The sequence below is a fragment of the Bacillus sp. MBGLi79 genome (assembly GCF_002953915.1).
In genome coordinates, this window is sequence record NZ_CP026521.1 from 2,605,598 (window position 1) to 2,646,671 (window position 41,074).

General features: G+C 42.6%; 47 protein-coding genes and 2 riboswitches (1 of these 49 only partly in view). Of the genes, 4 read left to right on the forward strand and 43 right to left on the reverse strand.

The window, feature by feature from the left end:
• The 4 genes from engA to C1T29_RS13020 all read right to left on the reverse strand — a co-directional run.
• Nucleotides 1–505: the 5' end (the start) of a ribosome biogenesis GTPase Der gene (gene engA, locus C1T29_RS13005; protein ID WP_014480134.1), read on the reverse strand. 806 nt of this gene lie to the left of the window's left edge; the window shows 505 of its 1,311 coding nt (coding positions 1–505); it begins with the start codon at nt 503–505; the stop codon falls past the left edge of the window.
• Nucleotides 506–658: 153 nt separating this feature from the next.
• On the reverse strand, nt 659–853 hold the full coding sequence (locus C1T29_RS13010; RefSeq protein WP_004398137.1) for a capping complex subunit for YIEGIA: 195 nt from the start codon (nt 851–853) through the stop codon (nt 659–661).
• Nucleotides 850–1,743 (reverse strand): YIEGIA family protein, encoded by an 894-nt coding sequence (locus C1T29_RS13015; protein ID WP_103749619.1) that lies wholly within the window; start codon nt 1,741–1,743, stop codon nt 850–852. Before C1T29_RS13015 ends, C1T29_RS13010 begins: the two co-directional genes overlap by 4 nt.
• On the reverse strand, nt 1,740–2,339 hold the full coding sequence (locus C1T29_RS13020; RefSeq protein ID WP_103749618.1) for a YphA family membrane protein: 600 nt from the start codon (nt 2,337–2,339) through the stop codon (nt 1,740–1,742). The genes C1T29_RS13015 and C1T29_RS13020 overlap by 4 nt, the downstream gene beginning before the upstream one ends.
• Before the next feature lie 80 nt (nt 2,340–2,419).
• On the opposite strand from C1T29_RS13020, the gene C1T29_RS13025 reads away from it, so the two are divergent.
• Nucleotides 2,420–2,551, forward strand: a complete 132-nt coding sequence (locus tag C1T29_RS13025) for a YpzI family protein (protein WP_003225499.1) — start codon at nt 2,420–2,422, stop codon at nt 2,549–2,551.
• Nucleotides 2,552–2,593: 42 nt separating this feature from the next.
• Here C1T29_RS13025 and fni read toward each other — a convergent pair whose 3' ends face one another.
• The 17 genes from fni to C1T29_RS13110 form a co-directional block, all read right to left on the reverse strand.
• On the reverse strand, nt 2,594–3,643 hold the full coding sequence (fni, locus tag C1T29_RS13030; RefSeq protein ID WP_103749617.1) for a type 2 isopentenyl-diphosphate Delta-isomerase: 1,050 nt from the start codon (nt 3,641–3,643) through the stop codon (nt 2,594–2,596).
• Between the two features lie 12 nt (nt 3,644–3,655).
• Nucleotides 3,656–4,804: a 30S ribosomal protein S1 gene (rpsA, locus tag C1T29_RS13035; RefSeq protein WP_014477197.1), complete on the reverse strand. Its 1,149-nt coding sequence runs from the start codon at nt 4,802–4,804 to the stop codon at nt 3,656–3,658.
• A gap of 232 nt (nt 4,805–5,036) precedes the next feature.
• On the reverse strand, nt 5,037–5,711 hold the full coding sequence (gene cmk, locus C1T29_RS13040; RefSeq protein ID WP_069839210.1) for a (d)CMP kinase: 675 nt from the start codon (nt 5,709–5,711) through the stop codon (nt 5,037–5,039).
• A gap of 78 nt (nt 5,712–5,789) precedes the next feature.
• Nucleotides 5,790–5,966, reverse strand: coding sequence for a YpfB family protein (locus tag C1T29_RS13045; RefSeq protein ID WP_052438154.1), 177 nt, complete (start codon nt 5,964–5,966; stop codon nt 5,790–5,792).
• Between the two features lie 44 nt (nt 5,967–6,010).
• Nucleotides 6,011–6,664, reverse strand: a complete 654-nt coding sequence (locus C1T29_RS13050) for a cyclic di-GMP receptor DgrA (RefSeq protein WP_069839209.1) — start codon at nt 6,662–6,664, stop codon at nt 6,011–6,013.
• A gap of 93 nt (nt 6,665–6,757) precedes the next feature.
• Entirely contained in the window at nt 6,758–8,110 is a 1,353-nt protein-coding gene (gene ypeB, locus C1T29_RS13055; protein ID WP_069839208.1) for a germination protein YpeB, read from the reverse strand.
• A gap of 34 nt (nt 8,111–8,144) precedes the next feature.
• A complete protein-coding gene (sleB, locus tag C1T29_RS13060) occupies nt 8,145–9,062 on the reverse strand; it encodes a spore cortex-lytic enzyme (RefSeq protein WP_014664430.1) in 918 nt (305 codons plus the stop codon).
• Between the two features lie 152 nt (nt 9,063–9,214).
• Nucleotides 9,215–9,871, reverse strand: coding sequence for a glutamic-type intramembrane protease PrsW (gene prsW / locus C1T29_RS13065; RefSeq protein ID WP_014664431.1), 657 nt, complete (start codon nt 9,869–9,871; stop codon nt 9,215–9,217).
• A gap of 119 nt (nt 9,872–9,990) precedes the next feature.
• A complete protein-coding gene (locus tag C1T29_RS13070; RefSeq protein WP_069839207.1) occupies nt 9,991–10,965 on the reverse strand; it encodes a YpdA family putative bacillithiol disulfide reductase in 975 nt (324 codons plus the stop codon).
• A gap of 108 nt (nt 10,966–11,073) precedes the next feature.
• On the reverse strand, nt 11,074–12,348 hold the full coding sequence (gene gudB / locus C1T29_RS13075) for an NAD-specific glutamate dehydrogenase (protein WP_014664433.1): 1,275 nt from the start codon (nt 12,346–12,348) through the stop codon (nt 11,074–11,076).
• A gap of 158 nt (nt 12,349–12,506) precedes the next feature.
• The gene (locus C1T29_RS13080) at nt 12,507–13,091 is read right to left on the reverse strand and encodes a genetic competence negative regulator (protein WP_003230533.1); all 585 of its coding nucleotides are present in this window, start codon (nt 13,089–13,091) and stop codon (nt 12,507–12,509) included.
• A gap of 158 nt (nt 13,092–13,249) precedes the next feature.
• A complete protein-coding gene (locus C1T29_RS13085) occupies nt 13,250–14,029 on the reverse strand; it encodes a metallophosphoesterase (protein ID WP_103749616.1) in 780 nt (259 codons plus the stop codon).
• An 85-nt stretch (nt 14,030–14,114) separates the two neighbouring features.
• Nucleotides 14,115–14,558, reverse strand: a complete 444-nt coding sequence (locus C1T29_RS13090) for a YpbF family protein (protein WP_103749615.1) — start codon at nt 14,556–14,558, stop codon at nt 14,115–14,117.
• Between the two features lie 62 nt (nt 14,559–14,620).
• Complete coding sequence (locus C1T29_RS13095) at nt 14,621–15,367, reverse strand: LysM peptidoglycan-binding domain-containing protein (protein WP_040082752.1); 747 nt, start codon at nt 15,365–15,367, stop codon at nt 14,621–14,623.
• Nucleotides 15,318–15,920 carry a CPBP family intramembrane glutamic endopeptidase gene (locus tag C1T29_RS13100; RefSeq protein WP_071578052.1) on the reverse strand — a complete coding sequence of 201 codons (603 nt, stop codon included), beginning with the start codon at nt 15,918–15,920 and terminating at the stop codon, nt 15,318–15,320. The genes C1T29_RS13095 and C1T29_RS13100 overlap by 50 nt, the downstream gene beginning before the upstream one ends.
• A gap of 26 nt (nt 15,921–15,946) precedes the next feature.
• Nucleotides 15,947–17,437: a RecQ family ATP-dependent DNA helicase gene (locus C1T29_RS13105; protein WP_103749614.1), complete on the reverse strand. Its 1,491-nt coding sequence runs from the start codon at nt 17,435–17,437 to the stop codon at nt 15,947–15,949.
• On the reverse strand, nt 17,430–18,488 hold the full coding sequence (locus C1T29_RS13110; protein ID WP_069150772.1) for a YpbB family protein: 1,059 nt from the start codon (nt 18,486–18,488) through the stop codon (nt 17,430–17,432). Before C1T29_RS13110 ends, C1T29_RS13105 begins: the two co-directional genes overlap by 8 nt.
• A 266-nt stretch (nt 18,489–18,754) precedes the next feature.
• On the opposite strand from C1T29_RS13110, the gene C1T29_RS13115 reads away from it, so the two are divergent.
• Nucleotides 18,755–19,003 carry a ferredoxin gene (locus C1T29_RS13115; RefSeq protein ID WP_003225461.1) on the forward strand — a complete coding sequence of 83 codons (249 nt, stop codon included), beginning with the start codon at nt 18,755–18,757 and terminating at the stop codon, nt 19,001–19,003.
• 38 nt (nt 19,004–19,041) lie between these two features.
• On the opposite strand, the gene fmnP is transcribed toward C1T29_RS13115, so the two are convergent.
• The gene (fmnP, locus tag C1T29_RS13120; RefSeq protein ID WP_014664441.1) at nt 19,042–19,614 is read right to left on the reverse strand and encodes a riboflavin transporter FmnP; all 573 of its coding nucleotides are present in this window, start codon (nt 19,612–19,614) and stop codon (nt 19,042–19,044) included.
• 152 nt (nt 19,615–19,766) lie between these two features.
• Nucleotides 19,767–19,901: riboswitch (FMN riboswitch) on the reverse strand.
• Nucleotides 19,902–20,109: 208 nt separating this feature from the next.
• Here fmnP and serA point away from each other — a divergent pair.
• Complete coding sequence (gene serA, locus C1T29_RS13125) at nt 20,110–21,687, forward strand: phosphoglycerate dehydrogenase (RefSeq protein ID WP_014664444.1); 1,578 nt, start codon at nt 20,110–20,112, stop codon at nt 21,685–21,687.
• A gap of 40 nt (nt 21,688–21,727) precedes the next feature.
• On the opposite strand, the gene aroD is transcribed toward serA, so the two are convergent.
• The 15 genes from aroD to scpA form a co-directional block, all read right to left on the reverse strand.
• Nucleotides 21,728–22,498: a type I 3-dehydroquinate dehydratase gene (gene aroD / locus C1T29_RS13130; protein ID WP_103749613.1), complete on the reverse strand. Its 771-nt coding sequence runs from the start codon at nt 22,496–22,498 to the stop codon at nt 21,728–21,730.
• 110 nt (nt 22,499–22,608) lie between these two features.
• Complete coding sequence (locus C1T29_RS13135; protein WP_103749612.1) at nt 22,609–23,715, reverse strand: GerMN domain-containing protein; 1,107 nt, start codon at nt 23,713–23,715, stop codon at nt 22,609–22,611.
• Nucleotides 23,651–24,235 (reverse strand): RNA polymerase sigma factor SigX, encoded by a 585-nt coding sequence (gene sigX, locus C1T29_RS13140; RefSeq protein ID WP_069149801.1) that lies wholly within the window; start codon nt 24,233–24,235, stop codon nt 23,651–23,653. Before sigX ends, C1T29_RS13135 begins: the two co-directional genes overlap by 65 nt.
• Before the next feature lie 203 nt (nt 24,236–24,438).
• Nucleotides 24,439–26,208: a sensor histidine kinase ResE gene (gene resE / locus C1T29_RS13145; protein ID WP_040082745.1), complete on the reverse strand. Its 1,770-nt coding sequence runs from the start codon at nt 26,206–26,208 to the stop codon at nt 24,439–24,441.
• Nucleotides 26,205–26,927: a DNA-binding response regulator ResD gene (gene resD / locus C1T29_RS13150; RefSeq protein WP_040082743.1), complete on the reverse strand. Its 723-nt coding sequence runs from the start codon at nt 26,925–26,927 to the stop codon at nt 26,205–26,207. Before resD ends, resE begins: the two co-directional genes overlap by 4 nt.
• 80 nt (nt 26,928–27,007) lie before the next feature.
• Nucleotides 27,008–28,183, reverse strand: coding sequence for a cytochrome c biogenesis protein ResC (gene resC, locus C1T29_RS13155; RefSeq protein WP_069149802.1), 1,176 nt, complete (start codon nt 28,181–28,183; stop codon nt 27,008–27,010).
• A gap of 19 nt (nt 28,184–28,202) precedes the next feature.
• The gene (gene resB / locus C1T29_RS13160; protein ID WP_071580452.1) at nt 28,203–29,831 is read right to left on the reverse strand and encodes a cytochrome c biogenesis protein ResB; all 1,629 of its coding nucleotides are present in this window, start codon (nt 29,829–29,831) and stop codon (nt 28,203–28,205) included.
• Complete coding sequence (gene resA, locus C1T29_RS13165) at nt 29,828–30,367, reverse strand: thiol-disulfide oxidoreductase ResA (RefSeq protein WP_095431499.1); 540 nt, start codon at nt 30,365–30,367, stop codon at nt 29,828–29,830. Before resA ends, resB begins: the two co-directional genes overlap by 4 nt.
• A gap of 94 nt (nt 30,368–30,461) precedes the next feature.
• Nucleotides 30,462–31,196 carry a 23S rRNA pseudouridine(2605) synthase RluB gene (gene rluB / locus C1T29_RS13170; protein ID WP_014664454.1) on the reverse strand — a complete coding sequence of 245 codons (735 nt, stop codon included), beginning with the start codon at nt 31,194–31,196 and terminating at the stop codon, nt 30,462–30,464.
• A gap of 91 nt (nt 31,197–31,287) precedes the next feature.
• Nucleotides 31,288–31,824 carry a spore maturation protein SpmB gene (gene spmB, locus C1T29_RS13175; protein WP_071580451.1) on the reverse strand — a complete coding sequence of 179 codons (537 nt, stop codon included), beginning with the start codon at nt 31,822–31,824 and terminating at the stop codon, nt 31,288–31,290.
• 4 nt (nt 31,825–31,828) lie between these two features.
• Complete coding sequence (gene spmA / locus C1T29_RS13180; RefSeq protein ID WP_103749611.1) at nt 31,829–32,419, reverse strand: spore maturation protein SpmA; 591 nt, start codon at nt 32,417–32,419, stop codon at nt 31,829–31,831.
• Entirely contained in the window at nt 32,407–33,555 is a 1,149-nt protein-coding gene (dacB, locus tag C1T29_RS13185) for a D-alanyl-D-alanine carboxypeptidase DacB (protein WP_103749610.1), read from the reverse strand. The genes spmA and dacB overlap by 13 nt, the downstream gene beginning before the upstream one ends.
• A 122-nt stretch (nt 33,556–33,677) precedes the next feature.
• Nucleotides 33,678–34,217, reverse strand: a complete 540-nt coding sequence (locus tag C1T29_RS13190) for a YpuI family protein (protein WP_014477219.1) — start codon at nt 34,215–34,217, stop codon at nt 33,678–33,680.
• A 54-nt stretch (nt 34,218–34,271) separates the two neighbouring features.
• A complete protein-coding gene (scpB, locus tag C1T29_RS13195; RefSeq protein ID WP_014664458.1) occupies nt 34,272–34,865 on the reverse strand; it encodes an SMC-Scp complex subunit ScpB in 594 nt (197 codons plus the stop codon).
• The gene (scpA, locus tag C1T29_RS13200) at nt 34,855–35,610 is read right to left on the reverse strand and encodes a segregation/condensation protein A (protein ID WP_014664459.1); all 756 of its coding nucleotides are present in this window, start codon (nt 35,608–35,610) and stop codon (nt 34,855–34,857) included. Before scpA ends, scpB begins: the two co-directional genes overlap by 11 nt.
• 213 nt (nt 35,611–35,823) lie before the next feature.
• Here scpA and C1T29_RS13205 point away from each other — a divergent pair, with 213 nt between their 5' ends.
• The gene (locus C1T29_RS13205; protein ID WP_071580449.1) at nt 35,824–36,348 is read left to right on the forward strand and encodes a DUF309 domain-containing protein; all 525 of its coding nucleotides are present in this window, start codon (nt 35,824–35,826) and stop codon (nt 36,346–36,348) included.
• Nucleotides 36,349–36,361: 13 nt separating this feature from the next.
• Here the strand turns inward: C1T29_RS13205 and ribT are convergent, their stop codons facing one another.
• The 6 genes from ribT to C1T29_RS13235 all read right to left on the reverse strand — a co-directional run bounded on the left by ribT (nt 36,362) and on the right by C1T29_RS13235 (nt 41,042).
• Entirely contained in the window at nt 36,362–36,736 is a 375-nt protein-coding gene (gene ribT / locus C1T29_RS13210; RefSeq protein ID WP_014664461.1) for a GNAT family N-acetyltransferase RibT, read from the reverse strand.
• Nucleotides 36,737–36,849: 113 nt separating this feature from the next.
• Nucleotides 36,850–37,314 (reverse strand): 6,7-dimethyl-8-ribityllumazine synthase, encoded by a 465-nt coding sequence (ribH, locus tag C1T29_RS13215; protein WP_003223915.1) that lies wholly within the window; start codon nt 37,312–37,314, stop codon nt 36,850–36,852.
• Between the two features lie 32 nt (nt 37,315–37,346).
• Nucleotides 37,347–38,543 (reverse strand): bifunctional 3,4-dihydroxy-2-butanone-4-phosphate synthase/GTP cyclohydrolase II, encoded by a 1,197-nt coding sequence (locus C1T29_RS13220; RefSeq protein WP_103749609.1) that lies wholly within the window; start codon nt 38,541–38,543, stop codon nt 37,347–37,349.
• A gap of 14 nt (nt 38,544–38,557) precedes the next feature.
• Complete coding sequence (gene ribE / locus C1T29_RS13225; protein WP_014664463.1) at nt 38,558–39,205, reverse strand: riboflavin synthase subunit alpha; 648 nt, start codon at nt 39,203–39,205, stop codon at nt 38,558–38,560.
• Between the two features lie 10 nt (nt 39,206–39,215).
• Nucleotides 39,216–40,301 carry a bifunctional diaminohydroxyphosphoribosylaminopyrimidine deaminase/5-amino-6-(5-phosphoribosylamino)uracil reductase RibD gene (gene ribD, locus C1T29_RS13230; RefSeq protein WP_103749608.1) on the reverse strand — a complete coding sequence of 362 codons (1,086 nt, stop codon included), beginning with the start codon at nt 40,299–40,301 and terminating at the stop codon, nt 39,216–39,218.
• Nucleotides 40,302–40,431: 130 nt separating this feature from the next.
• Nucleotides 40,432–40,576, reverse strand: a riboswitch (FMN riboswitch).
• A 121-nt stretch (nt 40,577–40,697) separates the two neighbouring features.
• Complete coding sequence (locus C1T29_RS13235; RefSeq protein WP_071580445.1) at nt 40,698–41,042, reverse strand: hypothetical protein; 345 nt, start codon at nt 41,040–41,042, stop codon at nt 40,698–40,700.
• Nucleotides 41,043–41,074 lie beyond the last annotated feature (32 nt).

Sequence of the window (41,074 nt, forward strand, 5' to 3'; positions counted from 1 at the left end):
TTTCTGGAATGTTTTTAAAATGCTCTGCAACGGCATCCAGTAAATCACCCAGTCCGAGTCCGTGTGTTCCCGAAATTGGATATGGCTCGCCAAAGCCTAGCGAATAAAAATCATAAATATTCGCTCTCATTTCTGTGTTATCCAGTTTATTAACCGCTAAAACAACAGGCTTTTTTGTGCGGTACAAAATTTTCGCTACTTCTTCATCAGCAGCTGTTACGCCTTCACGGCCGTTCACCATAAAAATGATCACGTCCGCTTCATCCATGGCGATTTCAGCCTGCTGGCGAATTTGAGCTAAGAACGGCTCATCACCGATATCAATACCGCCCGTATCAATCAAATTAAAATCATAATTCAGCCATTCAGCCGAGCTGTATATCCGATCCCTTGTCACGCCAGGGGTATCTTCTACTATTGAAATTCTTTCTCCCGCAATCCGGTTAAAGATTGTGGATTTTCCTACATTTGGTCTCCCGACAATGGCTACGACAGGTTTACCCATAGTACCCTTCCTTTCGATCCAGCCGCTTTCATTTTTACATAAATTTTCAACCGGTTATTAAAATCATTTCATTCACTTTTATGAAAAGAAACCCTTCAGAGGAAGGGCTTAACTCATTTATTATATCAGTTTTTACCGGGATCACAACTATTCTTAAAAATGTTTCACGATCAAATACACGTCATCTCCGATTCTATGCGCTATTCCATCAAGGATTGCCTCAAGATTTTTAGCGAAAAGCTCCATCTCCTTTTGGTCATTGCAAAAAAAGACAGGCGCTCCCCCTGCAGCCCGGTTTCGATTTGTCGTAATCACAGACAAAATCACTTTCGTGAGAGATTCACTCATCCTATCACCTTATCCTGATTCTTGATAAACTCTGTCGGCATTCTAATCGCATTTTCCAGGGTTGGAACATTGCTAATAATCTGTACTGCCGTTTCGGGGTAGTGAATTTGCGGCAGAACAAAAACTGCCACTCTCCCGTCATTTAAATCCCGTTTTGCAATTGGGGTCAGAGACGGCTCTCCTGAATCTCGATAAACCCCGAGCACATTGGAAACATCAAATAAAATCGCCTGACGCTGCCCTAAATTGGCTATCGTCGCTGCTGAATTAAAGTTTTTTGGCGTTAAAATAAAGCCCATGCCATGCTTTAAAATCAGCTCCTGTTTCTCTGGAAGCCCGATATTCATCATATAAATATTATCAACAAACAAGCCCGGACCATCAAAGCGCGGCTTTATGTACTCGATGTCTACAATATCCTTTAACACACTGCCCGACATAAATTTCATGGCCAGTAAGAAACAAACGACAGCCGCTATGACTGCAGCCCAGATGGATAAAAACACATACGCGGAGGTTGTCAAAAGTGCTGTAAAGATCACAATATAATTTCTGCTTTCAAACGCAATGGCAATCCCCTCAATATATGTGCTTCCCCTCGAGACAAGTTCATACGAATCCATTTGCGTCAATGTGTTCCGCTCCATGTTTCGAACATCTCTAAATTGCGTCGCTGCCAACGTTAAAAATGTGATGGCCGTAAATTCCTGCTGCAAAAGCGCCGGCATAATAATTGCACCTAAACCAGCCGCTATCATCCCCAGTGCGATATGAATCACTTTCCCATGAATATAGGTCGGATACTGGCGATAATCCGTTTTCAGCATATAAAGCCTTGTTGCAATACCGGCGATGACCCCCGTAATAATCGGATAAATGTAATCACTCATGACATTTTGGTAGCTCCTTTGTTTGATCTTTTGCTTTTCTGACCAATCTGGCTTGCGAGCTGTTCGTATTTAGATATGCCAAACAGCAATATCATCCCCGCAGAACACGCATTCAGCCATTGAAAGCCGCCGACAGCCAAAGCCCCGGCCAACTTTTGAATCACAAATGAATACACAAGTTCGCCTTGGCACATTCCGAGGACAAATAAGGCAAGCTGCTTCTCAAAATCCCTTTCAACAGAAGCTGTCAAAAGCACTATTAATATAACGGCAGCCCACTCAGGTTTTATGATGAACCAAACCGGGTCATATAATGCAAAAAGATAAACAAACGCATACGCGGCAACAAGCGTCAGACAGACTAGAATGTAACGGAAACGATACATTCCCAAATACCCGGCATAGACACACCCGCAAACGAAAAACATTATATATGCAGCGTTAAGGGAAAAATATAAAGCGATGTCATGTATGCTAAGAATAATATTAGTTAAAATAAAGACAGAGACGGCAAATCGTCTTTTTGTCTTTTGGATAATAAATGTTGTCAGAACCCACAGAAACCACATTGACCAATAGTAATAAAATTGTTCCATTTTACACTTCCTCCATATTTCCAGTATGGAGTCAAAGCGCATTTTTTAAACAATCTCTCTCACAATTAAGGAGTATGATCATGGGAAAAGACAGACAGGAAAAAAAACTCAAAGCTTCAGGAAGAGTCGAATCAGACCGCGACCAGTCCATTCACTATGACGGAGCGACAAGCCTTGAACAAAACGGAAGATTCAAAAAACGAAAATCATAATACGAAAAGCCCAAACCACATATGGTTTTGGGCTTTTATCATTTATCGCACACTATAGCTTGATGTATTGACCCCTCTTTCTGTGAGCCAATGATGAGTTTCACCTTTGATCACAAGAGGCGCCTTTTGTAAATCGGCAATCGTACTGGCGCCCAGCACGGTCATAATCATCTTTAATTCCTCAAGAATCAGCTGAATCTCCTCAAGCAGTCCTTCCTCACCACTGTCAGTCAGCGCTTTTAAAAAATGCCCTGCCATTCCGGTACAAGAGGCTCCCAGCGCAATTGCCTTTGCCACGTCAAGTGCATCCTGCAGGCCGCCAGAGGCGATCATGGTGCTTGCGGGAAACTCAGAGCGGATTTCCGCCAAACTTGCAGCTGTTGAAATGCCCCACGAATTAAAAAAGGTGATTTGCCGCTGCCTTCGGAGATTTTCAATTTTCGAGAAATTCGTCCCCCCATAACCGCCAATGTCAACAGCTGCAGCACCAGCTTCATACAGCTTCCCTGCCGATTCTTTGCTCATACCGAATCCGACTTCTTTCACAATGACTGGCACACTGACATGACTGCAAATTTGTTCAATACGTTCCAGTGCTCCGCTAAAGCTTCTGTCTCCTTCAGGCATCACAATTTCCTGAATCACATTGAGGTGGATCTGCAGTGCGTTTGCTCCAATCATCTCAACTGCTTCCTTTGCCTGAGCAGCCGTTGCCTCGCTTCCCAGGTTGGCAAAAATCAGCCCGTTTGGGTTTTCCTTTCGAACTATTTCATAGGAAAGACGCTCTGATGGATCTTTTAATGCTGACATTTGCGATCCCACAGCAAGAGGAATTCCAGCCTGAGAAGCCGCTCGCGCAAGCGATTTATTAATCTCATATGTAAGTTTTCCGCCGCCGCCAGTCATTGCATTGATAAAAATCGGCGAACTGCTTAAAAGTTCGCCGATTTTTGTGGAAATATCTACTTGTTCTAATGCAAGATCGGGCAGACTGACGTGAACAAACGTAATATCATCAAGACCTGTTTCCCGCTTTTGGCCGGTGGACAAGGCATGATTGATGTGTTGTCTTTTTCGTTCTGCTCGAGTCACGTTTATCACCAGTTATTTTAGTTTATTCAGCTTATCTCCGATCAGATCTCCAAGCTGGAAGCCAGTGCTTGTTTCTTCCTTCGCTTGATATTGACGGTAATCTTCCTGATCAGCTTTAGGCGTTTCTTCAAGTTCACGCATGCTTAATGAAATGCGCTCCTCATTTTCATTCACATCAAGAACCTTCACTTTTACAGTCTGTCCTTCTTCAAGGACTTCATGCGGCGTGCCGATGTGTTTATTGGAAATTTGAGAAATATGAACAAGACCTTCAACACCTGGAAGGATTTCAACAAAGGCACCGAAGCTTACAAGACGCTGTACAGTTCCTTCAAGCACATCGCCAGGCTTCACTTTTTCGCCGATTTGGCTCCAAGGTCCAGGCAGTGTATCTTTGATTGATAATGAAATACGCTCATTATCACGGTCAACCGATAGCACCTTCACTTTTACTTCTTGTCCCTCTTCAACAACGTCAGACGGTTTCTCTACATGAGAGTGAGAAAGTTGTGAAATGTGCACAAGTCCGTCGATGCCGCCGATATCTACAAACGCGCCAAAGTCAGTCAGGCGCTGCACTTTGCCATCAAGTACACTTCCAACTTCAAGAGACTGAAGAAGTTCCTGTTTTTTATTCGCTTGTTCACTTTCAACAACGGCACGGTGTGAAAGGATCACGCGGTTTTTATCACGGTCAAGCTCTACAACGAGCAGAGACAGTGTTTTTCCTTTATAGTCAGTGAAATCTTCAACGAAATGTGCTTCAACAAGCGATGCCGGAATAAAACCGCGAACGCCGATATCAACGACAAGGCCGCCTTTCACGACATCTTTTACTTCAGCTTCAAACACTTCTTTTGTTTCAAATTTTTTCTCAAGGTCTTCCCAAGCGCGGTCTGCATCAACAGCACGTTTAGATAAAATCAAAGCATCGTCTTCCACTTTTGTTACTTTCAGGTCAAGCTCGTCGTCTACTTTAACAACATCCGATGCTTTCTCTACATGAAGACTTGATAATTCACTGATTGGAATAATACCGGATTGTTTAACATTGATAATTTCTACATCTACATGCTTGTCCTCTACCTTTGTGACAATCCCTTTAACTACATCTCCAACCTCTGGCACTTGAACATCAATTTGATTCATTTCCTCTGTCATTTGAATAACCTCCTTGGTCCAAACCTACACAGCTTAATTAAAACGGTTTGAAAGCTGAACATATAACATGCCCGCTTTTAGCCGAATATGTATTAAAGAATCATCCAAAAAAGTTTTTTGAATGATCAATAAAAAGTTTTATTAGTATTAACTTCTAATAAAAGGACAGGTTTGTCAAGCAATAACATTCTATCTTCGTTGAAAAATTCAAAAAAAGTGGCATTTGCCATCCTCAGCGGGACTTTTGCTCCACCGCATCGAGGATTTTATCAGCTACCTCTTGAATGGAAAGCGATGTCGTGTCGATTTCAAGAGCGTCTTCTGCTTTACGCAGCGGAGATACTTCACGCTCAGAATCAAGCTTGTCTCTTCTTGCAATTTCCTCAATTAATGTTTCGTAGTTGACATCAAAGCCTTTTTTCACATTTTCTTCATAACGGCGTTTCGCTCTCTCTTCAACAGATGCCAAAAGAAAGATTTTCACCTCTGCATTTGGCAGCACGTGAGTTCCAATATCACGACCATCCATGACAACGCCGCCTTTTTCCCCAAGCTGCTGCTGGCGTTTCACCATTTCTTCTCTGACACTTCTATGCTTGGCCGCAATTGAAACCTGGTTGCTGACTTCATCTGTTCTGATCGCCTCAGTTACATCAGTGCCGTTTACAAGCACTTTTTGTCCTTCTTTTGTCGTAATCAGTTCAATGTCAGTCCGCTTTAATAGCTCAGCCAATTTTTCTTCATTTGTCAGCTCAACGTTTTCTTGTAAAGCCGCGTACGTTATCGCCCGGTACATTGCTCCTGTATCAATATATATGTACGATTTTTTCTCAGCCACAATTTTGGCGACAGTGCTTTTCCCTGCAGCTGCCGGGCCGTCGATTGCAATCGATAATTTCTTTTCCATAATTCCTCTCCTTGCTCTTTTCTCCTCTATGGATTGTATCATGAACTTTATGAAAAAGGGTGAAAAATTGATGAATAATTAATGTTTGAACGTTTCAATCCTATTGTTTTCCGCCATTTTATCCACCCCTTCATATTGAATCACTTTTGATACGTATGGTTCAATATGCTGATAGTGAAAAAGAAATTGGACACCAAGTAAAATGATGGCCTGAATGAACACTAATTTGATCAGCAGCCGTTCAAATGTTTTCATTGGAGCACCTCCATTACTAATAGTATGGAAGTGTTTGACGATGTTTATTCCATTCGGGCTTTTCTTCTCTTTTTTAACTGGCGCCGAATGCAGTATTGAAGCAGAGCCTGCTGGTCACTTGCTGCAATTTCTGAATACTCTAAAGTCATTTTGCGTTTTCCTGACTTTGGGTCATCAAAGAGACGTCTGACAACCGCTTCTGTTTCTATTTGACGTGTGTGCTCCTCTTCAGAAAGACAGATGATCAGGCGCAATGATTCCCCGGCTTGAAAAGAACGTCCATCAGCTAAAACCACGGCGATGCCGCCTGCACTAATGTTATAGGATAGTGTGCGGAATTCTTCTTCATTTGCCGGCTGAATTTGCACATCTAATACCGCATCAGTTCTTACATACTGGCGGCGCTGGATTCTTTTCAGTTTTTCACGGGGAGGCACTTCAAGACAGATCATTTGAAGTTTGTCCTTCACTTTGCCTTTTATACGGCTTGTAAAGCGGTAAGGAACTTCGTCTTTCCCCACAAACTCTACCGTTACTTCCATATCATTATGTAAAATCACAGTTCGCCCTGTAACTACATCAACCGGATACGCGATCAAAAGCTCATTGTTTTCGATGCTTACCGCCTTAGTTTTTGCCTTTTTCAATTCATTTTCTTCTATATATTCTAAAAGTACATTTTCTCCAATCTCTATCATTGACTTCACTCTTTCGTATTCATTATACTCACGTTTTTATTAAAGCACGTAATGAAAAAAAGGAAAAGACTTTTAGTCCTTTCCTCCTGTTTTTTATAGGTCTTTATATATAGGTTCTGCATTTTTTAATTTTTCAACCTTTTCTTCTGTGCCATCATTGGCATTTATATACATTCTAAATGTGTCATTTTCAATGGTTCCGAGCATTTCATAGCATAACACTTCTTGACCAAGTTCATTTGTAATTAAAGCGAGCCTTGTTTCTCTCACTTGTACATTTTTATTTAATTTAGATTTTGCCTCTGCTTCAGTAATTGCCGGCTCAGGTATAGTTCTTTTTCTGTGGGATGTTAGGAAGTCTCTTGCTGAAAAACCGACAACCTCACCGTCATCCAAGGCCACTTTCATGCGGATTGCCTCCGGGTACATCCGGACTTTATTTTCAACAGGGACATATGAAAATACGCCGATTTTATCATATTGGGCACTTTCATCAATTTCCAAATCATCTGTTTCAAATCCGTTTTTCTTTAAAAATGCGAGCGCTCGGTTCGATCCGTCATTCAAACTGATTTTCTGGTTTTTCACTTCTCTGTTTTGGATCAAATATACCGGATGCCCGCCCTTCTTCGTGATATCCATATAAATCGCTGCTTTATGGTCTGGGTCTTTCATGCTGATGCTATATACATCGCGATTTGTTTTTTTTCCGCTCTTTACCACCTTAATTGAATAATTGTCATCAGGGGCAAAGCGCTCAGCAATTTGTTTTGCTTCCTGTTCGGAAATTTGTTTTCCCTTCAGGTGGCTGAAACCCTTTTCTTCTTTTTTCGTGCTGGTGAAACTTGGGCCAAGGTCAGTGCCGGTGGAGAATGCACCAACATTCTTTTCGACAGTTTTAAAGCTGTTGATAATTGTATTGTCACTTTGTTTTTCGTCTGAAGCCAGTGCCATTTCTACGTCCATCCAGCGAAGGTTTTTGCTCATGACAAGGTGCTGAACATGGCGCAATTCATTTTGGATATCTTCAGACTGCTGATAAAGCTTATTTAGTGATGTATACTCGTTTTTATCAAGCGGCTTCTGGTCCAAATCTCTGACTGACGTTTTATAGCTGAAATCACCGATCTTTGATAATAGCTCTTCCGTTTTATTAAACGGCATTAATGTAAGCGGCAGCTGACTGACGCTATTATGTGCTTCAGAAGTAATTCTCCACACATCAATCAATGCAGGCGACAGTGATTTTTGGCTGTTCATGGCAAGTGTTGTTCCGATTTTATCATGAAGCTGATCCACCTGATAGGTAAGCTCATGAAACGCCCGCTGATAGTTATTTTCAGCATGAAGAAGAACTGCGTCTTTTTCCTGGTGTTCTTTGTATCCCCAGTAGCCTGTACCGACTATTGCAATACCAAGCACGGCGATTAAAATTCCTCTGATCATTTATCACACCTCTTTTTATGCTTTCTCATATCTGCTACTCACAGAAAATGTGTTTACCGATTCTTTTAATCTGCGGACGCCCCCAAATCCACGGACTTGTAGCCGTATCCGGATTAAAGTAGTAAAGTGCTTCCTCTGACGGGTCCCAGCCATTGATAGCATCCAGCACCGCTTCTCGGGCCGTTTCATTCGGCTGCATGTAAATTTGCCCGTCGGCTACTGCTGTGAAGGCAAGCGGCTCAAAAATAACCCCCGCCACTGAATTTGGAAATAACGGGCTGTTCAAACGGTTCAAAATGACTGCTGCAATCGCAACCTGCCCCTCGTATGGCTCGCCCCGGGCTTCGCCATAAACCGCTTGAGCAAGCAGCCTGATATCGTTGTTGGAAAATCCACCAGGCATGTTCGCTGCTACTGCATCCTGTTTTCTTGCTTTTGCTGGTGTATTGTTTTGCTGTTTATTCGCATTCGCTTTAGGCTGCTGCGTTGTTTTTTCCGCAGGCTGTTTCTGCCTCGCTTCCGCTTGCTGTCTTGCTTTTTGTGTTGCTGCTTTTGACGGTTTCGTCTGATACTTCAGCGGAATTTTTCCGTAATGCGTGAATGTGTTCCCTTTATTGAGCTGTTCCATAACATATTCACGATAATACTTAGATTTACATATTAAGGTATGCTTTGTTTTAGCCCCGACAAGGCCGTCAACCTCTTTTAACCCGAATTGATCCTGAAAATTTCGAACTGCCCAGTATGTTCCCCATCCATAAACCCCGTCAATTTTTCCGTTATAATATCCGTTGTATTGAAGACGCGCCTGAAGCTCGACCACATCATCCCCTGTTGCCCCTCTTTGAATGACCTGATTCGAAAAGGCAGAGATCGTTTCAGTATTAATAAACGTCGTTATTGTAAAGGAAAAAAGGATGAGACATGCCATAATCGATCCTTTGGACTTCATCTTTTCAAGCCTCCTACAGCAAATTTTTAAGTGTAATCGTATTTTCTGTAACGAGGTTATTTTTATACACTCTTTCCTTGTTATCCCTCAGAACATAAAATCTCTTTTGTAAAAACTGCACACAAAAAAGCCGCACGATTGCTGTGCGGCTTCTATACTTGCATCATATTAACGGAACGGGCTTTTTTCGCTTTACGTAAACCAAACCACCATAAAAATACCATAAATGGAAGCATGTAATAAATCCAATTACTAAGCGCTGTCAGGATAAAATCATATGATCCATGCAAAAGGGATGGGAGAACTAAAGAAAGAACAAGCCACTTCACACGCGCCTTATCAGCGGAAAAGCGCGCTTTTCCGAGGTAAAATCCCATTATCACACCAATCAAGGCATGGCATGAAACAGGCAGGAGCGCTCTGACAAACGCATGCTCCACACCGTGTCCAATTAAATAAAGAATATTTTCGAGGGTTGCAAAACCGAGTGATACACTTGCACCGTACACAATCCCATCATAATGCTCATCAAAATGGGCGTGCGGGTAAACACTGATCATCAGTATAAACCATTTTAATGATTCCTCTAAAAACCCTGAAGATAAAAAAGAAACGAAAAAGCTTCCGCCTCCTACATTCTCTTTTTCAAGTACATACTGGATAAACATTGTGGGAAATACAAGAACAACCCCGAGAAAAAACGACCGAAGCACCATATGTACAGGTTCATTATCATACTGATCTTTTAAATAAAAATAACTTAACAGCGCGATGCCGGGGGCAATTCCTGCAGAGATGATTGCAAACATCAGGCAACCTCTTTCCTTTATATTCCTACGTCTATCCTACCATGTTGTTTATCATTTTACATCTGTCTGCACGTAAAAAAACAAAAAGAGCATACGAATGCATCATATGCTCCTCATCTTTAGTGGTTTTCTCTTTTGGCGATTTCCGCTGCGATTTGCCCTCCATGAAACCTGCCGTTTTCAATAAATATTTCATTTGCATTGTTTCCCGCAGCAATAACCCCGGCAATAAAGACACCTTCAACGTTCGTTTCCATTGTTTCTTCATTGAAAAATGGACGTCCTGTTTCTTTATCAATCTCCACACCAATTTTTTCAAGAAATTGATGGTCAGGATGATAGCCTGTCATGGCAAACACAAAATCATTTTTAATGGTAATGAGCTCTTTCTCTCCGGAACGAAACACAACTTCATCCTCGGTGATTTTTTCGACACAGGCGCCAAATTCCATACGGATTGTACCGTTTCTGACGAGCGCTTCAAATTCGGGCAGAATCCACGGCTTAATGCTTGGCGAATACTCATTGCCCCTATATAAAACTGTGACACGCGCTCCAGATTTCACGAGTTCAAGGGCGGCGTCCACGCTTGAATTTTTCCCGCCGATGACCACAACATCTTTATCAAAATACGGATGGCCTTCTTTAAAATAATGAAATACTTTCGGCAAATCCTCACCGGGTATATTCATATAGTTTGGATGATCATAATAGCCTGTGGCGATGATACAATATGGCGTCGTATAGGTCTCTTTTGACGTCTCAATAACGAATGCGTTATTTTCTGTTTTCGTCACTTTATGCACCATTTCAAACGCATTAACACGGATGTTTTTCCGTTTAACGACTTCCCGGTAATACGATAAAGCCTGAATTCTGACAGGCTTCCTGTTTTCTGTAATAAATGCCACATCTCCGATTTCGAGCTTTTCACTTGAGCTGAAAAAGGTTTGATGTGTCGGATAATTGTAAATACTGTTAACGACATTGCCTTTTTCGATGACGAGGGCATCAATGCCAATTTGTTTTAGGTGAATGGCAGCAGATAGTCCACAAGGTCCTCCGCCTATAATAATTGCTTTTTCTTGAATCATTTCTGTCAACTCCTGCGATTGGCATTTCACTTCATATTTTCTATTTCCGAATAAAAAAATCTCCTATTTTATCATAGGAGATTTTTTATTTTTATGCAAATCATCAACTTATATCCAGCCTCTAAAACGCGAAGCTTCAGCCATTTTGCGTACGCCGACCATATATGCAGCTAGCCTCATGTCAATTCTTCGGTTATTAGCCATTTCGTAAATATTGTTAAATGACTTGATCATCATTTTTTCTAATTTTTCTTCTACCTCTTCTTCACTCCAGTAGAAGCCTTGGTTATTCTGAACCCATTCAAAATAAGAAACTGTTACGCCACCGGCACTTGCCAGCACGTCTGGTACAAGCAGAATGTCTCGGTCTGAAAGAATTTTTGTTCCTTCAAGCGTTGTTGGCCCGTTCGCCGCTTCAACGACAATTTTAGCCCGGATATTATGGGCATTTTCTTCTGTAATTTGATTTTCAATCGCAGCAGGAACGAGAATATCACAATCAAGCTCCAGCAGCTCTTGGTTCGTAATGGTATCGTTGAAAAGCTTTGTTACAGTACCGAAGCTGTCGCGTCGGTCGAGTAAATAATCGATATCAAGGCCTTCCGGATCATAAAGTCCGCCATATGCATCTGAGATGCCGACAACCTTTGCTCCCGCATCATGCATGAATTTTGCCAAATAGCTTCCCGCGTTTCCGAAGCCTTGGACAACGACACGCGCACCTTTAATATCGATGCCTTTTTTCTTGGCCGCTTCTTTAATACAGATGGTTACACCTTTTGCTGTCGCAGATTCTCTCCCGTGAGATCCGCCAAGCACAAGCGGCTTGCCTGTAATAAATCCAGGCGAATTAAATTCATCAATTCTTGAATACTCATCCATCATCCAAGCCATGATTTGTGAGTTTGTAAATACATCTGGCGCCGGCACGTCTTTTGTCGGGCCGACAATTTGGCTGATCGCTCTGACATACCCTCTGCTCAGACGCTCCAGCTCTCTAAACGACATATCCCTTGGATCACAAACAATTCCGCCTTTACCACCGCCATATGGAAGATCAATTATGCCGCATTTTAAACTCATCCAAATTGAAAGCGCCTTCACCTCTTTTTCTGTTACGTTCGGGTGAAAACGTATCCCGCCTTTCGTCGGACCGACAGAGTCATTGTGCTGCGCACGATAACCTGTGAAAATCTTTACTGAACCGTCGTCCATACGAACAGGTATTTTTACCGTTAATAACCTCATCGGCTCTTTTAACAGTTCGTATACCTCTTCGGGATACCCCAATTTTTCCAGAGCCTTATGTATTACGGTTTGGGTTGATTTTAATACATCAAGTTTGTCCTCTTCTGTATGACCGGTGTTTCGATCGGCTGCCATTTGAGTTAACCTCCTAGAATCTTCTGTTTCTCACATGCTCCCTTTCAGAGAATAGTATACACCTTCATCTGATCTGTGCATAGAATAAACGTTATGTTTTTCCATGTTTTTTACCGAAAAAAAAACTGCTGTGAAATCAGCAGTTTTCCGTTGCATTCTTATGAAAAATGAGTTTGTATCGTCTCAACGGCATTACCGTCCATAATGAGCTTACCATACTCTTGCAGGCGATAAATTGTTAAAGTTGTCGGATTGCCGTATTCAGCCAGAACCGCCACAACCCCCTCAGCCGTATGTGACCCCAGATCTTCAAGGCTTAAAAAGTACTGCCCGTCATAGTGGTAAACAGTTCCCCCTGTGATACCGATTCGCTGTAAGCTTTCTGAAAGCTGAATGATATCTTCAAAGGAATGGAATTGATATATGATGTCCGCGCTTTCATCAAGCTTGACTTGCATTTCGATGTAATCATCATCATACTCATCGTCTTCTGAATCGGCGTCTTGGTTCTTTGTTACGATCACGACCATCCCTTGTGCTTGGAGAGAATACACTTCCACTGCAATCGGTCCATTCGCTTCAAAGCCGAGCTCTGTATTTGCTTCATTCATCATATCTTTAAATAACTGGTGGACTTTAAATGAGTCCTTCCAGAGGTCTTCTTTTGTCAATCCCCGGTCTGTCAAATCATCGAGGGTTAAAAAGATTTTGATCTTATTATAATTCAGACGCTCAAGCCGCATAACGTTCCCTCCTGCCTCTACTTGCACACAAATCATATAACACATTATATGAGATGATGAGTCATAGGTTCTTAATTGTTATCAGTTTACACTGAGTTCACTAGTAAGACAAGCACAATGCAGTTTTTATTGCCATATGGATTTTTGCTTTTTAGAAGTTACTCTGGTCCGCAAAGAGTCACAATGTGTGTTTCAGGCTCAGCACCTAAACGCAGAGGCACTTTTGTCGTGCCGTAGCCGTTGCTGATCAGATAAGCCGCATTTTTAACAATGCCTGTTTTCCCCAGTTCATAAGGGCCAAATTTCCCAAACCTGATCTGACCTCCATGGGTATGTCCGCTGAATATCACATCAATACCGTCACCTTCATTGATTTGCTCATGAATCTCCGGATTATGACAAACTAGAATATTCAGCTGGCTTTTGTCGAGTTCTTTAATGGCTTCCTCATAATGATCCATCTCCATCCTGATATCATCAGCCCCGGCAATCGCAATCGTATGGCCGTTGTACGAAAACGGAACTGACTCATTCCTCAGAGTGATGACGCCGTGCGCTTTGAATATGGAATACAGCTTATGCTGTTTGACTTCATAATCATTATTCCCCCACACAAATACAACAGGAACTCCTAAATCAGCGAGCCTTTTGATGTTTTCCTCGATTCTCGGAATAGGCACCCCGCCCTCAGCTAAATCTCCGCCGATGATTACGAGGTGAGGGGCATGGCTTCGCGCTTTTTCCAAAAGGTCTTGATCGATAAGACGTTTGTGAATGTCCGAAATAAAAAAGATGGTAAGTGGCGGCTTGCCCTTCATTTTTGATAAAGGAAACGTATGTGTTTTTAAATGGTTGCCTTTTGCAGTTGAATACATTTTTGCCGTCATTGCCGCTGCCGCAACAGTCAGCACACTGGCAATTTTCACTGATAGCTTCATAAAAACTCTCCATTCTTTTTTAGAACTTATCAATAAGACGGACAATAAAAAAAGACGTTTCTACCGTTTGAGAAAACGCCCGATTTTATTTACTTTCAAAATATAGATTAATGTCATATCTGTGCTTCATCATTTGAAAAACAGACTCTCTCGCCTTCCATTTATCCGGCTGCGGCCAAAGATCAGTGCTTTTCTGAATAATTTCGCATCTCAGTTTATGGAAATCACCCTCAGCTTTTTCTTCCTTTTTCTTAAAGTAATATGAAGTGCAGTATGCAAAAGCAGTTGCCATCATCCAAAATAAATAAAAGGTATGGCTGAGCATTTCTTGAAGTATGAGCTGAGGCGCCGGGCTTTTGACCATAATCAAAAGACATAATAAGCCTAAGCAAATAAGTGAAGCCCATCGCCATCTGCGGCATTGCAACGCATAATTTTCAAATTTTTGTTTTCGCTTCACCAGCGCTTGGAGCATCTGTTTGGTCGGCGCGTCTGTAAACTGATCCAGCTGATTCCATAAGGATTCCATACGCTTCACACCTTGTCCATTTTCATTGCTACAATATATGAACGTAAAAGAAAAAAAATGCTCTATTCATCCATTAAGGGGATGTCCAAAACTTGTCCGGTGTAAACATCATTTCCATTCAGATGATTATACGCCCGAATTTTTTCTTCTCCTGTCCGGCTTTTATAATACTTCATGGAAATGCGGTATAGCGTTTCTTTCTTTTGAACGGTGTGCTTGACAATGCGATTCGGCTCAGGTTGAGCTGGCTCAGCCGGCTTCTGTTGCTGTTCTTGCCGTTGTACTGTTGATTGGGAAGAGGAAGCAGCCGCGGCGGTTGCTTCCTCCTTATTTGCCGAGTCTTCTTTTTCCGCTACAGCAGTCTGTTTCTGATCAGCAGCTGATTTTGCCGGCTCTTTCGCCTTTGAATCTTCAAGCTTTTTTTTTGACTCCTTTTGCAGTGCTGTCTCTTTGGTGTCTTTAGTGTCGGCATTGTTTTTATCCTCTGATTTCGGGACAACCTCGTATTTGCTTTGGCTGCTGTCGATAAAAACATCTTCATAATCGTCATGATTATCCGGGTGGCTCTTTAAATAAAATAAGGTAACTAAAACGATAACCGGCACAAATACAAATAGTACAGCGAGTACTGTAAATAATGGCGTTTTTGTTTTGCCTTGCTTTTTTTTCTGTTCTCTTTGATTTTTTACGGATTGTCTTGTCGGGAGGCTTTCACCATCATCATCGACATAATCGTCCGCCAATGCGGCATTTTGATCTTCATAAAGATTCTGGGCTTTTCTTCTCTCTACTCTCGACATGTTCGTCATGTTTATCCCTCCTCACATGTTCAAAACGAATCTGACAGGCAAACACGGCATCAATGATAAAATGTGCCGTCATCGGAACAAATAAGTTACCGGTCCATTCATACATCAGACCAAGTAAAAAGCTGATTGCTGTCACCATAATAAATAACAGCCATTTTGACAAATACCGAAAGTGCAGAACGGCAAAGATAAGGCTGGCCGCCCATAAACCGATATGAGTCTGCAGCACTCCTCTGAATAACATTTCTTCCGCGAAAGCAATCAGAAGCGTTAAAAATATAATATGAGGGATTGACCTCTTACTGAATATTTTTTTATTGATTCCGCCGTCATCATATAAATGATGTGGGCACCATTTCATTATTGCCATATCGGCTAAAATAACAATAACCGCTATAGAAACACCATACCAGATGATTCGCATATCGCGAATGTCCCAGAGCTTTAATACATCCCGTATATCCTCAAAAAAGAACAGCCCTGCTGCAGCTGCGGCAAAGATGATGAGTAGCTGCGTCAAATATAACTGCTTCAGCATATCACGGTCAGACATATGCTGAATATAATCTTTTTGCTGTTTCAGTTCAGCTCACCTACAGTCTGCAAGCTGAATATCCGGTGCAATTCCGAACTCCAGCTGTCTAATGGCGCCATTTTACTCCGTTCCCCTATTTGTTCATACAAGGATAAATCAAAACCGCAATGAGAACAGCACGGGAAGTTTCCGGCATCTGGCTCGTACGATTCATCAAAGTAGGTTAACAGTGACTGCCTTAAACAGCCCTCACGCTGAAGCAGAAAAGATACACGGCGCATTTTTTCCAGCTTCAGCTCCATGCGGTATGAAATTTCTTTCTTCATCAGTTCAACTGACGTTTTCCCCTGCATAAAGAGATGAATCATCGTACGGGCCTGTGTCTCTCCGGCGCCATACTGCATTAATACGTCACGCAGTCTTCTCTCATCCCGCTCCTCCGTCTTCTCTAGCACACGGATCACGTCGGCGATTTCTTCAGCTGTGACACTCTCCATTTGGATAATCTGCTCCTGCAATTCAAAATCCCCTGGCGCCCGCAGCAAAATGCTGACACTCGGCTTTCCATCGCGGCCCGCTCTGCCGATTTCCTGCATAAAAGCTTCAGCCGTCTGCGGGAGGTGAAAATGAATCACATATCTGATATCAGGTTTATCGACACCCATTCCAAACGCATTCGTACAACATATCACATCAAGCTGGTTATGAATAAACTGCTGCTGAATTAAAATTCTGTCACCCGACTCCAAACCGCCATGGTAAAAGTCTGCTCTGCTGCTCGTTTTGCTTTTAATTTCACCAGCTAATTCCTCGGCCCATTTCCGTGTCGGACAATAAACAATTCCTGGACCTTGCAGGTTTTCAACCAGCTGAATGACCCTATCTATTTTTTCGGCCGCATCCGCCGCATTTTCAACCCTCAGTGCGATATTCGGGCGATTGACTGAGTTGAGATGCTGGTCAGCATGCTGCAGCTCCAGCAGGTTCATGACATCTTGCAGCGTATCCTTTGTAGCCGTAGCAGTCAATGCCAAAACGGGCGGGTGTCCCAGTATTTTTCTCAGTTGTCCGAGCTTTGAATAGTCAGGCCTGAAGTCGTGGCCCCATTCAGATATACAATGTGCTTCATCAATAACAAAAAGGCTGATCGGGACGTTTTTTAATTTTTCCAATACATATGGAGACTGCAGAGCCTCAGGGGACAAGTACAAAAATTTATAGCGATGAATATGTTCTAAAACAAATTGTCTTTCCTGCCTGTTAAGCATGCTGTTCAAAGCGGCCGCACGCTTTTCTCCCCGGGCTTTCAGCTGCTGCACCTGATCTTCCATTAAAGAAAGCAGTGGAGAAACGATTAATACCATGCCGTCAAGCATATAACCAGGCAGCTGGTAGCAAAGCGATTTCCCTCCCCCAGTCGGGAGCATTGCAATGGTATCCTTCCCGCTGAGAATACTTCTAATAATGTCCTCCTGCCCTTTTTTAAAGGAAGTAAAACCAAAATAATGATGTAACGTTTGCTGTAATCTACTCATATTGCTGCACCTGCTTTGTCAATGCCAGTCTGATTTGAAAGTAGCTGAACCGCTGCCCCAGACCGTCACGAATTTGTTTGATTTTGTTCGTCCGCATCCGTTTGGCAAACGCTGCAATTTGGATTTGATCTTCTGCTGAAACATAGTCATTAATTATAAACGCAGGCTCGTGAAGAGAAATCTCAACAATATGGTCTTCGATCGTCGCTGTTTTCAGCTTTCTGATTTCGGCAATTCGATGTATCGGGAAACCTTGTTTGACCATCTGCCATGTTTTCCTCGTTGACTCTGTCAGGGCATTATCTAAATGCACATCAGAAAGTAGATCCTTTAACAAAGCATCTTCACACTCGGGAAGAGAATGAATAAAATAATGTACCGAAGCCCAAAACATGATATAGACATACCATTCATCTTCTTTCAGCGTGTCAGCAAGCTGCCTGCTCGTATAACCGATCCGATCGTGCGAGGTTAAGGAGTAGACAAAAATTTGCGCTGCTTTGTCTTCGATCTTTTTCAAATGCGCCTCAAGCATGGCGAAAAGGCTCCTTGCCATCTCTTTATGATCCGTATGCCGGGACAGGTATTTCTTTACCCAGTGAAGTGTCTTGTAATCCTTTGTGACAGGAATATATCGCCTGCTCCCTTTCTGCTTATGGGATAAGACCTGCACAAGCAGCGAAAGCCTTTTCCAAAGCACGCTGGCAGCCTGCTGATAATGAGCACCGTGGCAATGAACGGGCCAAGGCCGCTCACTAAGGGCATGCCTCAAAACTCCTTCGCCGCTGGCTGTTACTTTGTATGTATCTGTTTCAGACAAAGGCGCGAGATATGAATGCTTTTCAAGCTTGTCAAGCGACGCAGAAATATCGTTTCTCGAACATTGCGCCGCCATTCCAAAGTATTTTGCAGTCTGAAATAAGCCGGCATCTTGAATGGTTTGTGACGATCTCTTTCCTTTGAATAGGTGAAAAACAGCGCTTCCCGACCGTTCCCCATTTATTTTGCAAAGGCAATCGAGAACCATAATATCGAAGTAATTTAATGACAACCTATTCACCCACATTCTTCCTGACAAAAATCGTTGATTTGCTCTTTTTATTTTAACAGATTTCAAACAGAAATCGACGTTTAAAGTCATCATTAAGGGGGATGTTATGTAGATAACCCCTTATGTGATAAGCATTCTCAATCATTTTTCTGTTGAAATGTGGCAGCAACATCATTACAATAAGTAAGAGGAATAGGTGTTAAATTGATTAAATTATAAAGATTGATCCATTTGTTCCACCAAGAACAATCTGGGAGGTTTTATTCATGGCAAAGTACACAATCGTAGACAAAGATACATGTATTGCATGCGGCGCTTGCGGAGCTGCTGCACCAGACATTTACGATTACGATGATGAAGGCATCGCGTTCGTAACGCTTGACGAAAACAAAGGTGTTGTCGAAGTTCCTGAGGTACTGGAAGAAGATATGATTGACGCATTTGAAGGATGCCCTACTGATTCCATCAAAGTGGCGGATGAGCCATTTGAAGGCGACCCGCTTAAATTTGAATAGAAGTAACAAAAAAAGCTCCCCGGCGGGAGCTTTTTTATTTAATGGATATGTGCACTTCGCTGCTGCTCAATCCATGGCTTAAGCTTGATAAAAATAAGTGAGAAAACAACCGTAATCACAATACCTTTTATCATGTTAAACGGCAGGATACCCGCCACGACTGCTGTTTTCAGCGCGCTGTCGGATAATGCCGGTGAATGTAAAAACCACGTGTAAGCAGGAAGAATCAGAACATAATTTAAAATACTCATCAAAATGGTCATCGCTGCAGTTCCTAAAAGCAGGCTGACAGCCAAGCCCTTTGCTGAGTTGAGCTTTTTAAATAAGAAAGCAGTCGGCAATATAAAGAGTGTTCCTGCAATAAAATTCGCAATTTGCCCTACAGGAACTCCTGCCATGCTTCCCTGAATGATATACTGAAGAACATTTTTTATCGCTTCTACGGCAATACCCGCCAAAGGTCCGTAAATCAGAATGGCAATAATAGCGGGAACATCGCTAAAATCGATTTTTAAATAATCCGGAAGACCCGGAAACGGGAAATTTAACAGCATCAAAACAAATGCAATGCTGCTCAGCATACTGACCACAACTAATTTTTTTACTTTCACTTCACTCTCTCCTTTTCGATCACATCTTACTCGAAAACGGAAAGGTCCTTTTCCAGCCAATAAAAAAACCGCTTCAATATAAAAGCGGGGTTTCGAAAATTAGGCTAGGCAAAGAAACGTTTGAAAACTTTAATTTCAAAACGCTTATGAACCTCCATCTTCTCCCATCCAGACTGTACTGTCGGCTTCGGAATCTCACCGAATCCTGCTGTAAAAACAGCTCGCGGGCTTAGAGCCATTGGCTCATCACCGCCGGTAGGGAATTTCACCCTGCCCCGAAGATTGATCATATGAAATTTAGTTCCATTATAAACGATAACTGGTTGGCTGTATAGAGAATTGCTTCAAATTATAAATATTGCCTATAAGCTGTCAGAACATTGATATATTAGGCTTTACTTTTATCCTTTACTGCGTCAATACACGTTGACACTCTTTTGAGAATATGTTAAATTATCAGATATTTAGTTTGTCAATTTAGGAGGAAATCTAACGATGTTTCGAGTATTGGTCTCAGACAAAATGAGCAACGACGGTTTACAGCCACTTATTGAATCAGACTTTATTGAAATCGTTCAAAAGAACGTAGCAGATGCAGAAGATGAATTACATACTTTTGATGCTCTTTTGGTGCGAAGCGCGACAAAAGTAACAGAAGACCTTTTCAACAAAATGACTTCTTTAAAAATTGTCGGAAGAGCCGGTGTCGGTGTCGATAATATCGATATTGATGAGGCAACTAAACACGGGGTAATCGTGATCAACGCTCCGAACGGCAACACCATTTCAACAGCTGAGCATACATTTGCGATGATCTCTTCTTTAATGAGACATATTCCTCAAGCTAATATCTCAGTGAAATCCAGAGAGTGGAACCGTACAGCTTACGTCGGTTCAGAGCTTTATGGAAAAACACTTGGTATTGTAGGATTAGGCCGAATCGGAAGCGAAATTGCACAGCGTGCGAGAGCGTTCGGTATGACTGTGCACGTTTTTGATCCTTTCTTAACGGAAGAAAGAGCGAAAAAAATCGGCGTAAACAGCCGTACATTTGAAGAAGTGCTAGAAAGTGCGGATATTATAACTGTTCACACGCCTTTAACAAAAGAAACAAAAGGCTTATTGAATAAAGAAACGATTGCAAAAACGAAAAAAGGTGTTCGCTTAATTAACTGTGCGCGAGGCGGTATTATCGATGAAGCTGCACTTCTCGAAGCTTTGGAAAGCGGGCATGTTGCCGGAGCGGCGCTTGACGTTTTCGAAGTTGAACCGCCAGTTGACAACAAACTCGTTGATCATCCATTAGTCATTGCCACTCCTCACCTGGGAGCATCAACGAAAGAAGCACAGCTCAATGTCGCGGCACAAGTGTCAGAAGAAGTTCTGCAGTTCGCAAAAGGTCTACCTGTTATGTCAGCTATTAACCTGCCTGCTATGACAAAAGATGAATTCGCTAAAATTAAGCCCTACCATCAAATTGCAGGAAAAATTGGCAGCCTTGTATCACAGTGCATGAAAGAACCGGTACAGGATGTTGCCATTCAATATGAAGGCACAATTGCCAAACTTGAAACATCGTTCATTACAAAAGCCCTTCTGTCAGGCTTTTTAAAACCGCGCGTTGACTCTACTGTTAATGAGGTCAATGCCGGGGGTGTCGCAAAAGAACGCGGCATTAGCTTCAGTGAAAAAATTTCCTCTTCTGAATCTGGATACGATAACTGCATCAGCGTAAAAGTGACAGGAGACCGAAGCACCTTTACTGTAACGGCTACGTATATTCCTCATTTCGGGGAACGTATTGTCGAGATCAACGGATTTAATATCGATTTTTATCCGACAGGTCACTTGGTATATATCCAGCATCAAGATACAACAGGTGTTATTGGCCGAGTAGGACGTATTCTCGGGGATAACGATATTAACATTGCAACCATGCAGGTTGGCCGTAAGGAAAAAGGCGGAGAAGCCATCATGATGCTTTCCTTTGACAGACATCTGGAAGATAAAATTGTGAAAGAACTAACAAATGTCCCTGATATTGTGTCTGTGAAGCTCATTGATCTACCATAATCAAAAAAACTCAAGCTATATAGCTTGAGTTTTTTTTGTTCTATTCTCGTGTGTTGTTTTTATGCAAAATGTCTAAGACACTCCTTAGCTCAGAAACAGGTATTTGGCCTGGCGCCGACGCCTCTTCTCCCGCGCCAAAAGTACAGGCCGATCCAAAAATCTCACCGCTCAGCCTGCTGATGAGCCCTGTGGCAGCCATTGACATTGTAATAATGGGACGGTCTGCATATTTTGTTTTCATTGTATACGTCGCATCAAGCAGCGTTAAAAGATCTCCAGTATCATTCGGCATGACAGCCATTTTTGGAATATGCGCGCCTAAATCCTGCATTTTTCGAAGTCTGGAAAGAATTTCATCTTTTGCAGGTGTTTTTTCAAAGTCGTGATTTGACATCACCACATAGACGTTGTTTTCTTCCGCCAGTGACACTAACGATTTTACATGTGCATCTCCTGTAAATAATTCGATGTCTATCAGATCGATGTCTTTTGTTTGGATTGCCGATTCCAGCAAAGCAAGATAGGAGCTTTCGTCTATTTCCAGGCTTCCTCCTTCTTTATGGGTTCTGAATGTAAATAGAAATAGCTCGTCCGCTAAAGACTTACGAAGCTTAGAAATCATCTTTGTGACCGCTTCTCTGTCATTCGCTTTTTCAAATACGTCAACTCGCCACTCTACAATATCCGGATTCAGAAGTTTTACAGCTTCTGCTTCATTCAAAATTTGTTCTTCCGTTTTTCCCATCAGCGGAACGATGATTTTCGGCATCCCTTCTCCGATGGAAACTCCTTTAATCGTTAACACGTTCACTCGTCTCAAATCCTTTCAATCGTTACCTTGTTTTATTATACACGCACAACTTTTTTTTGAAAATTTCTATTATATGAACAGCAACTAAAAAAGAGCCCAAAAGGCCCTTTTTAGTTTAAGAAAATCGGATTTGGAGCAGCTGGCACCGGTATTGCATCTGATATGTCATATTTGCCGATTTTTTTCGTTCTGGTTTCCGTAAAGGTCACTTCTGTGAAACCAAACTCTTTTGCAGTTAAAAGTAGTCCCTCAATCATTAAAATACCGGCAATAGAATCATCAACTTCTGAGTCCTTTGAGAAGCGGATATATAAGTGTTTCTGTTTCTTCGTTACAGATTGGACAGCACCCGCTTGAATAAGAGGTCTCGTATCTTCTTGACTGCTCGAGTCCATTTCCATAATTGCTTCTTTTACTGTATCAAAAGAATTTTTTGACGGAACGAGAAAGTCTTGTCCCTGTTTATTTTGGTACAAGTAGTAGGATCGTTTTGACTGTTTGGGAATCGAAATTTCCGTAAAAGTGCCATATGAGCCAAGCCGAACCCCAGGCTCATTTTGATCCGAAAGAAATTTTATTTTTTCATAAGGACTCCATTTTAAGGATTCTTTCAGCAATTTTTTTAATAGTGTATCATCTTTTACAGAAAAAGCCGTAATAGGCTGATGGACTCGTACACTTAATTCCTTCTGCTTTGGGTTTTCCTTTATTTCTACTTCATCTATGAAGGATGGAATCGTAATGGCATGATCAAAGATATCCAATTCACTACTTACAAACAGCATATCCTGTATCGTTTGGTATGCATTTGTTTTTTGGATGCTGATGGGTATGATTGCGGATGTATCGGCATCAGCAACCGCTACAGTGATGTAATTGTCTTGTTCCTTTTCAGGTACAACATACGATGTCTGATCCAGGGATGATGCAGCTTTTGGGCTGTCTTCTGTCTCAGTTTTCGTTACTGCGTGCTCTTGGGACGCTTCTTTTTGTTGAGGCTGTGCCTGATCAAAGAAATGAGGAGAAATAATGAAGGCGATATAAACCGCAATTGCAGCGGCACACGCGGGGCCAATCCACCTGACAGCGGGCTTTTTTTTACGCTTTGCCATCGTCAGCCGCTTGTAAATATCCTGAGGCGAACGATGGTCTTTAACTGCCGGAAGTTGACTTAGCAACTCCTTTATCTGTTCTTCGTTCCATTCTGACTTCATCATCCATTAGCTCCTCCCTCAAAAGCTCCATATGTTTCCGAAGTACTTTGAGCCCTCTGTGTTGGGTCGTTTTTACTTTGCTTTCCGAGAAGCGCAGAGCCTTGGCTGTTTCCTGTATTGAATATCCCTGAATAAACCGCAAGATAATCACAGCTCTTTGATCGATCGTACATTGATCAAGTGCAGCATAAATTTCCCGGGCATTTTCATGTTGAACCGCAAGTTCGTCCGGAAGCAATTGCTGATCCCTGACATCCTGTGTATCCCAGTCAAATGTGCCAAGTATACGCTGTCTGATCGTTTGCTGTTTACGGAACCAGTCTATCGCTACATGGCGTGCGATAGACAAAAGCCATGTTTTTTCACTGCTTCTTCCTTCAAACGTATGATAAGAATTTAATACACGGATATAAACCTCTTGAAGAAGATCTTCTGTCTGGTTTTTATCCTTTACCATATAAAATAAAAATTGGTACAAATCTTGATGATATGTATCATATAATAATTGAAAGGTTTCTTCCATTTGAAACCCCTCCGTTCACTTTTTTGTCGTATGAATAGCTTGAAAAGTTACATTACAACTATATTACGAGAAACTGGAATTTGGAAGGGAATTTATATTAACATATCCTTAAATTTTATTAATGTTGGCTATTAAAAAAACACCCGCTCAATCAGCGGGTGTTTCTTATGGAACAAGATTCTTCGGCAAATTCAGACTCGATTTTACCGTTTTGTCGGAATATAAAAAGTAAATGTTGTTCCTTTATCTATTCGGCTGTGCACAGTAATCGATCCGTTGTGGGCTTCCACGATATTTTTAACGATAGCCAGCCCTAGACCGGTTCCTGCTCTGCCCCTTGTCCGCGCTTTATCTGCCTTATAAAACCGCTCAAAGATAAATGGCAGATCTTCTTCTGGTATGCCGGATCCGGAGTCTTTGATATCAACTTTCAATCCATCCTTTACAGAATGGACTGTAATGGAGACACTGCCGCCAGATGAAGTATGACGCAGCGCGTTATCGATCAAATTGGTAAATACCTGCTCCATCTTGTCTTCATCAAACATAAATTCCTCTTCTGCGAGAGAAATGTCATGATGTAAAGCAATATCTTTTTCTTTAGCAACACCGGAAAACTTCCGAATAATCTTCTCTAAAAATTCATTGACATTGATTTTTTCATAATGCAAACCTGTATGGCCTGATTCCATTCGGGCTAAATCAAGCAAATCATTAACTAGTCGGCCCATTCGGAGCGATTCGTCATAAATGATTTGGGCGATTTCTTTCCGGTCTTCTTCAGAGCTTGCAATGTCATCAACAATCGCTTCACTGTATCCCTGTAGCATAGAGATCGGTGTTCTCAGCTCATGACTGACATTTGCGATAAAGTCCTCCCGCAGTTTATCAAGGCGGCGTTCTTCAGTCATGTCACGCAGTACGGCAACTGCTCCTCTGACGTGCGATTCCGCGTAAAGCGGCGACATCAAAAGCACCCATGATCTGCCTTGCAGCGTCATCTCAATCATTTGTTCTTTTTCAGTGCTGACAGCATTTTGGAACAGTTCTTTTGCTTCAGGCGGAAGGTTGTCGCCTTCTTTGATATTCATGTTCTGCTCATAATACCAAGCCTGAAGAAAACGTTCAGCAGGCGGGTTGGTCACAAGAATCGTACCGTCAATATTAATGGTAATAACCCCGTCAGCCATACTGCTCAAAATGTTAGAAAGCTGCTCTTTTTCTTGATTGAGCGCATTGATATGAAAGTTAAGCTGCCGGCCCATTTGATTAAAAGCGGTCGCAAGTTCACCGATTTCATCCTGGGTTAAAATCGGGATTTTTGTATCGAACTTGCCCTTCGCCAAATCCTGCGCGCCTTCTCTCATTTTTCGGAGCGGGTACGTGACCCTGCTTGATAAAAAGAATGCGAAAAATGTGGTCAGCACAATCGCGATCCCCGCGGCAAGAAAAATATAGCGGGTCGTATGTTTTGTTGTATCTTTCACGGCAAGCAAAGACTGGGATAAAAAGACCATGCCTTTTTTTCCGTCTTTTTCATACGGGACACCTACAATCAAGCGTTCATTATCCGTATCTGTATCACTCAGTCCCGTTCGTTTACTTACTTTTTTATGGTCTCGGAGAGCTTTATTTAAGTCTTTGTCATGCTGTATTTGCTCAACCGTAATAGACGACAGGCGATTTTTGTCATTGGGAGAATACCAGTACTTTTTCTCATCCTGGATGATGGCAATGCTTGTTAAGTTATCAGCGAGCTCCCAAGTGATTGATCGTGCCAGTGCCTGGTCCTCGTGATTTTCCAAGATGACAGCTACTTTATTCGCAAGCTGTGTTAAATCATTCTCAGCTTCTTCCACATGGTAGTTTTCAATAAACTCCAGCAAAAGAACCGTTAAAATGAACAATACGATCAAGACGAGTGAAAGGATCGTAAACCACAGCTTGCCTACTACGCTTTTCCAAAATTTCATTCAGCGCCGACCTCAAATTTATAACCTACACCCCATACGGTGACAATTTTTTTCGCAGCTTCCGGAGATACCTTGTTCAGCTTCTCTCTCAGGCGTTTGACGTGAGTGTCCACTGTCCGTAAATCACCAAAAAACTCATATTGCCACACTTCTTTCAGAAGCTTTTCCCGATCATACACCTTGTCAGGCGTTTTCGCTAAGAAGTATAGAAGTTCATACTCTTTTGGCGTCAGGCTTACTTCCGTTCCATCAGCCGTTACGCGGTGAGCATCATGGTCAATAGACAAATGTGAAAACACGAGCACATTTTTCGTCGGTGTATTGGCATTGAAATAAGAGGTTTGGGATGCTCTTCTCAAAAGGGCCTTTACACGCAGCACGACTTCTCTCGGGCTGAACGGCTTAACAATATAATCATCTGTTCCCGCTTCAAACCCCTGCACCCGGTTTGCTTCTTCTCCTTTTGCGGTCAGCATGATAATGGGTGTCGCTTTTTTTTCGCGAATTTGCCGGCACACTTCAATTCCGTCAGTCCCCGGCATCATCAGATCAAGCAAAATCAGGTCATAATTGGCTTCAAGCCCTTTGGCAATGGCTTCATCACCATTTTCCGCTTCATCTATAACATAATTTTCACGTTCAAGATACATTCTTAAAAGGCGGCGAATTCTGGCTTCGTCATCAACTACTAATATTTTTGTTTCGTTCGTTTGGTCCATGTTTTCCCCCTGCTTTCCTTCTGTTACTTTCATTTTATCAAATCGTGAGAAAGTTTGAGAACTGTGTCGCTTTCAAAGGACTATGCATAAGAATGAAGTCCGGCAAGCACTAGATTTACGAATATTAAATTAAACATAATAATAGCAAAACCGATTACGGCCAGCCATGCTGACTTCTCACCGTGCCAGCCTCTTGACAGTCTTAAATGCAAGTAAGCGGCATAAAACAAAAACGTGATCAGCGCCCATACTTCCTTAGGGTCCCAGCCCCAAAATCTCGTCCACGCGAGCTGAGCCCAAATCATCGCAAAGATCAGTGCGCCGAGCGTAAAGACCGGAAACCCGATTGATACGGCCCTGTACCCAACCTCATCCACCAGATCAAGATTGACGTTTTTCACAAGCGGATGTAAAAGAGCGCTGATTCTTTTTCTGATGATCAGACGGAGAGCCCCATACAACACAAGACCTGCTCCAAATGACCAAATGACAGTGTTCACTTTTCTTCCTGAGAAAAGCGCGGGAAGATCAACAAGCGGTTCCATTCTCCCCTCGGTCAAAAGCTCTCCCTGATGCGGACCGACAAGCGCAGGCATTTCGTACACCATCACGCTTTTTTCTTTATTTTTATCCACCCAGTTAAACTCCGCTTCATAGCCCGCAAGACGAAATGCTGATGTAATCGCAATAAAGGCGACGGTTGTGACCAGGATAAACATAATCGCTTCAAGCCAGAAGGTTTTTTTACTTGGTTTTGTCTGGTCTACATGCTTCAAAAGAAAGATGACACCAGCGACAAAGCTGATGGCAAGTATAGCTTGCCCAAGCGCGGCCGTTGTTACGTGAATATACAGCCAATTGCTTTGGAGCGAAGGAATTAAAGGCGAGATATCTGTCGGGAACATGCTGGCGTAGGCAATCAGCAGTAAAGCGATTGACAGCGTAAACAGGCCTAATGAAGGCAATCTATAAATAAAATAAAGAATAATAAACGCCAAAACAAGCATCATGCCAAAAGCGGTGGTGAATTCAAACATATTGCTGACCGGCGCATGGCCGCTGGCAGCCCACCTTGTGATGAAATACCCAAGGTGGCAAATAAACCCAACAACAGAAAGGGTGATTCCAATGTTGGCCCATCGGTTTTGCCTGCCCTTTTTACCTTTATTTCCTCGTATGGCCCCGCCGAAAATCGGGACAGCGATTAAATACACAAGAAAGGCCGCATAAAGAAAATTTCCGCTCAGCTCTGCCATGACATCACTCCCTTTTCGCCTATTTCTGTGTTTTGATTAATTCTTTTTGGTCCGCCGGTTCAGCCAGTCCGGAATCATCCAATATAAATGCTATATCCTTCTTCAGGCCAAACCAGTTTTTATTGGTATGCCCCGCCACCATGACTGCGCCGTCCTGTGAGTGCAGCCAGATTCTTCGATGCTGCCAGTACATACCTTGAATGACACCGATCATAAAAATGGCTCCGCCGACAGCAAGCACCCAGAGTGTCAGATCCTTTCTGACTGTAAGTCCCGTAATGTTTTTCGTTTCGACATGGTCAAATTTCAGCTTGTATTTATTGCTGCCTGATCCTTCGATGGTTTCTTGGATGGCGACAAAGCTCTTTTCACCCTTTGGTTTATCCGGCGTTATGATATTAAAGACAAAAGCCGGATTGTTAGGGATTTTTGTTTTCGTGCTTGGTTGTCCGTCCTGATTAAAATAGAAGTCTGGCAGATAGCTGGCGATTTCCACTTTGTAACCGTTGCCAAGATCATAGACCGAATCTGGATCCAGAAGGTTAATCTTCAGGCTTCCAAAAGATTTTTTTGTTTTTTTATCAATCAGCTGGAACACCATTTGGTCAAGCTGATTTTCTTTATAATCCACCTGGTAAACGGAAAAAGAATCAAAGCGCAGCGGCTGATTGACACGGATGTCTTCTTCTGTTACTTTTTTCAGCTTCGGCTTTTCGCCATAAACAATTTTTCCTTCTCTCTTGTAGAGAACGGCATCGGTTTGAAAGTTCTTTGCCACTCTCCCGTCCCCGACTCTGTCAATGGCATCTGCAAATACCTTTTTTTCCGTTTTGCTGTTATAGGTCTCTACGCTGAATTGATTGTTTTTCAAGTAGTATTTCCCGTCTGTACCCGGAATTGCTGCGGTTTCGCCTTCTCTGACCCAAAGCGTCTCATCGACGTACATGCCTGGCACAAATCTCAGCATCGCACCAATCAGAAAGATGATCAATCCAATGTGGTTGACATACGGGCCCCAGCGGGAAAAACGCCCTTTTTCAGCAAGAATGCTGCCCTCTTTTTCTCTGATTCTATAATGTTTTTTCTTTAATAGGGCAACTATCTTTTCTTTTGCTTCTTCGGTCAGTACAGTAGCCGTTTCACTGAACAAGCGCTGCCTTCTTAAAAAAGCTGGGTTCCTTCTGATGCCCTGGTTTTTTAATGCTCTGTACAACGGAATGACACGGTCAAGGCTGCAAATCACGAGCGAAATGCCGATCGAGGCAATGAGCAGCAAATACCACCAAGAACCATATAAATGATGAAACCCGAGCAAATAATAAAGCTGGCCAAACACGCCGTACTGCTCCTTGTAATAAGTCTCGGCCTGTGCGCCCGGAGGCAGATAGGCTTCCTGGGGAAAAATGGTGCCGAACGCTGATGCAGCAAGGGTTATGACAATAAGCCATATTCCCACTTTAACCGAAGAAAAGAAATTCCAAATTTTATCGATAATTGTTTTGTTATAGGTTTGCGAACGTCTTGCGCTTCCGTCATATCTCATATCAGCGAGCGGAGGCTGGGTTTCCTGGAGAGCCCTTCCGCATGATTCACATAAAACGGTTCCGACCGGGTTTATATGTCCGCATTCACATTTGACTTGCTTCATCCCGAAGCTTCTCCGGGTTTTATGAGATTCATATAATCGTGTATCATGCTTTCTGTCATAGTGCCGGTCACCACCTTGACAACTTTTCCTTCCGGATTGATCAAAAAGGTTGTCGGAAGCGGAGATACGTCGTAGGCATCAAGCACTTGGCGATCTGTATCCAGAACAACCGGGAAATTGACTCCGTAGGATTTCATAAAATTATGTACTGCTATCTTTGACTCCCCAACATTTACAGCGACAATTTCAACACCTTGATCTTTAAAATACTTATATTGGTTTGCCATATAAGGAAATTCTTTTTTGCATGGTTCACACCATGTACCCCAGAAATTCAAAAAAACACCTTTCCCTTTTAAGTCACTGAGCTCGATACGTTTCCCATTCGTATCCTCAAGGACAAAATTCGGTGCGTCGGACCCTTCGGATATACTCTCTTTATCGGCAAATACAGCGTTGTAAATGGTATAGCCAAGTGCGCAGATTAAAACGAGAAGGATGCCGGTCCGAATGAATAATCGCCTTTTTTTCTTCATTGTCCACTGCCCCCTTCCCCCTATTGCAGATCCATTCAATTATATCATTGCAAGTTCATTTCACATTTCTTACTTTTTGAAGTTTATGTGAAATTTAGAAAGCGTTTTTACCGTGCTCCGCCAGTGCTCTGAGTCTTTTTACTTCATGAGGCGTAAGTTCTCTGGCATCTCCCGTGTGCAGGCCTCGCAGGTTTAAAAACGCGTATTCCTCACGCTTCAGCTTGATTACCTCATGTCCGATCGCTTCAAACATGCGGCGCACCTGTCTGTTGCGTCCCTCATGGATCGTCAGTTGAATAATGCTTGTCTGCTTTTTCTTATCCAAAGACAATAGCTTCGCTTTAGCAGGCGCTGTTTTGCCTTCTTCCAGCCTAATTCCACGCTCTAACTTTCTGAGCAGCTCTTTAGGCGGGATTCCTTTTACCTTCGCCACGTATGTTTTGTCTATTTCATACTTAGGGTGCATCAGCTTATTGGCGAATTCGCCGTCATTGGTTAAAAGCAAAAGACCGCTCGTATCATAATCCAGACGCCCAATCGGATAAATGCGCTGCGGAATATTTTTAAAAAAGTCCGTCACCACTTTGCGTCCTTTATCATCTTGCGCTGCAGAAATAACGCCTCTCGGTTTATATAAGAGAAAGTAAACCGGCTCTTCGCGTTCAACCTTTAACCCGTTTACCTCAATCTGATCAGAACCGGTGACCTTAACACCGAGCTCTGTTACTACTTTGCCGTTCACCTTTACTTTTCCTTCTTTAATCAGCTCTTCTGCCTTTCTGCGCGACGCAACTCCGGCATGAGCAATTACTTTTTGCAGTCTTTCCATGTCTTTCACCTCAAGTATTATCTTACTTTTTTCAACCATAACAAACAAGCTTTTTCAAATCCCTATACCAAATCTAAAAAAAACGCCGTTTTCAGGCGCTCCCAAATAATAACGTAACGATGATGATTGATGCAACTACGCCGATTAAATCAGCAAGAAGTCCCACCTTTAATGCATCACCCATTTTTTTAATACCGACTGCACCAAAATACACTGTCAGTACGTAAAGCGTTGTATCTGTAGATCCCTGCATGACGGAAGCCAGCCTGCCGATAAAGGAATCGGGCCCGTATACTGCGATTAAATCGGTCGTCATTCCGAGTGCGGCCGTACCGGAGATCGGGCGGATCAGAGCAAGCGGGACCACCTCAGCAGGGATGCCGATAGCGGAGAAAACCGGTTTTAAAAGATCCATTATAAAATCAAGCGCGCCTGATGATCGGAAAACAGTTATCGCGACAAGCATTCCGACTAAATAGGGGATAATGGAGAAGGCGATTTCTATCCCCTCTTTGCCTCCTTCGACAAACGATTCATATGTGGGAACCTTTTTGATTGTCCCATAAAGAAGTATGCCGGCAATAATGATCGGAATCATCGCTAAAGACATCCAGTTGATGATTTCCATCCGCTTACCTCCCCTTCTTCTTGCGGCGATAATAAAAATACCGGTCAATGATAATAGCGCCGATTCCGGAAATGAGCGTTGCCAAAATGCTTGGTCCGACGATATCTGTCGGCGTTTTGGATGAATAAGCCATCCGGACAGCGATCACCGTTGTCGGAATGAGTGTAATGCAGGACGTATTAACAGCTAAAAACGTAATCATCGACCGGCTTGCTTCCGATCGGTCTCCATTCAGTTTTTTCATTTGCTCCATTGCTTTAATGCCAAGCGGAGTTGCTGCATTTCCGAGGCCGAAGAAATTCGCCATAAGATTAGATAAAATGTAGCCCATCGCCGGGTGATCCGGGGGTATATCAGGGAACAGCTTAGATATAAAAGGCCTGCACATCCGGCTGAAAATATCCAAAAGCCCTGACTGCTCAGCTATTTTCATTAAGCCAAGCCAGAAAACAAGCACGCTCATCAATCCAAATGAGATCGTAACGGCTTCTTTCGCACCCTTAAACACGGCTTCATTTACATCTTGCAGAGTTCCGTTGCACATCGCAAAAACAAGTCCGATCACAGTTAAACTGACCCAAATTACATTGACCATTTTGCTCCGCCTGCCGCATTCAGAAAGATTGACTTAAACGTTTCAAAAAATTGTTTCTTCGGTTTTTGATGACGTTCATTTTCATAATAGATTGGCACTTTTGCGATGGTTTCATTGTTGAACATGATCTCCATGTGCCCTACGATGTCAGGAATTTTTGAGGCGTCTTTTTCCCATGCTTTTTTTGGCTTGAGCAGCGTGGTATTAATTTTCACATCTTCTTTTTCCTCTTCGTTCAGCAAATAGGTGATATCTCGTTTGATAAAAGCCTTCGATTCATAAAATGTGCCTTTCAGCTTTGGAATGTCCCCTTTTTTTGCAATTAAATAGGTTTGATAGTGATCAAACACATAATTAAACATTTTCATATGGTCATCCCAATCATCAGGGTCATTAATGGTGACGGCTATCAGGTTAATGCCATCCTTTGAAGCCGTTGAAACCAGTGTCCGTTTTGCAAGTTTTGTATAGCCTGTTTTTCCTCCTGTGCTGTATGGATAAAGCATGGTAAGCAGTTTATTTTTGTTTTTCCATACGCTTTCCATCGTTTCCGCTTTATATATTTTTGTGCCTGAAATCTTTTGATAGTCTTTCAGCTTCATAGCATATTTAGTTAAAATGGCCATGTCATAGGCTGTTGAATAATGATTTTCATGGTCGTCCAATCCGTGCGGGTTTTGAAAACGGGTGTTCTCCATACCAAGCTGCTCGGCTTTTTGATTCATCATATAAACAAACCCATCGAGGCTCCCACCGACATGCTCAGCAATCGCGACAGCGGCGTCGTTTCCTGATCTTAGCATCAGGCCATACACAAGATCTTTTAATTTCACTTTTTGACCTTCTGTTAAATAAATGGCGGAACCTTCTGTTCTGACAGCATTTGCCGAAACCGTCACCGTTTGATCCATTTTGCCGGATTCGATAGCGAGGACGGCGGTCATAATTTTTGTGATGCTGGCAATACGCCTTTTTTGATGCTCATCCTTGGCAAATAACACTCTGCCTGACGCTCCGTCGATAATGATCGCGCTTTTTGCACTGACATCTATAGCTGCATGTGCTGTATTCACATTTACAGTTGCAATCAGAAAAGAAATCATAATCACGAATACTGCTTTTTTGAAAATGCGCATGTTTGCTCACGTCCTTGTGGTGGTTTGTACAAGTTTATGCGCATGTCCATCAGTTATGAATAACAATTCTATTTCTGGAAGCAAACATAAAAAAACTCTCCCTTAAAAAGGGAGAGTAAACGTTATCTGATTGGCGCCATGCTTGATCCGGACGCTTCGTAATGAGCCAGCTCTTCCCTCATCTTCAGAAAGGCTGCGCTCAACGGCAATAGTAATTGCTCAAGCGACGCAGGAACAGCATGATAAAACTCAATTGCGCTGACCCCGGTATAAGACGCCCGGCTGTTTTCACACCACGTGTCTTTTTTCGGCATAAAGAACTCTTCAATGCATTGGTGATACACATTATAAAGTGTTTTTTCCGCTCTGGCTTCCTGAAAAGGCTCCTGCATCAGGAGACGGCGGCACGCTTCTGCGCCTCCTTCACAAAATACTGCCATTCTTCTCAAAGTGCTCAGCACATCACAGCAGTATCCTTTTTCAATAGGCAATTCAGCCTGTAAGGACTCAAGCGTCGTTTGATTTAGGTAATCGTTCACGGTATTGACAACCATTGATAAGAATTCGCCTGTTTTTTGAGTCTGCGCTCGCACAATCGAATGTCCCATTTCGTTTGGTATCTTCCCCTCATGTCTTTGTCTCTCACATTTTGCTTCTTTCATGATAGCTTCTTCCTTATATCTTATGATGATGAAAAAGCGCGATTCATTAAACTTCTATTTTATATCTTCGAAGGTTTGGTTAAAGTTTTCAAAAAATAAATCTGCTTCTTCTTGAAGAACGTCTTCTTCCGCATTTTCAGGCAGCGGCGGAAGCTCGTCCAGTGTTTTTAGACCGAATTGTTCAAGAAAAGTCGGCGTTGTACCGTATAAAATGGCACGTCCCGGACCGTCAGCACGTCCCACTTCACACAATAACGCCTTCGCGACGAGACTGTGTAAAATCCGCTCTGATTTTACTCCTCTGATTTCTTCAATTTCTGCTCTCGTAATTGGCTGTTTGTATGAAACAATGGCCAGCACTTCTAAAGATGCTTGAGAAAGGCCCTTGGACGGCACTTCAATCAGTTTTTTCAAGTAAGGTGCAAAGTCTTTTTTGGTAGAGAGCATGTACGTATCTGCATACTCAATCAGTTCAATGCCTCTTGTATCCCCGCGGTATTCGTCCGCCACTTCCGCCATGATGGTGTTCAGCTCAGGCTCTTCGATTTCAAGCACTGTTAACAGCTGCTTTTTTGTGAGCCCTTCATCGCCTGCCGCATAAAGAAGGGCTTCCACTATAGCTTTCCAATTCACGATATCAAGCCCCATGAATGGATTCACTCCCCGTAATGTAAATATCTGAAAAATTTTGCTCCTGTTCAATGAGAACCAGCTGATTTTTCATCAGCTCGAGAACGGCTAGAAAGGTCACTACTAAATGTTCTTTTTGCTCATATGGAAACAGGTCCATAAAGTTGATTCTCGTTCCTCTTGATTTCAGGCTGTGCACGATTTCGTTCATTCTGTCTTCGATTGGTATGTCCTGTCTGGTAATCGTCGTTTCCATCGGCCTGTTTATTTTTTTGCGTTTCAGCACTTTTTGAAAAGCCCCGATCATATCATAGACCGTAACAGAGAGCTTTTGCTCAGACTGTTTTATTTCTTTTGCGTATTCACTCAAATCACTCGGCGGTTTCGTGAACGATTTTTGTCTTTCTTCTTCCCGTTCTTTTAAATCCTTCGCCGCATCTTTATATTTTCTATACTCAATCAGCTTTTCAATCAGTTCCTCACGCGGATCCTCTTCTTCAAGTAATTCATCTTCAAAAAGCTCCTCCTCTTGCTTCGGAAGCAGCATTCTGCTTTTAATGCTGAGCAGCGTGGCGGCCATAACCAAATACTCGCTGGCAATATCGAGCTCAAGCACGCGCATTGTATGTACATATAATAAATATTGTTCAGTGATCTTCGCCACAGGTATATCATATATGTCAATTTCAAGACGATTGATTAAATGAAGCAGCAGGTCCAATGGGCCCTCAAACGTATCAATTTTCACTTGATATTCTTCCATCATCTCACCATTTTCAAGTATCACTCTCATTGCCGGTAAAACTGGCTACCCTTTAGTATAAGCCACCAAAAAGCTCTCGTCCAATACTATTTCATTTCCTGTTTTGAAGCAGTTTGTACAGAATATTCAAAACGCGAAATGCGTTGGCTGAGCGTTCTTTTTTCCTTTTATCCTTCCTGTGTTACACTAAAAGACATTAAAGGAGGAAGCACCTTGTATCCAAAAGCTTATATAGATTATCTCGTTGAGTTTCACGCGACACGGGATTATTTTGAATGCCATGAAATATTAGAAGAATATTGGAAGGAAGATCCGCCAAAGAAACGAAAACGCTATTGGGTCGGCTTTATTCAGCTTGCAGTTGCTTTATATCATCACAGAAGGCAGAATACAGCCGGGGCCAAAAGACTGATGGCGAACAGCATCCGGGTTCTTCAAGCAGAACACCAGGCAGTCGAAGACTTAGGGCTCGATCATGGGCGTTTGCTCGAGCTTATGCAAACGGTTTATGAACAAATTGAAACCGGCTCTGCCTATAAAAGCATTATGCTGCCGATCAAAGATGAGAAATTAAAGGAAGCTTGCCGGAACGAATGCAAGAATAAAAAGTATACATGGGGGCAGCCCAGCACACTTAGCGACACATTTCTTATCGACAAACACCGTTTGCGGGATCGAACTGACGTCATCCGCGAACGTGAAAAAGAAATAGAACGCAGAAAAAAAAGCAGAGGCTGATCACAGCCTCTGCTTAATTATTGTATGAAATGTCTTGATCCTGCTGATCTTGACAACGTTCGAAAAAGCTCTGCGTTAATTCATTTGGAACCAGCACTTGCGTTTTGAATAAATGCTTTAAAGCATCCATCATCTGTTTTCCGATTCCTTGATGGCGATGAGAAGGATTCACACTGATATGCCGGATCTCTACCTCAGAATCCTTTTTTTCGACTCCGATTGCTCCGACGATATCCTCGTCCTCTTTCCAAAGAAAGAGCTGGCGGTCTGTATCCGTTTCGTAGTCCTTAATTGTCTGCTGAAGCTGCTTAAGGTCTTTTTCATTCGGCATAAACGAAAGAAGTCCCATCGCAATCTTTTCAAACGATTTTTTATAACGAATTAACATAAAAACCCCTCTATATCCAAAATGTCCAGTCTGCTATTAAACGGATACGAATAGGTGATCCGTTTTCTCACATTATATCATTTTCGCCATATTTTTAAACTGTTTTCAGCAAATTATTCAAATGAGCGGTTTAAATTTGCCATTTCTATGGCAGAAACAGCACAATCTACACCTTTGTTGCCCGCTTTTGTGCCGGCACGCTCGATAGCCTGTTCGATGTTTTCAGTTGTCACAATTCCAAAGATGACAGGAACTCCAGTAGTGTTTGCGGCTTGCGCGATGCCTTTTGCAGCTTCATTGCAGACATAATCATAATGAGTCGTCGCGCCTCTGATGACAGTGCCTAGTGTGATAATAGCGTCATATTTTTTTGTTTCCGCCATTTTTTTCGCAGCAAATGGTATTTCAAATGCGCCTGGAACCCAAGCCACATCAATATCATTTGTGTCTACGCCGTGTCTGAGCAACGCATCTTCTGCACCGCTCAGCAGCTTGCTCGTAATAAAATCATTAAATCTTCCTACTACGATTCCGATTTTAAGACCTGTACCAACTAAATTTCCTTGTATGATATTCATATGATTCCCATCCTTTTTTGTGATATTTGTGATTAGAAATGAAGTAAATGACCCAGCTTGTTCATTTTGGTTTGCAAATATTTTTTATTATGCTCTTTCGCCTCCATTTGAAGCGGCACTCTTTCTGAAATACTGAGTCCGTAGCCTTCTAGGCCTGCGATTTTCCGCGGATTATTCGTCAAAAGCTTCATATTCCGCACACCGAGGTCGCGTAAAATTTGTGCACCGATGCCATAGTTGCGAAGATCCGGCAGGAATCCAAGCGCCTCATTGGCTTCGACGGTGTCATAGCCTTGTTCCTGAAGCTTATAAGCTTTTAATTTATTGATTAAACCGATGCCTCGTCCTTCTTGGCGCAAATACAGAAGCACTCCGCGGCCTTCTGCGGCAATTTGGGTCAGCGCGGCGTGAAGCTGCGGACCGCAGTCACAGCGATGAGACCCAAACACATCACCTGTGAGACATTCTGAATGCACCCGGACCAATACCGGTTCTTCTCCGAACGGCACATCCCCCATCACAAATGCGACATGCTCTTTTCCATCTACCTCATTTGTGTATCCGTAAACCTTGAATGTGCCAAAATCAGTAGGCAGCGTAATGTCAACTTCACGCTCGACTAGTGTTGTCAGATCGTAACGGTATTGAATCAAATCTTTAATCGTGATCATTTTCAGCTGATGCTTTTTCGCAATTTCAATGAGCTCAGGCACTCTCGCCATCGTTCCGTCTTCATTCATAATTTCACAAATGACGCCGGCTCCTTGAGATCCGCAGGCTTCAGCAAGATCAACAGCAGCTTCTGTGTGGCCCGCTCTTTTCAGGACACCTCCTTTTTTCGCAATCAGAGGAAAAATGTGCCCGGGACGCTGAAAATCAGATGGCACGGATTTGCTGTCCAGCAAAGCTTGGACAGTGAATGATCTTTCTTGAGCGCTGATACCTGTTTTCGTTTCACGATGGTCTATGCTTACGGTAAAGGCAGTATGGTGAGAATCTGTATTATGCTCAACCATAGGGTGAAGATCAAGCCTGTCTGCAATTTCCTCACTGAGAGGCGTGCAGATCAGTCCTCTTCCGTGTGTCGCCATAAAGTTAATCACTTCCGGCGTTGCATGCTCGGCTAGAGCCACAAAGTCTCCTTCATTTTCTCTGTCTTCATCATCTACAACGATGATGACTTCACCTTTTTTTAAAGCGTCAAGTGCTTCTTCTATCGGATGAAACATGCAAATCTTCCTCTCTAAAAGCCGTTTTCGCTTAAGAAGGCTTTTGTAATGGTTTGTTGGGTCTTATTTTCATTGGCTTTATGCAAAAATCGATACATATATTTTCCGATCATATCGCATTCGATATTCACTTTAGAGCCGATCGTTTTTTCTGAAAAGATCGTTTCGCTGATCGTATGCGGTATTAAAGAAATCGTCACTGTGTCTTCTGTCAGGCCGAAAATGGTTAAGCTCACGCCATCCACGGTAATTGACCCCTTTAAAACCAATGTTTTGGTTAAAGACGGGTCCATTTTTAAATCATAGTAAACTGCGTTGCTTTTCTCTTCAATTCGTGTGATTTCCGCAGTTCCGTCGACATGGCCTGAGACGAAATGGCCTCCGAAACGGCCGTTTGCCGCCATCGCTCTTTCCAGATTTACTTTGCTTCCTTTTGATAAATCATTCAGTGACGTAGCTTTGACTGTTTCAGGCATAACATCCACAGTGAATTGATTTTTTGTAAAATCAGTGACAGTCAGACAAATACCATTCACTGCAATGCTGTCGCCAAGATGAACATCCTCTAAAATCTTTGAGCATGTAATTGTTAAGGCCATTGAATGCCCTGCTTTTTTCATGGACTCGATTGTGCCTGTTTCTTCGATAATTCCTGTAAACATGGTCACCATCCTACTCGTTTGTCGGTTTGGCCGTCAGTTTGATATCACGGCCGATTTGGGTTATATCAGTGAATTGTAATAAGGGGACATCTTTCATTGATTGAAAACCTTCACCGGAGATTAAGCTGGGAGCAAGCGTTCCTCCGATTAGTTTAGGGGCAAAATAGAAGATGATTTCTTGAAAACAGCCTTCTTTGACAAAGCTTCCGTGAACAGCTGAACCGCCTTCCACATACACCGACATGATGCCTTCTTCCGCTAGGATTTTCAAAACATCGGGAACTTGAATGCGCTCTGTTTCCAGTGTAAATATGTTCACTCCGAAAGCGGAAAGCCGTTTTTTCTTTTCCTCGTCTGCGCGTGCCGTTGTAAAAATCCATGTCGGCGCTAATTGATCGCAAATCACTTTAGCGTCCTCAGGAATCGAGAGTACGGTATCAAGTATAACCCGAACCGGCTGTTTTGTTACATTCGGCAGTCTGCAAGTTAAGCTCGGATTGTCGGCTTTCACCGTCCCAACTCCGACTAGAATGCTTTGGTGTGTTTTCCTGTATTGCTGAGCATCCTGTCTTGCAGCCTCTGATGTGATCCATTTGCTGTCACCCGTGCTGGTAGCTATCTTGCCATCAAGGCTTGCGGCCGCTTTTAGTGTGACGTACGGAAGGCCTGTCCTCATAAAGTGCAGAAATTTTTCATTCAGCTTCTCCGCCTGGTCTGGCAGGATGCCTTCACTTACCTCAATGCCGGCTTCTTTTATCATGCTGATCCCTCTTCCAGCCACAAGCGGGTTAGGATCTCTCATCGCCACGAACACTCTTTTGATGCCAGAATTGATAATCAATTCTGCACATGGCGGTGTTTTTCCGTAATGGCTGCACGGTTCGAGTGTAACGTAAATGTCGGCCCCCTCTGCATGTGCTCCAGCCATATGGATAGCATGAACTTCTGCATGAGCTTCCCCATATTTTAAATGGGCGCCCATTCCGACAACTTGTCCGTCCTTTACGACAACAGCGCCGACGAGCGGATTTGATTCGGTCTGTCCTTCGCCCTGCTTCGCAAGATCTAATGCCAGTTCCATATAATACTCTTCCATTTGTTTACCTCCCCTCTTTTGTTATTTACCGTCAAAAAAAGCCCCGAATTTATGAAAAATCCGGGGCTTTAGGTATTTTACGCAATAGGAAATAACACTATGCATTTTTAAACTTTTTGCATAGCGGCTCATCATCCTTCTCCCATCCAGACTTTCACTGTCGGCTTCAGCTTAAACTGAATCCACCGCGTGCTTATGCACACGGGTCACGGGCTCTAAAGCGAATTCGCTTTACTACCGCCGGTCGGGATTTCCACCCTGCCCCGAAGGATACAATCTTTATTCATTTGTCCTTATTGGCTATTATAGCGATCCTTCTAAAAGTACGCAATGAAATAAACTTACAATTTGAGAAAAACAAAAACATCACCCTTCGATCTGAAAGGTGATGTTTTGTTAATCATTCACTTTTGCAACCTTGATTAATCCATCGATCCGCTTTGATTTGCTGAAGTATGCCTTAATCTTGTCACCTTCTTTTATATCAGATAAATCCTGATTTAATTTTTTTCCGTTGAAGATGATTTTCGTTCCGTTTTCTGCTACTCCATGATACTCTGAGCCGTCGATTGTCGTTACTTTATATTCTTGGATGGTGTATTCCTCTTCTTCCGAGGACAAGGTTTGTCCGATTGCTGTCGGGACATCCTTCAGCTCAACATCATTTATGTACATATAACCGCCTGCAAGTAAAAGCAAAAGCACTAACAGAATGGTAATCTTGGTTTTTATTCTTCCCATATCTAAACCTCCAGCCAATATGAATCTATTCA

Excerpts from the sequence above, each read along its gene's own strand:
- C1T29_RS13095 (WP_040082752.1), bottom strand. The coding sequence starts at position 15,367 with ATGACGAACATGTCGAGAGTAGAGAGAAGAAAAGCCCAGAATCTTTAT.
- ribH (WP_003223915.1), bottom strand. The coding sequence starts at position 37,314 with ATGAATATCATACAAGGAAATTTAGTTGGTACAGGTCTTAAAATCGGA.
- C1T29_RS13070 (WP_069839207.1), bottom strand. The coding sequence starts at position 10,965 with ATGATTCAAGAAAAAGCAATTATTATAGGCGGAGGACCTTGTGGACTA.
- rpsA (WP_014477197.1), bottom strand. The coding sequence starts at position 4,804 with ATGACAGAGGAAATGAATCAAATTGATGTTCAAGTGCCAGAGGTTGGA.
- C1T29_RS13080 (WP_003230533.1), bottom strand. The coding sequence starts at position 13,091 with ATGCGGCTTGAGCGTCTGAATTATAATAAGATCAAAATCTTTTTAACC.
- resE (WP_040082745.1), bottom strand. The coding sequence starts at position 26,208 with ATGAAATTTTGGAAAAGCGTAGTAGGCAAGCTGTGGTTTACGATCCTT.
- ribT (WP_014664461.1), bottom strand. The coding sequence starts at position 36,736 with ATGTTAATTCGTTATAAAAAATCGTTTGAAAAGATTGCGATGGGACTT.
- dacB (WP_103749610.1), bottom strand. The coding sequence starts at position 33,555 with ATGCGCATTTTCAAAAAAGCAGTATTCGTGATTATGATTTCTTTTCTG.
- C1T29_RS13100 (WP_071578052.1), bottom strand. The coding sequence starts at position 15,920 with ATGTCTGACCGTGATATGCTGAAGCAGTTATATTTGACGCAGCTACTC.
- C1T29_RS13105 (WP_103749614.1), bottom strand. The coding sequence starts at position 17,437 with ATGAGTAGATTACAGCAAACGTTACATCATTATTTTGGTTTTACTTCC.
- cmk (WP_069839210.1), bottom strand. The coding sequence starts at position 5,711 with ATGGAAAAGAAATTATCGATTGCAATCGACGGCCCGGCAGCTGCAGGG.
- C1T29_RS13115 (WP_003225461.1), top strand. The coding sequence starts at position 18,755 with ATGGCAAAGTACACAATCGTAGACAAAGATACATGTATTGCATGCGGC.
- ypeB (WP_069839208.1), bottom strand. The coding sequence starts at position 8,110 with ATGATCAGAGGAATTTTAATCGCCGTGCTTGGTATTGCAATAGTCGGT.
- C1T29_RS13085 (WP_103749616.1), bottom strand. The coding sequence starts at position 14,029 with ATGAAGCTATCAGTGAAAATTGCCAGTGTGCTGACTGTTGCGGCAGCG.
- C1T29_RS13190 (WP_014477219.1), bottom strand. The coding sequence starts at position 34,217 with ATGAAAGAAGCAAAATGTGAGAGACAAAGACATGAGGGGAAGATACCA.
- resA (WP_095431499.1), bottom strand. The coding sequence starts at position 30,367 with ATGAAGAAAAAAAGGCGATTATTCATTCGGACCGGCATCCTTCTCGTT.
- scpB (WP_014664458.1), bottom strand. The coding sequence starts at position 34,865 with ATGGGGCTTGATATCGTGAATTGGAAAGCTATAGTGGAAGCCCTTCTT.
- C1T29_RS13220 (WP_103749609.1), bottom strand. The coding sequence starts at position 38,543 with ATGTTTCATCCGATAGAAGAAGCACTTGACGCTTTAAAAAAAGGTGAA.
- gudB (WP_014664433.1), bottom strand. The coding sequence starts at position 12,348 with ATGGCAGCCGATCGAAACACCGGTCATACAGAAGAGGACAAACTTGAT.
- C1T29_RS13025 (WP_003225499.1), top strand. The coding sequence starts at position 2,420 with ATGGGAAAAGACAGACAGGAAAAAAAACTCAAAGCTTCAGGAAGAGTC.
- resC (WP_069149802.1), bottom strand. The coding sequence starts at position 28,183 with ATGGCAGAGCTGAGCGGAAATTTTCTTTATGCGGCCTTTCTTGTGTAT.
- C1T29_RS13015 (WP_103749619.1), bottom strand. The coding sequence starts at position 1,743 with ATGAGTGATTACATTTATCCGATTATTACGGGGGTCATCGCCGGTATT.
- prsW (WP_014664431.1), bottom strand. The coding sequence starts at position 9,871 with ATGTTTGCAATCATCTCTGCAGGAATTGCCCCCGGCATCGCGCTGTTA.
- scpA (WP_014664459.1), bottom strand. The coding sequence starts at position 35,610 with ATGGAAGAATATCAAGTGAAAATTGATACGTTTGAGGGCCCATTGGAC.
- C1T29_RS13010 (WP_004398137.1), bottom strand. The coding sequence starts at position 853 with ATGAGTGAATCTCTCACGAAAGTGATTTTGTCTGTGATTACGACAAAT.
- ribE (WP_014664463.1), bottom strand. The coding sequence starts at position 39,205 with ATGTTTACAGGAATTATCGAAGAAACAGGCACAATCGAGTCCATGAAA.
- serA (WP_014664444.1), top strand. The coding sequence starts at position 20,110 with ATGTTTCGAGTATTGGTCTCAGACAAAATGAGCAACGACGGTTTACAG.
- C1T29_RS13050 (WP_069839209.1), bottom strand. The coding sequence starts at position 6,664 with ATGATAGAGATTGGAGAAAATGTACTTTTAGAATATATAGAAGAAAAT.
- C1T29_RS13045 (WP_052438154.1), bottom strand. The coding sequence starts at position 5,966 with ATGAAAACATTTGAACGGCTGCTGATCAAATTAGTGTTCATTCAGGCC.
- ribD (WP_103749608.1), bottom strand. The coding sequence starts at position 40,301 with ATGGAAGAGTATTATATGGAACTGGCATTAGATCTTGCGAAGCAGGGC.
- rluB (WP_014664454.1), bottom strand. The coding sequence starts at position 31,196 with ATGGAAAGACTGCAAAAAGTAATTGCTCATGCCGGAGTTGCGTCGCGC.
- C1T29_RS13235 (WP_071580445.1), bottom strand. The coding sequence starts at position 41,042 with ATGGGAAGAATAAAAACCAAGATTACCATTCTGTTAGTGCTTTTGCTT.
- resD (WP_040082743.1), bottom strand. The coding sequence starts at position 26,927 with ATGGACCAAACGAACGAAACAAAAATATTAGTAGTTGATGACGAAGCC.
- C1T29_RS13020 (WP_103749618.1), bottom strand. The coding sequence starts at position 2,339 with ATGGAACAATTTTATTACTATTGGTCAATGTGGTTTCTGTGGGTTCTG.
- spmB (WP_071580451.1), bottom strand. The coding sequence starts at position 31,824 with ATGGAAATCATCAACTGGATGTCTTTAGCGATGATTCCGATCATTATT.
- sigX (WP_069149801.1), bottom strand. The coding sequence starts at position 24,235 with ATGGAAGAAACCTTTCAATTATTATATGATACATATCATCAAGATTTG.
- resB (WP_071580452.1), bottom strand. The coding sequence starts at position 29,831 with ATGAAGCAAGTCAAATGTGAATGCGGACATATAAACCCGGTCGGAACC.
- spmA (WP_103749611.1), bottom strand. The coding sequence starts at position 32,419 with ATGGTCAATGTAATTTGGGTCAGTTTAACTGTGATCGGACTTGTTTTT.
- sleB (WP_014664430.1), bottom strand. The coding sequence starts at position 9,062 with ATGAAGTCCAAAGGATCGATTATGGCATGTCTCATCCTTTTTTCCTTT.
- C1T29_RS13090 (WP_103749615.1), bottom strand. The coding sequence starts at position 14,558 with ATGGAATCCTTATGGAATCAGCTGGATCAGTTTACAGACGCGCCGACC.
- C1T29_RS13135 (WP_103749612.1), bottom strand. The coding sequence starts at position 23,715 with ATGATGAAGTCAGAATGGAACGAAGAACAGATAAAGGAGTTGCTAAGT.